The 57,671-nt window shown below is 69.6% G+C and carries 47 protein-coding genes (2 of these 47 cut by a window edge); 13 read left to right on the forward strand and 34 right to left on the reverse strand.

Translation table 11 applies throughout. The features are described from left to right. Positions 1-1,620, forward strand: the 3' portion of a protein-coding gene (locus L942_RS31170) for a Tex family protein (RefSeq protein ID WP_200862980.1). 777 nt of this gene lie to the left of the window's left edge; 1,620 of the gene's 2,397 nt are visible here — the last part of the coding sequence; the start codon falls outside the window, past its left edge; its stop codon occupies positions 1,618-1,620. Between the two features lie 112 nt (positions 1,621-1,732). Here the strand turns inward: L942_RS31170 and L942_RS31175 are convergent, their stop codons facing one another. Together L942_RS31175 and L942_RS31180 are read right to left on the reverse strand one after the other, a co-directional pair. Then, the gene (locus L942_RS31175) at positions 1,733-3,460 is read right to left on the reverse strand and encodes an acyl-CoA dehydrogenase (RefSeq protein ID WP_037367293.1); all 1,728 of its coding nucleotides are present in this window, start codon (positions 3,458-3,460) and stop codon (positions 1,733-1,735) included. A gap of 12 nt (positions 3,461-3,472) precedes the next feature. Beyond that, positions 3,473-4,801, reverse strand: coding sequence for a serine hydrolase domain-containing protein (locus tag L942_RS31180; protein WP_037367294.1), 1,329 nt, complete (start codon positions 4,799-4,801; stop codon positions 3,473-3,475). Between the two features lie 277 nt (positions 4,802-5,078). Here L942_RS31180 and L942_RS31185 point away from each other — a divergent pair, with 277 nt between their 5' ends. Both L942_RS31185 and L942_RS31190 read left to right on the forward strand, forming a co-directional pair. Further along, a complete protein-coding gene (locus L942_RS31185; protein WP_037367295.1) occupies positions 5,079-6,629 on the forward strand; it encodes a DEAD/DEAH box helicase in 1,551 nt (516 codons plus the stop codon). Between the two features lie 82 nt (positions 6,630-6,711). Next, on the forward strand, positions 6,712-6,927 hold the full coding sequence (locus tag L942_RS31190; RefSeq protein ID WP_037367296.1) for a cold-shock protein: 216 nt from the start codon (positions 6,712-6,714) through the stop codon (positions 6,925-6,927). Here L942_RS31190 and L942_RS31195 read toward each other — a convergent pair whose 3' ends face one another. The 7 genes from L942_RS31195 to L942_RS31225 form a co-directional block, all read right to left on the reverse strand. Then, positions 6,928-7,917 (reverse strand): YdcF family protein, encoded by a 990-nt coding sequence (locus L942_RS31195; RefSeq protein WP_037367297.1) that lies wholly within the window; start codon positions 7,915-7,917, stop codon positions 6,928-6,930. A 47-nt stretch (positions 7,918-7,964) separates the two neighbouring features. Next, complete coding sequence (locus tag L942_RS31200; protein WP_037367298.1) at positions 7,965-8,849, reverse strand: ABC transporter permease; 885 nt, start codon at positions 8,847-8,849, stop codon at positions 7,965-7,967. Then, positions 8,836-9,612: an ABC transporter ATP-binding protein gene (locus L942_RS31205; RefSeq protein WP_037367300.1), complete on the reverse strand. Its 777-nt coding sequence runs from the start codon at positions 9,610-9,612 to the stop codon at positions 8,836-8,838. Before L942_RS31205 ends, L942_RS31200 begins: the two co-directional genes overlap by 14 nt. A gap of 25 nt (positions 9,613-9,637) precedes the next feature. After that, positions 9,638-10,693 (reverse strand): ABC transporter substrate-binding protein, encoded by a 1,056-nt coding sequence (locus L942_RS31210; protein WP_037367301.1) that lies wholly within the window; start codon positions 10,691-10,693, stop codon positions 9,638-9,640. Between the two features lie 114 nt (positions 10,694-10,807). Then, entirely contained in the window at positions 10,808-11,833 is a 1,026-nt protein-coding gene (locus tag L942_RS31215) for an S-adenosylmethionine:tRNA ribosyltransferase-isomerase (protein ID WP_037367302.1), read from the reverse strand. After that, a complete protein-coding gene (locus L942_RS31220) occupies positions 11,830-12,504 on the reverse strand; it encodes an SDR family NAD(P)-dependent oxidoreductase (protein ID WP_037367304.1) in 675 nt (224 codons plus the stop codon). The genes L942_RS31215 and L942_RS31220 overlap by 4 nt, the downstream gene beginning before the upstream one ends. Positions 12,505-12,549: 45 nt before the next feature. Next, a complete protein-coding gene (locus L942_RS31225; protein ID WP_037367305.1) occupies positions 12,550-13,923 on the reverse strand; it encodes a purine-cytosine permease family protein in 1,374 nt (457 codons plus the stop codon). A gap of 102 nt (positions 13,924-14,025) precedes the next feature. On the opposite strand from L942_RS31225, the gene L942_RS31230 reads away from it, so the two are divergent. Then, positions 14,026-15,246 carry an MFS transporter gene (locus L942_RS31230; protein ID WP_037367306.1) on the forward strand — a complete coding sequence of 407 codons (1,221 nt, stop codon included), beginning with the start codon at positions 14,026-14,028 and terminating at the stop codon, positions 15,244-15,246. Positions 15,247-15,300: 54 nt separating this feature from the next. Here the strand turns inward: L942_RS31230 and L942_RS31235 are convergent, their stop codons facing one another. Continuing rightward, positions 15,301-17,262: a S53 family peptidase gene (locus L942_RS31235; RefSeq protein WP_235079519.1), complete on the reverse strand. Its 1,962-nt coding sequence runs from the start codon at positions 17,260-17,262 to the stop codon at positions 15,301-15,303. A 696-nt stretch (positions 17,263-17,958) separates the two neighbouring features. On the opposite strand from L942_RS31235, the gene L942_RS31240 reads away from it, so the two are divergent. Both L942_RS31240 and L942_RS31245 read left to right on the forward strand, forming a co-directional pair. Next, on the forward strand, positions 17,959-20,835 hold the full coding sequence (locus L942_RS31240; protein WP_051166367.1) for an AfsR/SARP family transcriptional regulator: 2,877 nt from the start codon (positions 17,959-17,961) through the stop codon (positions 20,833-20,835). Positions 20,836-20,887: 52 nt separating this feature from the next. Then, a complete protein-coding gene (locus tag L942_RS31245; protein ID WP_326929369.1) occupies positions 20,888-21,676 on the forward strand; it encodes a hypothetical protein in 789 nt (262 codons plus the stop codon). Between the two features lie 3 nt (positions 21,677-21,679). On the opposite strand, the gene L942_RS31250 is transcribed toward L942_RS31245, so the two are convergent. Continuing rightward, entirely contained in the window at positions 21,680-22,138 is a 459-nt protein-coding gene (locus tag L942_RS31250) for a DUF4396 domain-containing protein (protein ID WP_037367309.1), read from the reverse strand. 241 nt (positions 22,139-22,379) lie between these two features. Here L942_RS31250 and L942_RS31255 point away from each other — a divergent pair, with 241 nt between their 5' ends. Continuing rightward, a complete protein-coding gene (locus tag L942_RS31255; protein WP_037367310.1) occupies positions 22,380-23,393 on the forward strand; it encodes an autoinducer 2 ABC transporter substrate-binding protein in 1,014 nt (337 codons plus the stop codon). A gap of 5 nt (positions 23,394-23,398) precedes the next feature. Here L942_RS31255 and L942_RS31260 read toward each other — a convergent pair whose 3' ends face one another. The 3 genes from L942_RS31260 to L942_RS31270 form a co-directional block, all read right to left on the reverse strand. Continuing rightward, positions 23,399-24,964 (reverse strand): esterase-like activity of phytase family protein, encoded by a 1,566-nt coding sequence (locus L942_RS31260; protein ID WP_037367311.1) that lies wholly within the window; start codon positions 24,962-24,964, stop codon positions 23,399-23,401. A gap of 90 nt (positions 24,965-25,054) precedes the next feature. Then, complete coding sequence (locus L942_RS44560) at positions 25,055-26,296, reverse strand: DUF6923 family protein (RefSeq protein ID WP_037367312.1); 1,242 nt, start codon at positions 26,294-26,296, stop codon at positions 25,055-25,057. Positions 26,297-26,299: 3 nt separating this feature from the next. After that, a complete protein-coding gene (locus L942_RS31270) occupies positions 26,300-27,061 on the reverse strand; it encodes a DUF4239 domain-containing protein (RefSeq protein WP_037367313.1) in 762 nt (253 codons plus the stop codon). 514 nt (positions 27,062-27,575) lie between these two features. Between L942_RS31270 and L942_RS31275 the strand changes: the two genes are divergently transcribed. After that, positions 27,576-28,598, forward strand: coding sequence for a family 2 encapsulin nanocompartment cargo protein polyprenyl transferase (locus L942_RS31275; protein ID WP_037367314.1), 1,023 nt, complete (start codon positions 27,576-27,578; stop codon positions 28,596-28,598). A 417-nt stretch (positions 28,599-29,015) separates the two neighbouring features. Here the strand turns inward: L942_RS31275 and L942_RS31280 are convergent, their stop codons facing one another. The 6 genes from L942_RS31280 to L942_RS31305 form a co-directional block, all read right to left on the reverse strand. Continuing rightward, positions 29,016-30,131 carry a CapA family protein gene (locus tag L942_RS31280; protein ID WP_440201349.1) on the reverse strand — a complete coding sequence of 372 codons (1,116 nt, stop codon included), beginning with the start codon at positions 30,129-30,131 and terminating at the stop codon, positions 29,016-29,018. A gap of 77 nt (positions 30,132-30,208) precedes the next feature. Then, complete coding sequence (locus L942_RS31285; RefSeq protein WP_037367315.1) at positions 30,209-31,528, reverse strand: DNA polymerase IV; 1,320 nt, start codon at positions 31,526-31,528, stop codon at positions 30,209-30,211. A 1-nt stretch (position 31,529) separates the two neighbouring features. Then, the gene (locus L942_RS31290) at positions 31,530-31,835 is read right to left on the reverse strand and encodes a winged helix-turn-helix domain-containing protein (protein ID WP_037367316.1); all 306 of its coding nucleotides are present in this window, start codon (positions 31,833-31,835) and stop codon (positions 31,530-31,532) included. After that, positions 31,828-32,475: a hypothetical protein gene (locus L942_RS31295; RefSeq protein ID WP_037367317.1), complete on the reverse strand. Its 648-nt coding sequence runs from the start codon at positions 32,473-32,475 to the stop codon at positions 31,828-31,830. Before L942_RS31295 ends, L942_RS31290 begins: the two co-directional genes overlap by 8 nt. A 54-nt stretch (positions 32,476-32,529) precedes the next feature. Continuing rightward, a complete protein-coding gene (locus tag L942_RS31300; protein ID WP_037367318.1) occupies positions 32,530-33,264 on the reverse strand; it encodes an ABC transporter permease in 735 nt (244 codons plus the stop codon). Continuing rightward, positions 33,261-34,163: an ABC transporter ATP-binding protein gene (locus tag L942_RS31305; protein WP_037367320.1), complete on the reverse strand. Its 903-nt coding sequence runs from the start codon at positions 34,161-34,163 to the stop codon at positions 33,261-33,263. The genes L942_RS31300 and L942_RS31305 overlap by 4 nt, the downstream gene beginning before the upstream one ends. Positions 34,164-34,446: 283 nt before the next feature. On the opposite strand from L942_RS31305, the gene L942_RS31310 reads away from it, so the two are divergent. Next, positions 34,447-35,613, forward strand: a complete 1,167-nt coding sequence (locus L942_RS31310) for a macrolide family glycosyltransferase (RefSeq protein WP_037367321.1) — start codon at positions 34,447-34,449, stop codon at positions 35,611-35,613. On the opposite strand, the gene L942_RS31315 is transcribed toward L942_RS31310, so the two are convergent. Genes L942_RS31315 through L942_RS31335 form a run of 5 tightly spaced genes read right to left on the reverse strand, consistent with a single transcriptional unit; the run spans position 35,573 to position 40,768 of the window. Beyond that, the gene (locus L942_RS31315) at positions 35,573-36,457 is read right to left on the reverse strand and encodes an aminoglycoside phosphotransferase family protein (RefSeq protein WP_051166369.1); all 885 of its coding nucleotides are present in this window, start codon (positions 36,455-36,457) and stop codon (positions 35,573-35,575) included. The genes L942_RS31310 and L942_RS31315 overlap by 41 nt on opposite strands. Then, positions 36,454-38,181 (reverse strand): aminotransferase class V-fold PLP-dependent enzyme, encoded by a 1,728-nt coding sequence (locus L942_RS31320; protein ID WP_037367322.1) that lies wholly within the window; start codon positions 38,179-38,181, stop codon positions 36,454-36,456. Before L942_RS31320 ends, L942_RS31315 begins: the two co-directional genes overlap by 4 nt. Next, positions 38,178-38,945 carry an amino acid ABC transporter ATP-binding protein gene (locus tag L942_RS31325; RefSeq protein ID WP_037367412.1) on the reverse strand — a complete coding sequence of 256 codons (768 nt, stop codon included), beginning with the start codon at positions 38,943-38,945 and terminating at the stop codon, positions 38,178-38,180. Before L942_RS31325 ends, L942_RS31320 begins: the two co-directional genes overlap by 4 nt. Further along, positions 38,938-39,831: an amino acid ABC transporter permease gene (locus L942_RS31330; protein WP_037367323.1), complete on the reverse strand. Its 894-nt coding sequence runs from the start codon at positions 39,829-39,831 to the stop codon at positions 38,938-38,940. The genes L942_RS31325 and L942_RS31330 overlap by 8 nt, the downstream gene beginning before the upstream one ends. After that, positions 39,818-40,768 (reverse strand): ABC transporter substrate-binding protein, encoded by a 951-nt coding sequence (locus L942_RS31335; protein WP_037367324.1) that lies wholly within the window; start codon positions 40,766-40,768, stop codon positions 39,818-39,820. The genes L942_RS31330 and L942_RS31335 overlap by 14 nt, the downstream gene beginning before the upstream one ends. A gap of 99 nt (positions 40,769-40,867) precedes the next feature. Here L942_RS31335 and L942_RS31340 point away from each other — a divergent pair, with 99 nt between their 5' ends. Next, positions 40,868-41,254, forward strand: a complete 387-nt coding sequence (locus tag L942_RS31340) for a pyridoxamine 5'-phosphate oxidase family protein (protein ID WP_037367325.1) — start codon at positions 40,868-40,870, stop codon at positions 41,252-41,254. A gap of 500 nt (positions 41,255-41,754) precedes the next feature. Here the strand turns inward: L942_RS31340 and L942_RS31345 are convergent, their stop codons facing one another. The 3 genes from L942_RS31345 to L942_RS31355 all read right to left on the reverse strand — a co-directional run bounded on the left by L942_RS31345 (position 41,755) and on the right by L942_RS31355 (position 46,504). Further along, a complete protein-coding gene (locus tag L942_RS31345) occupies positions 41,755-42,954 on the reverse strand; it encodes a GTPase (protein ID WP_037367326.1) in 1,200 nt (399 codons plus the stop codon). 369 nt (positions 42,955-43,323) lie between these two features. Then, a complete protein-coding gene (locus L942_RS31350; RefSeq protein WP_037367327.1) occupies positions 43,324-45,096 on the reverse strand; it encodes a dynamin family protein in 1,773 nt (590 codons plus the stop codon). A gap of 97 nt (positions 45,097-45,193) precedes the next feature. Next, on the reverse strand, positions 45,194-46,504 hold the full coding sequence (locus tag L942_RS31355) for an IniB N-terminal domain-containing protein (RefSeq protein WP_037367329.1): 1,311 nt from the start codon (positions 46,502-46,504) through the stop codon (positions 45,194-45,196). Positions 46,505-46,808: 304 nt separating this feature from the next. On the opposite strand from L942_RS31355, the gene L942_RS31360 reads away from it, so the two are divergent. Together L942_RS31360 and L942_RS31365 are read left to right on the forward strand one after the other, a co-directional pair. After that, the gene (locus tag L942_RS31360; RefSeq protein ID WP_037367331.1) at positions 46,809-47,951 is read left to right on the forward strand and encodes a molecular chaperone DnaK; all 1,143 of its coding nucleotides are present in this window, start codon (positions 46,809-46,811) and stop codon (positions 47,949-47,951) included. Then, positions 47,948-50,611, forward strand: coding sequence for a helix-turn-helix transcriptional regulator (locus tag L942_RS31365; protein WP_037367333.1), 2,664 nt, complete (start codon positions 47,948-47,950; stop codon positions 50,609-50,611). Before L942_RS31360 ends, L942_RS31365 begins: the two co-directional genes overlap by 4 nt. Positions 50,612-50,624: 13 nt before the next feature. Here the strand turns inward: L942_RS31365 and L942_RS31370 are convergent, their stop codons facing one another. From L942_RS31370 to L942_RS31380, 3 genes are read right to left on the reverse strand one after another with little or no spacing between them, the layout of a single operon-like run. Next, positions 50,625-51,368, reverse strand: coding sequence for a ferredoxin reductase (locus L942_RS31370; RefSeq protein WP_037367335.1), 744 nt, complete (start codon positions 51,366-51,368; stop codon positions 50,625-50,627). After that, positions 51,338-51,937, reverse strand: a complete 600-nt coding sequence (locus L942_RS31375) for a sulfite oxidase-like oxidoreductase (protein ID WP_037367337.1) — start codon at positions 51,935-51,937, stop codon at positions 51,338-51,340. Before L942_RS31375 ends, L942_RS31370 begins: the two co-directional genes overlap by 31 nt. Before the next feature lie 48 nt (positions 51,938-51,985). Beyond that, entirely contained in the window at positions 51,986-52,609 is a 624-nt protein-coding gene (locus L942_RS31380) for a pentapeptide repeat-containing protein (RefSeq protein WP_037367338.1), read from the reverse strand. Positions 52,610-53,711: 1,102 nt separating this feature from the next. Between L942_RS31380 and L942_RS31385 the strand changes: the two genes are divergently transcribed. After that, complete coding sequence (locus L942_RS31385) at positions 53,712-54,131, forward strand: DUF2993 domain-containing protein (RefSeq protein WP_235079521.1); 420 nt, start codon at positions 53,712-53,714, stop codon at positions 54,129-54,131. A 299-nt stretch (positions 54,132-54,430) separates the two neighbouring features. Here the strand turns inward: L942_RS31385 and L942_RS31390 are convergent, their stop codons facing one another. From L942_RS31390 to L942_RS31400, 3 genes are all read right to left on the reverse strand, one after another. Continuing rightward, positions 54,431-55,858: an ATP-binding protein gene (locus L942_RS31390; RefSeq protein ID WP_037367340.1), complete on the reverse strand. Its 1,428-nt coding sequence runs from the start codon at positions 55,856-55,858 to the stop codon at positions 54,431-54,433. Next, complete coding sequence (locus L942_RS31395) at positions 55,855-57,507, reverse strand: FAD-dependent oxidoreductase (RefSeq protein ID WP_037367341.1); 1,653 nt, start codon at positions 57,505-57,507, stop codon at positions 55,855-55,857. The genes L942_RS31390 and L942_RS31395 overlap by 4 nt, the downstream gene beginning before the upstream one ends. A 108-nt stretch (positions 57,508-57,615) precedes the next feature. Continuing rightward, positions 57,616-57,671, reverse strand: partial view of a coagulation factor 5/8 type domain-containing protein gene (locus tag L942_RS31400; protein ID WP_235079524.1) — the 3' end only. 1,702 nt of this gene lie beyond the right edge of the window; only the last 56 of its 1,758 coding nucleotides appear in the window; its start codon lies off the right edge, out of view — the gene reads right to left on this strand; its stop codon occupies positions 57,616-57,618.

Genomic DNA, 57,671 nt, shown 5'->3' on the forward strand with positions numbered 1-57,671 from the left:
GCCGAGGACGCCCCGCCGCGCGTCGGGCCGACCGAGTACGAGCAGCGCATCGCCGCCCGGTTCGGGATCAGCCAGCAGGACCGCCCGGCCGACAAATGGCTCGGCGACACCGTGCGCTGGGCCTGGCGCACGAAGATCCTCCTGCACCTGGGCATCGACCTGCGGATGCGGCTGCGCCAGTCGGCCGAGGACGACGCGGTGCGGGTGTTCGCGGCCAACCTGCGCGACCTGCTGCTGGCCGCCCCGGCGGGCACCCGCGCGACGATGGGCCTCGACCCGGGCTTCCGCACCGGCGTGAAGGTGGCCGTGGTCGACGCGACCGGCAAGGTCGTCGACACCCACGTGATCTACCCGCACCAGCCGGCGAACAAATGGGACCAGTCGATCGCCGAACTGGCGGTGCTGGCGAAGAAGCACAACGTCGACCTGATCTCGATCGGCAACGGCACCGCCTCGCGCGAGACCGACAAGCTGGCGATCGAGCTGATCAAGAAGCACCCGGAGCTGAAGCTCACCAAGGCGGTCGTGTCCGAGGCGGGCGCGTCGGTGTACTCGGCGTCGGCGTTCGCTTCGCAGGAACTGCCGGGCATGGACGTCTCGCTGCGCGGCGCGGTCTCGATCGCGCGGCGGCTGCAGGACCCGCTGGCCGAACTGGTGAAGATCGACCCGAAGTCGATCGGCGTCGGCCAGTACCAGCACGACCTGTCCGAGGTGTCGCTGTCGCGTTCGCTGGACGCGGTGGTCGAGGACTGCGTGAACGCGGTCGGCGTGGACGTGAACACCGCCTCCGCCCCGCTGCTGACGCGGGTTTCGGGCATCACCACGTCGCTCGCGGAGAACATCGTGGCGCACCGCGACTCCCACGGCCCGTTCCGCACCCGCACCGCGCTCAAGGAGGTGCCGCGGCTCGGCCCGAAGGCGTTCGAGCAGTGCGCGGGCTTCCTCCGCATCCCGGACGGCGACGACCCGCTCGACGCGTCCTCGGTGCACCCGGAGGCCTACCCGGTGGTGCGGCGGATCCTCGACCGCACCGGCACCGGCATCCGCGAGCTGATCGGCAACGCCCGGACCCTTCAGTCGCTGAAGCCCGCCGAGTTCGTCGACGACACCTTCGGGCTCCCGACGGTCACCGACATCCTGGCCGAACTCGAGAAACCGGGCCGCGACCCGCGTCCGGCGTTCAAGACCGCGACCTTCGCCGAGGGGGTCGAGAAGATCGCCGACCTCAAGCCGGGCATGCGCCTGGAGGGCGTGGTGACGAACGTGGCCGCGTTCGGCGCGTTCATCGACGTCGGCGTGCACCAGGACGGCCTCGCGCACGTTTCGGCGCTGTCGAAGAACTTCGTGAAGGATCCGCGCGACGTCGTGAAGCCGGGCGACATCGTCAAGGTGAAGGTGCTGGACGTCGACGTGCCGCGCAAGCGGATCTCGCTGACGCTGCGCCTGGACGACGAGCCCGGCGCGGGCGGCAACCGCGGCGGCGGCGGCCGGGACCGCAGCCAGGGCGGCGGCGGGCAGCGCCGGAGCCAGCCGCAGCGCGGTGGCGGCCGCGACCGGCGGGATTCCGGAGGCGGCGGCGCGATGGCGGACGCGCTGCGGCGCGCCGGATTCGGCAAGTAGCCCAGCGAACGTCCGTGAAGGGCTCCTTGCGGGAATCAGATTCCCGCAAGGAGCCCTTCACGGACCGCTGCGAAAGCGGAGGGCCAGAAAGGGCTCTAGCGGGCGGTGCGCATCACTGATTCATCTCGTACGAGCCGGAAAGCCCGCGCACCGTTTCCCACACGCGGCTGAACCGTTCGTGGTCCACGACCGGCTTCCGCAGCCCGGCCAGTGCCAGCTCCTGCTGCTTCTCGGTGGAGCTCGGCTTCCCGTGCAGTTCGACCGCCGCGACGCTGAAGTCCTGCACCAGCACCGCGAACAGCTGGTCCAGCACATCGTCGGACACCCCGGTCAGCTCAGCCTGCTCCAGGATCAGCTGGCCGTACACGACGAGCGTGAACAGTTCGGTCAGCGCGAGCCCGAAGTCCAGGTCCTTCTGCTGCGCCTCGTCCGGCGTCGCCTCGGAAAGCAGGCGCACCAGCACGTCGGCCTGCTCGGTGAACCGGGCGACGTTCGGCAGGTGCTTCGCGTTCTCGTAGGCCGGTTTCCAATCGTGGAACCGGATCTTCGACAGCCCCCGCGCCGGGCCCTGCCGGAACAGGAAGTCGTCGTCGGAGGCGTCGTCGCGGGTCGGCACCGCCGGGTATTCCTGCGGCGCGAACAGGTACGCGGGCATGAACTTCGCGATCAGCGCGAGGTTCACCGCGACCGTGCCCTCCAGCTTGGGCAGGCCGTCGATGTCGTTCTTGGCCATCGCGAGGTAGGTGTCGGCCTCGAACCCCTTGGCCGCCACGACATCCGCGACCAGCCCGATCACCTTCTGCGCCTCGGTCGTCACCTTCATCTTCGTGATCGGGTTGTACAGCAGGTAGCGGCGGTCCTGCTGGTTCGCCGAGCGGAAGTAGTCGATCGCGCGGTCGGAGAACAGCTTCATCCCGGTCAGCCGCGCGTAGGCCTCGACGAATTCGCGGCGCACGTGCGGGAAATCGGTGACCGGGTTGCCGTACAGGATCCGGTTCTGCGCGTGCGTGATCGCCTCGTACAGCGAATGCGTCGCCATCCCGATGCCGCCGAAGCACAGGTTGAACTTGCCGATGTTGACCGTGTTCAGCGCGGCGCTGAAGGCTTCGGCTCCGGTGTGCAGGATGTCCTCGGCACGCACCGGGTAGTCCTCGAGCCGGAATTCCGCGACGTACATCTGCGACGGCACGATGTTCTTCACGACGCGGTAGTTCGGGTGCTCGGAATCGGCGTAGAAGAACACGTACTGCTCGGGTCCTTCGACGCCCTCGATCCGGCCGAACACCGAAACCGTGCGCGCGCAGTTTCCGTTGCCGATGTAGTACTTCGACCCGTTCGCGCGGTAGCCGCCCTCGCCGTTCGGCGTGAGCACGAGGTCGGTCGAGTAAATGTCCGCGCCGTGTTCCTTTTCGGACAGTCCGAACGCGCCCACGCCGCCGTCGGCCAGCGCTTCCGCGGCCCGCTGGCGAGCGGCCGCGTTTCCGCTCTGCCACACCGGTCCGAGGCCGAGAACGGTCACTTGAAATGGGTACCAATAATTGAGCCCGTAGAAGCCGAGGATTTCCGCCAGCGCGGCGATCCGGCTGGTGTCCCAGCGCTTGTCCGGATTCCCGGCGGAATCCGCGGCCGGGGTGAGAAAGGTGGCGAACAGCCCTTCCTTGCCCGCGAACTCCAGGAAGTCGGCGTAGAACTCCCGGTCGTGATACGCCTGTGCGAGACGGCGTTTGCCGCGCGCTTCGAACCAGTCGATCGTCGCCCGCAGCAGCCGCCGGGTCTCCGGGTCGAACTTCCGGGCGTCGTAGTCGCGCGGGTTCAGCAGCGCTGTCGCCGTTTCGCTCATCGCATCTCCAGGTCAGCCGATATTACTGCCCGGTAACTTTAGCGCGGTGCGGCCGCCGAACTCCACCGCGTCCACCCGCCCGCGGCCGTCGCGCCGGAAACGCGCGCTCGGCCTGCGCGTGTCCGCGGCGCGGGCGAGCACGTCCTCGGCCACGAAGACGACCTCGAACGGCGGCGCGGAGAGGATGTCCGGATCGTCGGTGTCGAGGATCATCTGCGCCCAGAGCGAGCCCTCGCGTTCGGCGATGTCGAAGATCAGCGAACCCGTCCGATACCGTCCAGGGCAGTCGCCCGGGTCGATCGCCCGGGCCGGACGACTGCCCGGTTCCGGCAGGCCGGCCACGTTCTCCAGGCACCAGTCGACGACCCGAGGGCCGAGCGCGCCGCCGCCCGCGCTGTTGGTGAGCACGGTGACCGCGAAGTCCTCGCTCGGCGCCATGACGAACTCCGACAGCTGCAGATTGCTCACGTTCCCGCCGTGCCGCACCAGCTGCGCGTCGCCGTGGCGCAGCCGCAGCCAGGACAGCCCGACCTCCTCCATCGGCAGCGCGCCCTTGCGCTGCGCGGCGTGCATCAGCCAGCGCGTCTCGTCGCTGAGCACCTCCGCTCCGTTTAGCTGGAACCGAGCCCACTTCAGCTGGTCCCGGGCAGTCGACCAGAGCCCGCCGGCCGGCGCGTCCGCCCGCGCGAGCCCGATGGTGTGCGCGACCGCCGGACCGTCCTCGCGCAGTGCGTGCCCGACCGCGTGTCGCCGGGTCAGCACCTCCCAGGGCTGGAAGAACGAGTCGGTCATGCCGAGCGGCTCCAGCAACCGGGTGCGGACCAGGTCCTCGTAGGTGCCGCCGGACACCGCCTCGGCGACGCGACCGGCCAGCAGGAATCCGGCGTTGCAGTAGGAGAACACCTCGCCGACCGGGAACACCTGCGGCAGCTCGGCGAACCGCTCCACCGCGCGGTTGAGCGCGTCGTCGCCCCACCCGGTGTCCACCTCGATGTCGCCGAGGAAGCCGGACGAATGCGTGAGGAGATGGCGCAGCGTCACCGTCTTGGTCGCGACCGGGTCGGCGAGCCTCAGCTCCGGGAGGTACTCGGCCACCGGCCGGTCCAGGTCGAGCACGCCGTCCTCCACCAGCACGAGCACCGCGGCGGCGGCGAACGTCTTGCTGGTGGAGCCGATCATGAACAAGGTGCCGTCGTCCACCGGCGTTCCAGTGTCCACCCGGGACACTCCCGCGGTCAGCAGGGTTTCCTTGCCCTCGTGGAAAATCCCGACCGACACGCCGGGCACGTTCGCTTCCCGCGCCCATTCGCCCAGCAGTCCGCGGAGTTCGTCTGCGCTCATGCGGCCAGCCTCGCACCCGCTCGCGCGGCGGCGCTGGTGGAAACGAAGGAACCTCGCGCGTCCGCTTCGTCGGTTCGCGCGTGGCGGCCTGCGGGCGATATCACGTAGCCCGCTGGATCTTGGAACGGTATAGTGGAGCGTGCGGTCCGCTCAGTTCTGCCTCGGACCGCGTTTCACTGTTGTCGACGACCACGCGCCGCAGCCACCCGAGGCCGCGCCGGGCAGGACAACCGCGCTACGTACGGAGATACGGGACGCTTTCGCGTCCGCACCCACCATGACGACTTTCACTGAACTCGGCCTGCCCAAGCCCCTGGTCGACGCACTCGCCGCGCAGGGCGTCACCGAGCCGTTCCCGATCCAGGCCGCCACGCTCCCGCACACGCTCGCCGGCCGCGACGTGCTCGGCCGCGGCCGCACCGGCTCCGGCAAGACCTACGGCTTCGTGCTGCCCGTGCTGGCCCGCCTGGCCGCCGGCCCGACGCGGCGCCGCCCCGGCCGTCCGCGGGCGCTGATCCTCGCCCCGACGCGCGAACTGGCCACCCAGATCGAGGCCGCGATCGTGCCGCTGGCGCGCCCGCTGGGCCTCAAGGCCACCACGATTTTCGGCGGCGTGAGCGCGAACCCGCAGATCACCCGCCTGCGCGACGGCGTCGACATCGTCGTCGCCTGCCCCGGCCGGCTCGCCGACCACATGCGCTCCGGCGAGGCGAAGCTGGACAAGATCGAGATCACCGTGCTCGACGAGGCCGACCACATGGCCGACCTGGGCTTCCTGCCCGAGGTCCGGCGGATCATGGCGGCGACCCCCGAGCGCGGCCAGCGCCTGCTGTTCTCCGCGACGCTCGACGGCGGCATCGACGTGCTCGCCAAGCGCTTCATGAACGATCCGATGCTGCACAGCGTGGACTCGGCGCAGTCCCCCGTGTCCACGATGACGCACCACGTGCTGCACCTCGAAGAAACGCACCGCCTGCCGGTCCTGGTCGACCTGACCGCGGCGTCGGGCCGCACCCTGGTCTTCACCCGCACGAAGCACCGCGCGAAGGCCCTCACCCGCAAGCTCGTCGCGAGCGGCGTCCCGGCGGTCGAACTGCACGGCAACCTCGGCCAGAACGCGCGCACGCGGAACCTGGAAGCGTTCTCGTCGGGCACCGCGAAAACCCTGGTGGCCACGGACATCGCCGCCCGGGGCATCCACGTGGACGACGTCACGCTGGTCATCCACGCCGACCCGCCGGTCGAGCACAAGGCCTACCTGCACCGCTCCGGCCGCACCGCTCGCGCGGGCGCGTCGGGCACCGTGGTGACCCTGATGACCGACGAGCAGGTCTCGGACGTCCGCGCACTGACCCGGAAGGCCGGGATCTCGCCGACCACCACGCGGATCTCCCCGTCGCACCCGCTGCTGGCCGAGCTGGCGCCGGGGGACCGCTCGTTCACCGCTTCGCCGCGGCGTCCGGTGGTGGACAACCGGCCCAAGAAGGTGACGGCTTCCGGCGCCGCACCGGGCACCGGCCGGCGCCGGGGCGCGCCTTCGGAGAACCGCGGCGGGCTCGGGGCCCGGACGGGCTCGCAGTCCCGCCGTTCCGGTGGCCGGGGCGGGCCGCGGCAGGGCACGGAGCCGCGGGCTGCCCGGGCCGGGTCTTCCGCGGGTTCGGAGCGGCAGCCGGGGCAGGCTCGCCGGGAGGACCAGCGCCGCAGCTCCACCACCGGTCGCCGCGGCACGGAGAGCCGTCGTGCCGCTGGTGGCGACCATCGCGCCTCGGGCCAGCCGTCGCGCAACCGCCGCAACGGTTCCGGCGGGCGTCGGCAGCCCAACGCCTGAGCACCTTCGCGGTGAGGGTCGTGAGTGCCGGTTCTCCCCGGAACGGGCGCTCACGACTCCGGCTTCGCTAGGCTGGCCCTCGATGGAGCATCGCGGGAAAGTCGCGCGCTGGGAAGTCGACGAGGGCTGGGGAATTCTCGAATCGCCCGCCGTCGACGGTCCGGTCTGGGCGCATTTCTCGATGATCGAGGCCGAGGGCTTCCGGTACTTGACGGTCGGGGAAGACGTGCGGTTCACCGTCGAGCGCGCTGCACAAGACGGCTGCCACTGGCGCGCGATCCGCGTGCGCGCCGCCTGATCAGCTGAGCATGAACAGCAGAAACGGCCCCACGCCAAGGAACGACAACACCGCGGCGTTCGTCTTCCGGTACTCCACCAGCAGCGCCACGAACTCCCGCAAGAACGCGCTCGGCACGAAGTACGACGCCGTCCTGGCCCCGATCACGTTGAGCCGCAACCCCAACTGCCGCGCCAGCACCGCCGTCCGGAAGACGTGGTAGTTGTTCGTCACCGCGAGGATCGGACCGGAAAACCCGCGCTGCTCAAGCACAGCGACGCTGAACCTCAGGTTCTCGCTGGTGGTCGTGGCCCGGTCCTCCAGCACGATCTGCTCCGCGGGAATCCCAGCGTCGACGAGGTACCGCGCCATCGCGTCCGCCTCGGACGTCAGTTCGTCGGCGCCTTGCCCGCCGGACACCACCAGCAGCGCCCCGGGCGACCGCTGCTGCACCTGCACCGCGCGGTCGAGGCGGCTGGCCAGCAGCGGCGGCACCCGGTCGCCCTGCAGTCCGGAGCCGAGGACAACGACTGCGCCCGCGCGGGCGCGGCGGGTGACGCGGCTGTAGAGGATCGAGTACAGCAGCAACGCCGTGAACAGGAACGCCAGATAGCCGGTCACGAAGAGCACCGCCATCGCGGCCACCCGCAGCAGCGGCTGGTCGTCGAAGATCAGCGAACTCACCGCGAGGGCGAACACCGCGAGCAATCCGAGCCCGGCCAGCAGCGACAGCAGGTTCGCCAGCCGCCGTCCTTCCTTCCGTAGCATCACGACGCCGTTCGCGATCAGCGCCCACGGCAGGGCCAACGCGCCGAGCCCGCCGACGATCGCCACCAGCGCGATGATCGCGATCTGGGCCCATTCGACGTGGTTGAACAACGACAGCAGCCACAACCCGGTGAGAAAAAGCGCGATCAGGAACCACACCGCGTTGCCGACCCGCCGCGGCTCGCGCGCGAACCGCACGACGAACACGAGCACGGAAACCAGCGCGATCAGCCCGGAGGTCATGGTCCAGCATTCTGTCTGGCCGCCTCGAACGGCGCGCGGCCAGGTACTCAGAGTGACGTCGTCAGGCCCCGCGCGCGCAGCACCGACCGCTCCAGTGGACGGAACACGATCAGCTCGATCGCCACCCCGACGAACAAAATCAGGAAAATCGCCGCGATCACCTTGGGCATCGAGTTGTAGGACGAGCCGTCGTTCAAGTACGTCCCCAGCCCGACGCCGAGGCTCGGCGAGCGCGCGATCAGTTCCGCGGCCATCAGCGAGCGCCACGAGAACGCCCAGCCCTGCTTCAGCCCGGCCAGGAACCCGGGCAGCGCGGCAGGCAGCAAAATGTGCCGGGCCGCGGCGAAGCGTCCGGCGCCCATCACCTTGCCGACGCGCGGCAGGATCGGCGGGATCTGGTCGATGCCGGACACGAGGCCGTTCGCGATCGACGGCACCGAACCGAGCAGCACCACGAAGTAGATCGCCGCGTCGTTGATGCCGAACCAGATCACCGCGGCCGGCACCCAGGCCACCGACGGCAGGCTCTGCAACCCGCTCAGCAGCGGCCCGATCGCGGCGCGCACCACGCGGACCTTCGCCACCAGGATCCCCAGCGGCGTGCCGATCAAGACCCCGGCCGCGAAGCCGAGCGCGGCGCGGTGCACGGAGGTCCAGATGAAACCGAAGACCGATCCGTCGGTGACCGTGCTCCAGAACTCGGCCCAGACGTCCAGCGGCGCGGGCAGCGTGGTTTCCGGCCAGAACGCGGCGGCCCACAGGATCTGCCAGATGGCGACCAGCAGCACGAGCGCGCCGACCGGCGGCAGGAAGCCGCGCACGAACCGGCGGCGCAGCGAAGCCGGCCGCGCGCCGGTGGGGGTGTCGAGCCGGTCCAGGCCGGCGCCGACGGCTTCGTCGAGGTCGGGGGCCGCCTGGTCAGGCTGCGGCATGGGTGCTGATCACCTTTCGCAGATCGGCCGTGATCTCCTCGGCCAGCAGTTCGGCTTCCGACGACGGCACGTCGTGCCACTCGCGGACCACGCGCCCCGGACGCGACGACAGCAGCACGACTCGCTGGCCGAGCCGGACCGCCTCGCGCACGTCGTGCGTCACGAACAGCACCGACGTACCGGTGCTGCGCCACACCCGCAGCAGCTCGCTCTGCAGCACGTCGCGGGTGATCGCGTCGAGCGCCGCGAACGGTTCGTCCATGAGCAGCAACGCATTGCCGTCGTCGCCGCCGACACGATGGGTCGCGGCGAGCGCGCGGGCCAGCGCGACCCGCTGGCGCATCCCGCCGGACAGCTCGTGCGGACGCTTGCGCGCCGCGTCGCCCAACCGCACCAGGTCCAGCAGCTCCGCGGCCTTCGCCCGGCGCTCGGCGCGGCCGAACCCGGCAAGCCGCAGCGGCAGTTCCACGTTCCGGGACGCGGTCAGCCACGGCATCAGCGCGGCCTCCTGGAACATCACCGCGGGCCGCGAGGTGGTGAGAGTGATCTCACCGGCCGATGGCTGGTCGAGACCGGCGACGAGGTTCAGCAGCGTGCTCTTGCCGCACCCGGACGCGCCGAGCAGGCAGACGAACTCGCCCGGTTCGACGGTGAGGTCGACCCCGTCGAGCGCGGTCACCGCGCTGCCGGCGGAGCCGAACACCTTGCCCACGCGGTCGAGGTGCACGGCGGCGGTCACTGGTCGCGCCAGGGTGGTGGTCATCGCGGATCGCCTTCCGGTCGGGACGTCACTTCGCCAGTTCGGGCGCGTTGACGGCGGGCAGCTGCTGTGCCTTGAGGACCTCGTTGAGCGGGCCGAAGTCGGCGAACCCCTTCAGGTCCACCACCTTGTCGACCACGCCGGCGGTCACCGAGTCCTTGGCCAGCTGCGGGAATTGCGCGGGCACCGGGTCGGTGGTGAGTTCGATGTTCGCGAAGGCGCGGTCGAGCACGGCCGGGCTGAGCGAGCTGCCGGACAGCTCCTTGAGCGCGCCGTTGACCACGGTCTTCGCCTCGGCCGGGTTCTTCTTCGCCCAGTCGATCGCCTGCAATTCGCCCTTCAGCAGCGCGCGCACCGTGTCCGGGTGCTGCTTGAGGAATTCGCTGCGCACGATCGCCACGGTGGTCGGGAACCGGCCTTCCGGCCACAGCGATTTCTCGTCCACCAGCACCTTCGCGCCGGCGTCGGTAACCAGCCGCGACGACCACGGCTCGGGCAGCCATCCGCCGTCGACCTCGCCCTTGCGGAACGCGTCGAGCGTCTTCGGGTTGTCCAGGTTGGTCACGTTGACCTGGCCGGTCAGGTGCTTCTCGGCGAGGAACTTCTTGAGCGCGACGTCCTGGGTGTTGGCCAGCTGCGGCGTCGCGATCGTCTTGCCCTTGAGCTGGTCGACCGAGGTGATCCCGGGCTTCACCACCAGCTGCGCGCCGCCGGTGACCGCGCCGGCCACGAGCTGGATCTCGCCCTTGGACTTGGTGAAGGCGTTGATCGCCGGCCCGGAGCCGATGAACGCGACGTCGAGCGAACCGCCGAGCAGCGCGTTCACTTCGGACGGACCGGCGTTGAACGTCTGGGTCGTGAGCTTCGTGCCGCCGAGGTTCTGCGCGAAGAAGTTCTTCTTGACCCCGATCAGCGCGGGAGTGTGCGTCACGTTCGGGAAGAAGCCGACGCGCACCTCCCCGGCGGCGCCCTGGTTGGTCGCGGCCTCGGTGCGGTCCGCGCGGGAACACCCGGCGAGCGCCCCGAGTGCCGTCAGCGCGGCGAGTGCGGAAGCGAGCAATCGGGTTCGCGGAAATGTACGCACAAATGGCCCTTTCGCGGTCAGCGGAACGCGGCGAGAATGACACGTTCACCCGCGAGACTGCATATGCATCCGCATCCCGGGAAATTGTGTGGGATTACTTGACAGCCCCGGGCCTCACCTGCTTGTCAGGAGCGAGACGTCCCCGAACTCGTGCCACAGATACTCGCGCCGCACCGCCGCGTCGTACGCCCGTTGCACCAGCTCCGGACCCACCACCGCTTCGAGAAGCAGCAGGTGAGACGCCTCAGGAGCGTGCAATCCGGTGATCAATCCGTCGACCGCGCGAGCCGGCCGATCCGGACCGAGCACCAGTTCCGTCCAGCCCGCCGCGGCGGTCACGAGTCCGCCGGGATTCGCGGCCGATTCGATCGCACGCACCGCCGTTGTCCCGACTGCGATAACGCGTCCACCCTGGTCACGCACCCAATTGACCAACGCGGCAGTCGTCGCCGGAACGCGGAATCGTTCGCCGTACGGCGGTTCGCCCGCTTCCGGAGACGAGACGCCGGTGTGTAACAAGATCGGCGCGAACAGCACCCCGCGCGAGACGAGTTGTGTGACCAATTCCGCAGTGAACGGCCGGGCCGCGCTCGGCATCTCCGCCGAACCCGGCTCCAGTGCGAACACAGTCTGATAATTCGGCAACGGCCACGCGCGCGGCACATAGCCGTACCGAATCGGCCGCCCGACCTTCGCGAGATACCGCGAAACCTCGCCCTCCACTTCGATCTTCGCGCGCCACAACCGTTGTGCACCGGCGACGTGCGGCTCGCACAACGTGACCGCAGCACCGCCGGGCAGGCTGAGCCGCTCCCCCGCGCGGCCGTCGAGAAGAGGCCCGCCGGGAGCGCGAAGTTCGACGACCCAGGTTCCGTCGTCGAGTTCGGTGGAGAAGTGGACAGTGATGACGTGCTCGTCCCGGACCGCGTCGACGGCAGCGGGCAGCGTGCCGGAAGTGTTGACGATCAGCAGGTCGCCGGGGTGCAAAAACGTGGCCAGGTCACGGAAAGTGGCGTGCTGCACCCCTTCCGGACTGGCGGCGAGCAGCCGCACCTCGTCCCGAGCGAGACCGCGCGCCTCGGGCGGGGCGGACGCGCTGCGCTCCTCGGCCAGGTCGAATCGGGTGCGCGGCGTGGTCATGACCGCACCTGCAGGTCCGCCGCCTGGTACCGGCCGCTCGGCGGACGTTCCGCCAGCAACCGCAGGAAGGCCGGCACCGCGGTCTCCGGCAGCGGCCGGTCCGAAATGTCCTCGCCGGGGAAGGCGGCCTGGTGCATGGCCGTGCGCATATCCCCAGGGTCGACGGCGTACACCGCGAGGTCCGGGTTTTCCACGCCCAGCACCGCGCTCACGTGGTCCAGCGCGGCCTTCGCCGAACCGTAGCCGCCCCAGCCTTCGTACGCCTCCACCGCGGCGTCGGAGCTGATGTTGATCAGCACGCCCTTTGCCGCGGTCAGCGCGGGCAACAGCAACCGGGCGAGCGCGAGCGGAGCGAAAACGTTGGTGCGGAAGACAGTTTCCAGCTCGTCCGGCGGGTACTCGGCCAGCGGCGGCAGCGGGCTGACGCCGAGCGTGCTGGCGTTGTTGACGAGCAGGTCGAGCCGCGGTCCGGCGGCTTCGGCGAGCCGGGCGCGGTGCGCGGGGTCGGTGACGTCGCCGGGCACCGGGGTGAACCCGGCCTCCGCCGCGGCGGCGCGCAGCGTCCCCGGGTCGCGTCCGGTGCCCAGCACTGTCCATTCGCGACGGACAAGGGCCGCGGCGAGCGCCCGGCCCAGACCGGCGGAAGCGCCGGTGACAACAGCTGCTGGCATGTGGTCCCTCCAGAAGTAGGCACCTGCCAGCGTGCGACCTCTACCTTACTGGAGGTCAACCGTCCGGCGGCCGCGCAGCAGCGTGTACGCCACCAGCGAAACCACGAACCCGGCGTAGTAGGCCAGGTCCGCCCCGTGCAGCGCCGCGGCGACCGGTCCGGTGTAGACAGTCGTGTTCATGAACGGCACGGCCGCCGCGAAACCCACCACGAACGCCACGATCGCGGCCCAGCCGCGCACCGGACGCCGCAGCTCAGCCAGTACATCGACCTCGTGGCCCCGGCGCGTGCGACGCAGCCAGTCCGGCACGACGACACCGAGGAACGGCGGAATCCAGTAACTCACCACCAGCAGCACGTTCTGGAACTTCGCCGCCAGATCGCCGCTGTGCATCCAGAGGATCAACGCGAACGCCAGCACCGTCACGACGACCGCGGACACCGGACGACGCACCCGCACACCGACGGTCTGCAGCGCGAGCGAGCCGCTGTAGTCGTTCATCGCGTTGGACGACACCGCGGCCAGCGCGATCACCAGCAACGCCGCCGCGCCCAGCACGCCGCCGCCAAGCAGCGTCGACACGCCGGCGGCGGTCTGGTCGCCCAGCGCCGTGCCGAGCGCGAGGCCAATGCCCTCGCCGAGCGCGTACGACGCGGTCAAGCCGAGCAGCGTGAACCAGAAGACGCCGCTCGGACGGGTCGAAGCGGGCAAGTACCGGCTGAAATCCGCCGCGTAAGGAGCCCAGGAAATAGCGAGACTGAGCGTAATGGTGGAAAACAGCACGACGGCGCCGGCGAAATCGCCGCCGGTCGCGGAATCGGCGAACGTGATCGGGTGATCAAGCACCACTTTCACGGCGAGCGCGACAAATGCGACAACCAGCACCACGCTCATCACGGCCTGGACCCGGTGGATCACCGCGTAGCCGAACACGCCGAGCGTGCACTGCAGCACCAGCACCACGAGCACCGCGGCCCAGAACGGCAGCCCGGTGAGCTGGGCCAGCGCTTCGCCGCCGAACAGGCCGACCAGGGCGTCCCACGCGATCGAGCCGAGCCATTGCACCAGGCCGGGCAGCACGACGCCGCGGCCGAACGGGAGCCGGGCGAGCGGCAGCTGGCCGGTCCCGGTGCGCGGACCCCAGGTGGACAGCCACGCGACCGGCAGCGAACCGACCACGGTGCCGATCAGCGCGATGACGAACCCGGTGGTGAAGCCGAGCCCGAGCGTCGCGCCGAGGGTGCCGGTGAACACGGCGGTCATGGTGAGGTTCGGCGCGAACCACACGCCGGCGAGCCGCCACGGCCGCCCGAACCGGTTCGCATCCGGGATCGGGGTGATTCCGTGCGTTTCGATCGCGAAATCCCCTGCTCCGGCCGGCATCCGGCCCCCGAAGACCTCGGCGTCGATCCCGCTCATTCCCTGCCCTTTCTCCCGGCTGACCCGTGAGTCTGAACCGGGGTACCCGGCCGAGCCAATACTCTGTGGCGTTCCCGACCCGTTCTCGGCAAGATCGCCGCAATGGGGGAAGGCCCGCGCACGCCGCTGCGCCATCGCGCGTTCGCCGTTTTCTACGCCGGACGGCTGGTCTCGCTGCTGGGCAGCGCGATGACCCCGGTCGCCCTGTCGTTCGCGGTGCTGGGCAGCAGCCACCGCCCGACCGACCTGGGCGTCGTGCTCGCCGCCGGGATCGTGCCGCTGCTGGCGTTCCTGCTCGTCGGCGGCGCGGTCGGCGACCGGTTCCCGCGCAACCGCGTGCTGCGGCTGTCGAACCTCGGCGCGGGCGCGGCACAGCTGGTCGCCGCGACCATCCTGCTCACCGGCCACTACTCGCTGGCCGCCCTGTCGGTCACCGAGTTCCTCGGCGGGGTCTGCACCGCGTTCACCACGCCGGCGCTGCGCGGCATCGTGCCCCAGATCGTCCCGGCCGACGCGCTGCGTCAGGCGAATTCGCTGCTGGCCACCAGCAAGAACCTCACCAAGGTCGGCGGTCCGGCGGCCGCCGGGGTGCTGGTCGGCACGGTCGGCGGCGGCTGGGCGATCGCCGCGGACGGGGTGTCGTTCGTGCTCGCCGCCCTGCTCTACCAGACGGTCACGCTGCCGCCGGCGAAAAGCACCGAGCAGCACAGCGTCGTGCACAGTGTGCGAACCGGCTGGCGGGAGTTCTGGGGGATCCCGTGGCTGTGGCGGGTGGCCACGGCGTTCACCGTCTACAACATCGTCTTCACCGGCGGCTGGCTGGTGCTCGGGCCGGGCATCGCGCAGGACACCTTCGGCGCGACCGGATGGGGCGCGGTGCTGAGCGTGCGCGCGGTGGGCGCGCTGCTGTCCGGCCTGGTGATGTACCGGGTGTCTCCGCGGCGGCTGCTGCCGGTGGGCTTGACGAGCGCGGCCCTGACCGCGCTGCCGCTGTTCGCGCTCGGCCTGCACGCGGGCGTCGTCGTGCTGGCCGGGTCGACGTTCGTGGCCGGGTTCTGCGCGGGCGTGATGAGCGTCGCCTGGGACACGACGATGCAGGAGAACATCCCGGGTCATCTGCTGTCCCGGATGGCCGCGTTCGACGATTTCGGCTCCTACGCGGGCATTCCGGTCGGCGAACTCCTGGCCGGACCGCTCGGGGCCGCGTTCGGCGCGCCACAGGTGGTTCTCGTGGGCGGGATCGTCCTCGTCGGCACCGCGTTGTCCCCGCTGCGCTCCCGCGCCGTCCGCGCGCTGCGGCATCCGCCGGTCCGCGTGCCGTGAACGCGAGGAAGGGCCTGCCGGGAACTCCCGGCAGGCCCTTCCTTCACCACTCGGTCACACCAGCAACAGGAACGCCACTCCGTTCGGCGAGCCGAGGCCCGTCACGTCGTCGTAGCCCTTGGTCGTGTGGATCGTCAGGTTCGGGTAGTCGAGCACCCGGGCCGAGGTCTTCAGCCCGGCCGAGGCGTCGACGCCGTTGGCGAAGTCCACGCGCTGCACCGCGCCGTCGACGTGCTGCACGTCGTGGATCGCCGACGTGCGCGACGTCAGCTGGTACAGCACCGGGTTGATGAACCCGTGGTGGAAGTGGTCGAGGCTGTCGGCCACCGCCATCACGCCCGCGAACACCGGCGACGCGAGGCTCGTGCCGCCGATCCGGTACTGGTCGTAGTAGACGCCGTCCGGGAAGGTCTGCGTCTGGCCGACCAGGAAGCCGGTGTTGGGGTCGGCGACCGCGGAGATGTCCGGGACCACGCGGCCCTTCGCGCCGCCCGTCTGGTTCTTCGTGGACAGCGCGTCCGGCACGATTCCCTTCTGGTAGAAGGGCTGGCCGAACAACCGGCTCGTGCCGCCGCCCGCGCCGCCGTTGAACGCGCCCGGGAACGCCGGGGTGTAGACGCCGTTGGTCAGCGTCGACTTGCCGGTCTCCCAGCCGGTTTCGAAGATCCGCTTGCCGTCCTGGCCGACCGCCAGCGACGTGCCGCCGACCGCGGTCACCCACGGGGCCGAGGCCGAGAAGTCCGGCGACGGCGTGCCCAGCCGCGCGACCTCGTCCCCGTTGTCGCCGGAGGAGAAGTACACGCCGATGCCCTCGAGCACCGCCTGCATCGAGATCTGGTTGAACACCTTGACCTCGGCGGCCGGGATGTCCTCGCCGGTGTCGCCGTAGGAGTTGGAGATGATGTCGGCCTTGTGGCCCGCGACGACGTAGTTCAGCGCGGTGTCGAGCGACAGGTCTTCGCAGTCCTGCCCGCCGACGTACAGGATGTCCGCGCCCGGCGCGAGCCCGTGCGCGGCCTCGACGTCCAGGGTTTCCTCGCCGTACCAGCCGGAAGCGTCGCACTGGTCCGGCGGCTCGAGCGCCGGGTTCGGCGGGAAGATGTGCTGCTTGAACTGCTGTTTGGTCAGCGGGTGCGCCGGGTCGTTGCGCTTGGCGTACTCCGAGGCGTCGGCGTAGATCGTCGGCGACGCGAACGCGTCCACGATGGCGATCGTCGTGCCGCGACCGTCCGCACCGGCCTTCGCGACCTGGTCCAGGCCGTACGCCGAACGCAGCTGCGCGGGCGTGTAGCCGCAGGGCGCGTACGGAAGCTGCTTGCCGTTGTACGCCGGGTCAGTCGTGTCGGTCTTCTCGCCGTAGTAAGCGCTGCACGGACCCGAGTTGCGGAACCCGTTGCTGGGCGGAGCGGTCGACGGGCTGCCCTGCCCGCGAGACTGCTTCGTCGCGCTCGGGTCCGCGCCGTCGGTGTGGTCCGGCTTGAACAGGTTCGTGGCCTGGTCGACCCCGATCACGCCGAGCACGTCGTTCGCCAGCGAGGCCGGAACGGACAGGTCCTTGTCCGCCGCGCGCAACGTCTGTCCCTTGACCTGGTACTTGCCCAGGGTCACGGCGAACGCGCGCTGCACCTGATCGGCGGTACCGGTCGCCTCGACGTAGGCCCGGTTGGACGGCACCTCGCCGATGCTGAATCCGCTTGCCGAAAGCCAGTCCTTGACCGCGGACACCGTCTGGTCGGCAGCCGCGAACTGGTCCCGCACCTGGTCCGGCGACAGATAATGCCGGAAATTGCGGCTGTTCGGATCGGACACCGACTGCGCGGCCGCCTCCGCAGCGCCCTGGTCCTTGAGGTTCAGGTAAACCCGGAAGTCCATAGTGGACGACCCAGCGGTGTCGGCCACCTTGGACTGCGGATTGGCCCAAGCCGGATGCGATTGCGGAATGTCCGCCCGCCCCTGAGCCGACGCCACGGCAGGCGAAGCGGCTAAACCGCCCACCACCGCAAGCGAAAGAAACATGGTGACGCTTCTACGCACAGCAACTCCCTCGTGTTGCGCGGCCTTCGACCCCGCCAGCCGCCGGAACGAGATTAGGACTGCCCCCACCCGCCAGGGAAGCGTCCGGCTTCCCGGTGCGGAACCGTTATCTGCCCCCCTCACCGCGACACAAGGGACAAGTGCGACCAAAGTCCGTTTCCTCCGCACTGTCCACAGCGGAATGTGCCGAAATCAGCAAATCGCCCGTTTCACCCCACACTCCTCCCAGCACTACGCACCCGAAAACACCACCTACGAAGGTCGCACAACCCAGATCAACAACACCAGAAACTCACCCACCTATGTCCGTGGGGGAACGACCCACCAGCACCAACCGCAACCAGCCCACCCAGCCAGCGAGGCAGCCAGCCCCCGCCCTGCACCCCGATACGAAGCCTCCCTGCGGTCCGGGGGTGCTTGTCAAGGCATCTTTCCCGCCTTGACAAGCACCCCCGGACCGTCAGCACAATCAAGCTTCGGGGTGCCCCACACCAGCGACGAGCCGCCACCCAGCCCACACACACGTGAAAACACTTCACCCCACCCCGGCGAACACCCCGTGACATCCTCCCCCGATATCACCCCTTATGGGGTATTCCTCCCCCAGTGGATCTAGCTAACCGCCCCGAACGCTCCTAGCATGCCGACCATGGGGACCTTGCCGCCAAGGCGGGTAAATTGATTTCGCTGACCTTCCGGATCCTGGGGCCGCTGGAGGTCGTCGCCGAGGGCCGGGCCGTACCGCTGGGCGGCCCGAAGCCCCGGCTGCTGCTGGCCGCGCTGGCGCTGCAGCCCAACATCGTCGTGTCCACCGAAGCGCTGGTCGAAGTCCTCTGGCCGACCACCGCCCCGCGTTCGGCGGCCGCCAACATCCGCACCTACGTCCACTCCCTCCGCCGCCGGCTCGCCGAGACCTCCCCCGACCTGGCCGACCGCATCACCAGCCGGGCCTCCGGCTATCTCCTCACCGTCCCGGAAGACGAACTGGACCACCTGGTCTTCACGAGGCTGGCCACTCAGGCCTGGGAATCCCAGGACGACCCGGAAACCGCCCTGGCCCTGCTGGACGAAGCACACTCCCTGTGGCGCGGCGAAGTACTGGAAGGCCTCCCGCACGACCCGAGCTGGGGTCCGGCCGTCGCCCGCCTCGACGAACTACGCCTGGCAGTGCAAGAACAACGCCTGCGCGCCCGGCTGGCGCTGGGCCGCCACAACGAAGTCATCGCCGAACTCCGCGCGCTGGTCACCGAACATCCGCTGCGCGAAGAACTCTGGCACCACTTGATCACCGCGCTCCGCGACGCGGGCCGCACCACCGAAGCCGCGGAAGCGTACGAACTGGTCGAACAAACCCTCGCCGACGAACTGTCCGCGAGCCCTGGCGCGGCGCTGCGCGAACTCCGCACCACCCTCGAAGTCCCGTGCGCGAAGGTCCCGCCGATCTGCCAGCTTCCCCTGGACCTGCCGGATTTCACCGGCCGCGGCGAGGTAATCGAGCAACTGGTCGCGAAACTCCGCCACCACGCCGAAGCGGAACGGCCCACGATCGTCGTCCTGTCCGGCGCACCCGGCATCGGCAAATCCTCCATCGCCGTGCGGGTGGCGCACGCGGTCCGCACCGTTTTCCCGGACGGACAGTTGCATGTAGACCTGGCCGGAACCTCGTCGTCCCCGCGCTCGCCGATGAGCGTTCTGGCCGAACTCCTGCGCGCCTTGGGCATCCCCGACTCCGGGCTGCCCCGAGACCTGGCAGAACGTTCCGCCCTCCTGCGCTCCCAGCTCGCCGGCCGCCGCATGTGCGTCGTCCTGGACGACGCGGGCAGCGCCGCCCAGGTACGCCCACTGCTGCCCGGCGCGGGCGCGTCCGCCGTACTGGTCACGAGCCGGATCCGGCTGCCCGACCTCGCCGGCTCGACGCCGGTGGACGTCGATCTCCTGCCCGAGCCGGAAGCCGCCCGTCTGCTGGAAGGCATCGTCGGCCACGACCGGTTCGCCGCCGAACCCGAGGACGCCGCGGCGATCCTGCGCCAATGCGGGCACCTGCCGCTCGCGATCCGGGTGGCCGGGGCCAAACTCACCCACCGGCCGGCCTGGTCGCTGCGCATCCTCGCCGACCGTCTCCACGACGAGCACCGCCGTCTGGACGAGCTGCGCGTCGGCGACCTGGCCGTCCGGGCGAGCGTGACCCTGAGCTACGACCTGCTGCCCATGTCCGCCGCCGCGGCCTTCCGCCGGTTGGGCGCGCTGGGCCCGGTCCAATTCCCCGCCTGGGCAGTCGCCGCCGTGCTGGGCCGCCCGTCCGCCGACGACGTGCTCGACGTGCTCGTCGACGCGCACTTGGTGGAACTGGTCGCCACCGACGTCGCCGGCCAGCCGCGCTACCGCCTGCACGACCTCCTGCGCGTCTACGCCGCCGAACTGGCCGAACCCGCCGAGACCCGCGCCGCGCTCGGCCGCGTGCTGGAGGGATATCTAGCGCTGGCGGTAGAGGCCGCCGAACGGATGCCGATCCACTTCTTCGGCCAGTACCACGACGACACCGACCTCGCCCTTCCCCCGGACGCCGACCGCCTGCTGACCGATCCCGCCGCCTGGTTCGCCGCCGAACGCGCCACCTGCGTCGCCGCCGTCGGACTGGCCGCCGAACACGGTTTCGACGATCTGACCTGGCGGCTCACCGTCGCGCTCACGCCGTACTTCGACCTCCGCGGCCACCAAGACGACTGGCACGCCACCCACCTGGTCGCCTTGGAAGCAGCCCGCCGGGCCGGCGCGGTCCGCGGCGAGGCGGTCGTTCAGCGAAACCTCGGCCAAGTCCTGCTGTACCAAGACAACGACGCGGACGCGATGATCGCCTTCGAGGCCGCGCGCGAGCTGTACCACCGGATCGGCGACCGGCAAGGACTCGGCGAGGCCTACGCCGGGCTCGGCACCGTGCTGCGGATGCAGGGCCAAACCGACCGCGCGCTCGAACCCTGCCACGAAGCGCTCCGGTTGTTCGGCGAAGCGGGCGACCCGCACGGCGAAGCGGTGATCCGGATCGCGATCGGCTCGATCTGGGTCGCGCGCAAGTGCTACGCGACCGCACGCCGCTGGTACACCGACGCATTGGAACTGTCCTGCGAAATCGGCGACCGGCACCGGGAAGCCCATGCGCTGCAACGACTCGGGCTCCTGCACCAACGCGAGGGCAACCTCGCCGAAGCCCGCGAGCACGTCACGCGCGCCATCGCCGTGTTCACCGATCTCGGCGACGACCACTGCGTCGGCTACGCGAACCAGAACCTGGGTGCGCTGTGCCTGTACAGCGGCGATCTAGCGCACGCGCAGTTGCTGCTGGTGAACTCGCTGAGCGTGCATCGCCGCAATGGAGACCGCCGTTCCGAGGCCGAAGTCTCCCAGCTCCTCGGCGAACTCCACTCCGCGCTCAGCCAGCCCGAACGCTCCCGCAGCTACGCCGAACGCGCGCGAGCCATCCGCCGCGAACTGTCCGCCGACTCCCGGGTCGACGACCGGGTGCGCAAGACCGGACCGCACCGGATCGTGTCCGCCTGACGCGCGGGCCGGGTTGCGCGGTCAAACCCGCGCGCCGGGCCACGATGCGCTCATGAACACCTGGAAAGCGGCTGGTCACGTTCTTCTCGCCCTGGCAATTGTCGCTTTGTCGACCCCGGCTCCCGCCGCGGCCAAGCCGAAGCACGGGAGAAGAGCACTGGAAAGACCGCTGACCTACCGCCTCTACGCGACCCGCGAAGGGCTCGTCGGCGGCACCACCTCAAGCGGGCACCGGATCACCGAACGAGACCATTTCGTCGCGCTACCCTCGACGAAAACGGTGTCCTCCCAAGGAAAAGGGACCTTCACCGTCCGGGTGTGCCGCACTGACGGCACGCGCTGCGAGTACGCACCGGTGTGGGATGTCGGGCCGTGGAACGAACATGACGACTACTGGAACCCGGCTGACCGCCGCGCGAAGTTCGGTTCGCTGCCGCAAGGCGTGCCGGAAGCGCAGGCGGCGTACCAAGACGGCTTCAACGGCGGCAAGGACGAACACGGCCGCACCGTGCGCAACCCAGCCGGTCTCGACCTCGCCGACGGCACGTTCTGGGACGGACTCGGCCTCCAGGGCAGCGGCTACGTGGACGTCGCTTTCCTGTGGACCGGCAGCTCTCCGGCCATCGGCGTGGTGACCGGCGGGGCTCCGCTGATCGTGCGGACGTCCGCGAACAACGACGCACCGTCCGCCGGATTGGCGGCCAATGCCGCGCAGGTGCCGATTGAGTGTTCCGTGCAAGGAGATTCGGTGGACGGCACGACGCGCTGGAACCGGATCGGCCCCGGACACTATGTGCCCGAGGCTTATCTCCGAACCGACGCGGCCGTGCCGTCCTGTTGAAACTCAGTGCTGGTGGTGCGCATGCACGACCGCGTGTCCACGTCCGCGGCCGATCATCCATTTGTTGACCGGAACCGTGACCACGAAGGCGATCGCGAGCGACAACACCAGCGACAGCCAGAACAATCCGCTCGACAAGCCCGCGTCCATCGCCCCCGGGATCGCCACGACGACGGTGTTGTCGACAACCTCCATGACCGCGATCGACACCGTGTCGGCGGCGAGCGCGACCTTGAAGGCAGCCCCGAGCGCGAGACCCGACTTGAGCACTCCGCGCATGGTGAGGGCGTAGCCGAAGACGAACGCCAGCACGATGGACAGCACCACGGTGGCCGCGTTGTGCAGGCCGAGCGCGGTGCCGAGAACCATGCCGAGCACCTCGCCGATGGCACAGCCGGTGAGGCAATGCAGCGTCGCTTGCGCGGCGGTGGACCAAGACGCTCCGTGCTGGTGTTCGTTCATGTCGCCGACTATACCCCTAAGGGGTATCTACGCAAGGTCGCCCGATGTGCTGAGCCCGACCCGGGCGCCGACGGCAAGGCCGCGCGCTCTCCGGGACAAAACGTGCCCGGCGGGCGGAGAACGTCGCGCCGTCCGGCGGTTGAACTCGCTTGCGTAACCGTTTGGTCGCGTTCGGTTGACCCCCTGCCGCCACTGGCCCTACCTTCGGCTGCCAGGTCACATAGCCGGGGAACGGTGGGGGATGCGAGGGCGGACCAAAACGCTCGTGCTGGGTGCGGCGCTCGTGGCGACCGCGGCGGCGGTGGCCGGCAGTTGCTCGCCGGTCCTGCCGGACTCGGCTCCGGAGCCGGCGAAAATCGCCTTCGTGCCGAAAATCGGCGGCATCCCGTACTTCGACGCGATGAACGCCGGCGGCATGCTGGCTTCCCGGCGGCTCGGGGCGAAATGGCTGCTCCGCGCCCCGGCTTCGGTCGACCCGGCCGCGCAAACCGCGATCCTGCGCCAGCTCATCGCCGAGCGGGTGGACGTCATCGCGGTGGCCCCGAACGACCCGGCCGAGCTGGCCCCGACGATCGCGGAAGCCCGGGCGAAGGGCATCCACGTGCTCACCACCGACACCGACGCCGCCGATTCCGAGCGCGAGGTCTTCGTGAACCAGACGAGCGCCGAAGGCATCGGTTCGGCGCTGGTCGACTCGCTGATGAAGAAAACCGGCGGCGCCGGCGAATACGCGATCGTCTCGTGCGGACGCGCCGCGGCGAACCTCAACTCGTGGATCGAAGCCGAGAAAACCTATGCGGCGCAACGCTATCCGCAAGCGAAGCTGGTAGAGACGGTGTACGCCGACGAGGACACCACCACCGCTACGAAGCTGGCGAAGGAGATCCTCAACCGGCACCCGAAGCTCACCGGCATGATCGGCCAGTGCACGACGGCGACGCCGGGCATCGCGCGCGCAGTGCGTGATCAGCAGAAAATCGGCCAGGTCTTCACCGTCGGCACGGGCACGCCGCAGACGATGAAGCCGTACCTGGTCGACGGTTCCTGCTCGATGACGGTGCTGTGGAACGTCGAATCCCTCGGCTACCTCACCGCCTGGACCGCCGAGCAGCTCGCGACCGGCACCCCGCTCCGGCCCAAGAACAACGTGAGCCCGGAGCTTCCCGCGGTGCGCTACGACGCGGCCACCCGGACGGTCCTGCTCGGCGATCCCCTGCTGATCACGCAGAACAACGTCGATCAGTTCAAGTACTGACGGCCTCAGCGCACGTCGACGGTCACCGTCAGCGTGCGCGTCCGCGCGGGCAGCTTCGTCAGGTCCACCCGCAAGTACTCGCCGTCGTCTTGGCGGCCGTTCGGCTGGGTCTTGGCGTGCAAGGTGTACGGAGCCGCCGTGTTCGCGACCCCGTCGATGCCGAAGTCGCTGTCGTTGCTGATCACCACGGTGCGCCCGCCGTCGGTCGTCGCGACGCCTTCGACCTTGTCATGGCCGAAGAAACCGCCGCTCGGGTCCAGCCCGGTCACCAGATCCCCGACGTCAAGGAAAAGCTTCTTCGCCGCGGGCGTCACGCCGGCCTTCGCCAGCGCATCGGCGGCTTCCGCGGTGGTGGCCTTGCCGACGTAGGCCTCGATGCTCTTGCCGCCGTCGACGAGAAGGCCGCCCTTGGCCGCGTCATACGTCGCACCCGGCACCTTCGCCGCCGGTCCGAGGTCGGTCGCCTTGCTCAGGTCGATCTCGAACAGCTTCTTGTACGCGCCCGGTTCGGCCTTGCCGTCGCGCTCGTCCACGAGGAACCGGGTCGCCGACAACGCGGTGATCTCGGAGACCGCGGCGCCGGTCTCGTCCGGGTTGTCGAGCAGGTACGCGTATTCGTGCGTCGCGCGGGTCTTCAGATCGACCGTCACGATCCGGAGCGCGGGAACCTTGCTGGGCTTCTTCGTGAGATCCGGCTGCTGCAGCGCGGACTGCATGACGCCGACGAGCGTCCCGCCGTCCGGCGTGAGCGCGAGTCCTTCCATGCCCTTGTTCGGCACGCGGTTCTTCAGTTCCTTCGGCAGCGAACCGTCGAACGGCGAGAGCCGCTCGATCGCGCGGCCGTCCGCGCGGAAATGCGTGATGAACGGGCCGTACTCGTCTGAAACCCAGAACGTCCCGTCGCGCTGCGCGACGAGCCCTTCGGAGTCGTAGCCGTTCGGCGACGCGGGCAGTTTCGCGCCGTTGAGGTCCACGATGGTCTCGCCGGTGTTCGCCAAGGTGTTGACCTGGCCGTGGTACGGCGAACCGTCGGCCGCGCGCAGCGGAATGGTGCGCTCCAGCACGGCTTTCCCGCCCTTGAGCCGGAACTTGCCGATGGCGGGCGTGAACGACGGGAGCGGCTCCACTTTGGACCCGTCCGGTGCGTCGACGTTCGGGCCGCGGTCGGTGAGCCCGTAGTACTCGTCGCGCGAACCCGGCACCGGCGCGAGCGCGGACCCGTACCCGCCACCGGTGATCTTGACGCCGCCGACGGTGCCGAGCGGCGGCAGGTCCGTCGGGTACAGCCGGACCGCGTCACTGACGGTGTAGGTGAACGTGTCGCGTCCGGTGAACCCGGCGGCGGGTGTGTAGCGGAACGATCCGTCCGGTCCGATGGCCAGCGTGCCGTGCCCGGGCTCGGTGTGCCGCACCACCGCACCGTCGCGCTGCGCGTCACCGCGCACCTGCAGCGACTGCCCGGCTCGTACCCGGTACTGGTCGTCCGGACGCCCCTTGGCCTCGGCCGGGCCCACGGCGGCCAGCGGCAGCACCAGCGCCCCGGCGACCAGCCCGATCTTCACGCGTTTCATCGGCTTTCTCCTCCTTCGGCGTCGTTTCGACGCCGAAGGGAGTCTCGACGGCCGAGTTGGACAGCGTCCGTCATCGAGACGACCGCCGCGTTAACGAGCGCGCCGTACTCGAGCCGCTACCGCACCTCCTCCGACGACGAGCAGGATCGCCGCGACCCCCCAGCGACGCTGCTTCTTGACGTTATTGCGCGCTTTCGCCGCGCGTTTCTCGGGCGGTTTCGGGATGGCTTTCACCGGGGCGGCGCGCGACGGTGCCGGGGGTTGGGGCATCGGGATGGGCTGGATGATCGCGTCCGGCGGCTGCGGGGTCGGGGTCGGGGTGGGCACGATCGGGCTCGGTGTGGTCGGCGGCGGGGATGACGATGTTGACGATGGGGGTGGCGGGGGTGTCGGGGATGTCGGGGTGGAGGACGGCGTGGGGCTCGCCGAGGTCGACGGCGTCGGGGAAGGCGACGTCGGGGGCGGGGCGGACGACGACGGAGGCGGCGGGGGTGGCGGAGGCGGGGGTTCCGCCAAACACCCGGCACCGTCGGACATCACCAACGGCGGCCCGGTGCTCACCTCGACCGCGGAACCGCCGTCCAGCCGGTACGTGACGTTCCGTCCGTCGATCCAGTTCGCGGTCGCGTAGAGCTTGTGGTCCGGCCCGAACACCACCGAACCGTAAGTCGCGTCCGGAAACCGCTCCCCCGGCACCTTCGCGACCTGTCCGCTCACCGGGTTCACCGTGACCACCGCGCCCTCGGCACTGGACGAAACTCCGTACAGCAGACCGTCTTCCGGGTTGTACGCGAAGTCGTCGACCCCCGAGGCGAGCCACCACGGACGCAGCAACACCGGCCCGGTCGCGCTGAGATAGCCGGAACTGTGCGGGTCAACGTCCACTGTGTACAGACTGGTGGCCCGCTTCACGTACCACGAGTTGCCGGACATCGCCCCGGCCGTCGCGCCGGTCACCCAGCTCCATTCGCCGTGGTGCGTTTCGCGGCCGACCGCGCCGAGGTCGGTCAGTTCGCCGCCGGAGTCGATCCGGACCGCGTGCCAGCCGTCGGGGAAGCGCCCGTCAGCGACGCCGTAGGTCACGTCTTGCGCCGCCGAGTACGCGATCGCATTCAGCGCGAAAGGACTGTGGTGCACCACATGCCGCGAACCGGAGGGCAGCGTCAACCGCACGATGTCGGACGACCGCCCGTCGCGGCTTTCGACCTGCAGCACCCGGCAGGACGCCGCGGCCGCGCGCTGGCGGGCCGGAGCCAGCCACCCGGACGCGACGAGCAGCCCGGCGACCGCGGCCGCGGCGGCCGCCACAGTCAGGTACCGGGAACCTCGCACCGGTCAGCCGAGCCGCGAGATCGCCGTGGTGAACGCGTCCGGATGCACGTTCGCGCCGCCGGCATAAGGGTTCTGCAGCTGGAAAATCGCATACAGCAGCAGGACGATCGTCCCCGCCAGCGTCGACACGATCACCAGATGCGCGGCCATCCGCGTGCCGCCGAAGAGGTTCGGCAAGAGGATCGAGATGACGCTGCCGAGAATGAGCGCGAACCACATGACCGAGCCGACGCCGTCGGTTTCCGCGCCGGTGATCCGGGTCTGCCGGGCCTGGTAGACCTGCCAGAGCTGGGCGGCGGCGTCCTTCTTGCGGTCGTTCGTCCAGTCGTCGCCGGCCTGCGCGCCGGCGACCACGCGGCGCATCTGGTCGAGCTGGGTCCAGCCGGTGTCCGGGATCGGGCCGTCGTCGACGAGCCGGGGCCGTTCCTGCTTCGACACCGTCGTCGCGTACGCGATCGCGAGGCGCCGCACCTGCTCGCCGGTGTCGCCGGGCAGCGCCTCCGCCGACCAGGTGGCGGCGACCAGGCCCTCCGCCTCGGTGTAGGAACCCTCGCGCGTGGCCGTGACGGCGTCGAAGAGCGAGATGAGCACGAAGGCGACCAGCACCGCGTGCAGCCCGCCGACGATGGTGAACACCTGGCCGGCGGCGTCGTTGTTGTCGCGGCGGCCCTCGTCCCAGCCGAAGCGCCGGACGAGATACCCGATCACCGCGGCCGCGATCGCCGCGCCGACGACCCAGAACACCCCGGTCACGTAGACGTTCATCCGGTTCCTTTCGCGCGGGGAAATACGCTGGCCGACGCTATCCAGCCGATTCCGGAACGGACAACGGAGAAACCCGCGATTCAGCCGGGTGGCCGTCCGGGGCCAGCGCGGTTCGCCGGATCGGAGCAGCGCGCGGTTTCCGGGTTCCCGCGATTGCTCTTGCTTCCCAGGGAAAAGGCCTCGGATACCGGTCGCGCGTCCCCGACCGGGTTACGGCAGCCGACCCACCGTGACGCGTTTCTGGTTGTCAGCCGGACAACAGCACCGGCGATGTCCGAAAAGGAGCTTCGGCAAACAGGTGAATCGGAGGCGGTTACCCTATCGAGTGATTGTCGGGATGATCCGCCTTGCTATGTTGATGCGCGGCACCGCTTACGAATCGCATTCCTCTCCGGAAAACACCGCACCGCCGTGTTCCGCCGTTTTCGACGTTAGGTGGTTTCGCAGTGATCGTCCCGATCCCGTCCGCACTGTCCACTGTGGCCGCCGCGCTGCGTCCGGAAGCGGAAAACCGGTGACCGCGCTGGACGCCCGCACCGGGGCCCGCTCGGTGGCCGAGGTGCTGGAATGGAGCCGCGGCCGCTGGGAACCGGCGATGCGGTCGGCGGTGGACCGGCTGCCCGGGTCGATGCGCCGGATCGCCGGCTACCACCTCGGCTGGTGGGACGAAACCGGAACGCCGACGACCGCGTCCGGCGGCAAAGCCCTGCGCCCCGCGCTGGTGCTGCTGTGCGCGGAGGCCTGCGGAGGTGACCCGGTGGACGCGATCCCCGCCGCGGTGGCCGTAGAACTGGCGCACAACTTCTCTTTGCTGCACGACGACGTCATGGACGGCGACCGCACCCGGCGCCACCGGCCCACCGCGTGGACCGTGTTCGGCACCGGACAGGCCGTCCTGGCCGGGGATTCCCTGCTCGCCCTGGCCTTCGACGTCCTGTCCGCGGACGGCCCAGCCGCCGCGCGCCTGCTGAGCACCGCGGTGCTGGACCTGCTGCACGGCCAGCACGAGGACCTGGCGTTCGAACAGCGGACGGACGTCGAAGTGGCGGAATGCGTCCGAATGGCCCAGGGCAAAACAGCGGCGCTGCTCAGCGCGGCGTGCACGCTCGGCGTGCTGGTCGTCGGCGGCCGCGGCGAGCACGTCGAACGCTTTGGCCGCTTCGGCCGGTCGCTAGGCCTGGCCTTCCAACACGTCGACGACCTCCTAGGCATCTGGGGCGACCCGGCCGTCACCGGCAAGCCGGTCTACTCGGACCTGCGCAGCCGCAAAAAATCCCTCCCGGTCGTCGCGGCGCTCACGTCGGGCACGTCCGCCGGACAGGAACTGGCGATGCTGTACCGGCAGCCCCTGCCGGACAGTTGCCTCGCCCAAGCCGCCGCCCTGATCGACGAAGCCGGCGGCCGCTCATGGAGCCACACCCAGGCGGACGAGTTGCTCACCGACGCGTTGACCGCCCTGACCGCCGCCAACCCAGCCCCACGCGCGACAGCCGAGCTGACCGCACTGGCTCAGCTCATCGCCCGCCGGGACCACTGACCCGGACGGTCGCCCTGGGCGATCGCCCTGGGCAACCGTCCGCTCAGGACGAACGTCTGGCCCTGGCGACAGCCCCCACCAGGCCGCGGCTTGCCCACGCGCGCGGAGGCTCAACCAGGGCGTCCGCCCAGGGCGATCGCCCAACCCACCCCCGGCGAACGCCCAACCAGGACAACCGCCCAGGGCAATCGCCCGCCCCGCGGCAACCGCCCAGCCAGCGTCATGGCCAGGGCGGTCGTCTGCCCTGAACAACCGCCCGAGCCACCCGACCATCCGAACCGGGCGAACGCCCGACCAAGACGGTCACCTGCCCAGGGCACTCGCCCTGATCCCGCCACCAGCCCCGAACACAGGCGGCCAAATCACCTCACCGCGACCTTCGAGACCCAGAAAAGGCCCCACCAGACCCCAGCCCGGTCACCGCCCCGCGCGGCTCAACCCGTCCTCCCCCGCGCCCCGGGACAGCACCACCTCGTCGGTATTCGCAAGCGCTTCTGTCCCCCGCTGGCTCGGCGGCGCGGCCGTCAGGTCCCGCAATCGGATCGGCGGCCCGAGGTCGATCAGCGTCGGCACGTACTCCGCCCGGTCCACCGCCCACTTCCCGCCGGCCCGGCTGAACCGGAACCGTGCCGCGACCCCCTCCTCGGTCGACCCGCGAGGTTCGTCGTGCCGCGCGACTTCATTGCCGAGCCCGAACGCCACCCACTTGCCGCCGACCTTCTGGAACGGCTGCACCACGTGCGCGTGATGCCCGACGATCAGGTCGAGATCCGGCGACGCTGTCAGCTTCTGCGCCAACTGTTTCTGCTCAGCCGTCACGTCATGCTGAAACTCGACCCCCCAATGCAGACTCGCGATCACGACCTCCGCCCCGGCCGCCTTCGCCTCGCGCGCCGCGGCGAGAATCTCGCCGGGGTCGATTTCGTTGGCCAGCCACGGTTTCCCGGCCGGCCGTTTGATCCCGTTGAACCCGAACGCGTAAGACAGCTGCGCGACCTTCACCCCGTGCACGTCGAGGAGCAGCGGTTTCCCCGCCTCCTCGGCCGAACGCGCCGAGCCGGTGTGCTTCAGCCCGGTCTGGTCGAGTTTGTCGAGCGTCCGCCGCACCCCCGCCGCGCCCTGGTCGAGCGTGTGGTTCGACGCGGTGGAGCAGGTGTCGTACCCGGTGTCCTTCAACGCGTCGGCGATCTCCGGCGGCGCGCTGAACGACGGATATCCGCGGTACGGACCGCCTTCCGGCGCGAGCGGCGTTTCGAGGTGGCAGATCCCCAGATCCGCGCGGGACACGAGCGGTTTGACCCCGGCGAACAGCTGCCGGTAGTCGATCTTCCCGCCGCCGTCCGTCTCCGCCTGCTCAGTGAGCCGCGGGTGGATCAGCACGTCGCCGGTCGCCACGACGGTGAACGAATCCGGCGAAGCAGCCGCCGACGACGTCCCGGGCGAGGACCGGTGCGGGGCTTCGCTCCCACACGCCGTCAGCATCAGCGCGACCCCGGCGAGGGCGGCGGCGCGGCGCATGTTCGTCATGATCATCCCCTTTGCCCGACTGCCGGCCCATCCTTCCGTATCACTCTTGTGGGTTAACACCCGGTTGTGACCAGGCAAAATGCTCAGGCCAGGCAGTCGGAGGGCTCTCCGCGAGTCAGCGCCGGGTCAGTCTGGTCGAACGTCCGCGCGACGCCCGGGCCGGAGCTGCGCGTCTCGAACCGCACCGTCACCCGGCCGTGCCCCGCGCCCTGCACCCAGCCGGTGCCGAACTCGGCATGGACGACGTCGTCGCCCGGCCGCCATCCCGACGACGACACCGGCGCGCTCCCTCCCGGCGACGGCGCCGAGGTGACCACCGGCGCGTCCGTCGCAGCAGGCACGGTCAAGCTGAACAACGCGTCCTGATGCGGCACCGAAAGCCCGCTGAACGCGACGCCCGCGAGCCGTACCCCACCGAATTCCTGCGGGTCGAGCAATAGCCGTTCTGCCGTAGCCGCAAGCTGTTCGAGGTCGTCGGTCGGCGACGCGGTGGTCTCGGAGCGGGTCACCGTGCTCATGTCCGTATGCCGAAGCTTGATCACGACTGTGCGCGCGACGCGTCCCGCCTTGACCAGCCGAGCGTGCGCGCCTGCCGCGATTTTCCTTACCTCAGCACGCAATCGGCCGAGATCGACCACATCGACGTCGAAGGTCGTCTCCGCGCTCACCTGCTTGGCCTCGCCCCGCTCCGCGACCGGGCGGTCGTCGAACCCGCTCGCCAGCCGCCGCAAGTCTCGACCGACCACGCCCCCGAGCGTCGACACCGCGTCCGGCTCCGGCAACGCCGCCAGTTCGCCCAAGGTGAGGACCCCGATCGTGCGCAGCTTCGCTTCCGCCACCGGTCCGATTCCCCACAACGCGCGTACCGGCAGCGGAGCCAGAAACTCGCGTTCGGTGCCCGGCAGCACGACGAGCAGCCCGTCCGGCTTCGCGCGGTCCGAACCGATTTTCGCGACCTGCTTGCCGGTCCCGGCGCCGATCGACGCGGTCAGCCCGGTCTCTTCCCGGATCCGCGCCCGCAGCTTCTCGGCCCATTCGGTCACCTGCTCGACCGACGCGCCAGCCAGCGCGGGCGGTTCGGCGAAGGCCTCGTCGAGCGAAATCCGTTCCAGCACCGGAGCGACTTCGCTGACGACGTCGAAAACCTGCTTGCTCAAGATCTCGTACAACCGGAACCGCGGCGGCAGCACGACGCCGCCCGCTGGAAGCAGCCGTCGAGCCTGGGACATCGGCATCGCCGAACGCACGCCGTACTCGCGGGATTCGTAGCTCGCCCCGGCGACGACGCCCCGGTGTCCGGTGCCGCCGACGACGACCGCGCGCCCGCGCAGCGTCGGCCGCGTGAGCTGCTCGGCGGAGGCGTAGAACGCGTCGAGGTCCAAGTGCACGACCCAGCGAGACATGTCAGGTTCCAGCGTCCAGGAGCCGGTGCAACGCCTTGGTGTAAGCGTCGAACGCGGCGCGGCCCTTGCTCGTGAGCCGCACCAGCGTGACCGGCGTGCGGTGTTCGTAAGCCTTGGTGATCTCGACGTACTCGGCGTCCTCGAGTTTGCGCAAGTGCGTCGAGAGGTTGCCAGCGGTCATCTCGAGCAGCTGCTGCAGCCGGGGAAAGGTGATCTGGTCGGCCGGCCGCAGCCCGGCGAGCGCGACCGTGACGCGCAACCGCGCCTGGGCGTGGATGACGGGATCCAGCTCCGGCAGGTCAGCCACGGGGCCGCACCACGTAGACCAGGGCGGCGACCGCGAATCCGCCGCCGCCGGCGAGCGAGAGGACGAGGAAGTTGCCGGGCACGCCGACCAGGACGCTCGCCCCGGCGCACACGATGATCCAGCCGCCGAGGAAGTACTGCCGCAGGTCCTGCCAGAGCGTCCCGCCAGCGAGGTAGAGCGCGCCGGTCAGCAGCAACGACGTGCCGGACCACAGCAGCGGAACGAGAGCGGAGCCCACCGGCATCAGCTTGGTGATCCGGATGTCGACCAGGCACATCCCGGCGAACGAGATCCCCCACGCCCAGCCGTACATCGCCCCGATCCGCCGCGACGGCCCGCGAATCCCGCGGCCGCCTTTGCTTCCGTGCCAAGCGGAGTAGACGATCGCGCCCACCATGAGCACCGCGACGACGATTCCCGCGACCCAGCCGGGCAGCAGCGCCGCCGACCGCTCGTCGGAGAGGTAGACGAGCCCCCAGCCGACGAGCCAGGCGAACGCCCAGACGCTGAACAGACGCGCCGGGCTGACTCGCAGCTCCCGGCGCGTCCGCTCGTTCTGCCGGGCGATGAGCTCGAGCGATTCCGCCGCGGACAGCGGCTCGCCCTCGTCCTCGACGGGGTCCCCCGCGTCGTTGTTCACCCCGGACCGCCCTTCCCCCGTACTGACCCCTCACGCAGCACGGAAGCTAACACGTCACGCGACCTTCACCGGGCCCAGCCGGAACCGCCGCACCACCACGAGCGCGGGCACGACCAGCCAAGCCGCCAGCACGCCCACCGCGAGACCGAGCCCGCCCGCGTGAGCCACCGGCATCGTGCCGACGCGGCCGAGCCAATACGTCGGGAAGAAATGCGCGACCACCGTCATCCATCGCGGCAGGAACGCGAGCGGCATCCACAGCCCGCCGAACACGCCGAGCGGCAACATCAACGCGCCGGTCATCGCCCCGACCGTGTCGCCTTTGCCGAACAGGCCCAGCAGCAGTCCGAGCACCGCGAACGGCAGCGCGCCCAGCCACAACGAGACCCCGCTGAGCAGCCATTGCGCCGCGGTGAGGTCCACTCCGCGCAACGCACCGCCGACGAAGACGACCAGGACCACCGGCAACGCCATCGCCATCGAGGACGCGATCTTCACCAGGAGGTAGTCGGGCCCGCGCATCGGCGTGAGCCTCAATTGCCGCTGCCAGCCGTCGGTCCGCTCGGTCGCCACGCGGGTGCCGGTGAACAACGCACCGCTCATCGCGCCGTACGCGCCCATGTTGATCATCGTGGTGACGTTCGCCTTGACGCCGTCCGCCCCGACCTGGTCGCCGAACAACCCGCCGAACAGAAGAAACATGCCGAGCGGGACCGCGATGGTGAACAGCGCGAACTGCGGGCTGCGGGCAATGCGCAGGATCTCCAGGCGCAAGTACACGAGGTTCATCGGAGTGCTCCCTGCGGCTCGTCGGAAGTGAGGGCGAGGAACGCTTCCTCCAGTCCCGCGGAGGTGATCTCGATGGAACTGGCCCGCGGAAAGGCCGCGAGCAGCGCGCGAATCGCCAGGTCGGAGTCGGTGCAGCCCAGTTCCGTACGATCGCCCTGTACGACTGCCCTGGCGACCCCGTCGAGCGCGGCGAGGTCTTCCGCGCGGGCGCCCGGTACGACTGCCCTGAGCACTCGCCCGGACACGTTCGCGCGCACCTCGTCGACCGGCCCGTCCGCGACGACCTTCCCGTGCCGCATCAACACGACGCGATCCGCGTAGTCCTCCGCCTCGGCGAGGTAATGCGTCGCGAAGAGCACGGTCCGCCCGCTCACGGTGAACTCACGCATCGACGCCCAGAACTCGCGCCGGGCGTCGACGTCCAGCGCCGCCGTCGGCTCGTCGAGCACCAGCAACTCCGGATCGCCGGCGAGCGCGAGCGCGTACCGGACCCGCTGAAGCTGCCCGCCGGACAGCTTCCCGCACCGCCGCCCGGCGAACTCCCCGATCCCCGCCCGCGCGTAAACCTCCTTGGCCGGCAACGGATTTTCGAACATCGACCGATGCAACTCGACCAGCTCGGCCGGCGTGACATCCCGCAGCAGGAACCCGTTCTGCACCATCGCCGCGAGCCGCCCGGAGTCCAGCGCCGCCCGAGGCGCACCGCCGAACACCCGCACGCTTCCCTCGTCCGGCGAGGTCAGCCCCAGCAGCAGGTCGATCGTGGTCGACTTGCCCGCGCCGTTCGGTCCCAGCAATGCGACAACCTCGCCCCGCCGCACCGTCACCGACACCCCGTCGACCGCGCGGACCTGCTTGAACTGCTTCACCAGGCCGGTCAGCCTGAACGCTTCCGTCATCTCGTCCCCCAGTGCTCGCCGTCTTGGACTTTGTAACACAAAGTTGGTTGCGTTGAAAAGTGGTGTGCGCTGCCGAGACATTCGGCGCGACGGACCCGTACCGGCTATGCCCGGTTAATCCGGTTGCTCCCCGCCGCCACCCGCACTACCGTCAGACTCATGATGATCTTCGCCCGCTGCCGCCTGTTCTGATCCCGGCATGACTTTCCGGGCCGCCCGCCGTCGGGCGGCCCCCGCTCTGCGTGCCGGACCGCATCTCGTCCGGAAAGGACGCTTTCGCCTCATGGGCAAGCACATCGTCATGGTCGGCTGCTCCGCGCCGAGCCACGTCTATCCGTCACTGGGGATCATCCGCGAACTGGTGCGGCGCGGGCACCGGGTCAGCTACGTCGTGGGCGAACCGCTCGCCGAACTGGTCGAAGCGACCGGCGCGGACGTCGTCGCGCATCCCACGATCTTCCCGCTCGGGCCGGACGCGCAATGGCCGGAAGACCCGGCCGCGGCGATGCGCGTCTTCCTCGACGAAGCGATCGCGATCCACCCGCGGCTGCTGGAAACCTTCGACCAGGACCGTCCCGACCTGCTGCTCTACGACATCGGCGGCCTCGGCGCCCCGCTGCTCGGCCTCCGCTACGACGTGCCCGCGGTGCAGCTCTCGCCCACCTACGTCGCCTGGGACGGCTACGAGGAAGAACTCGCCGAAGTCCTCAAACCGATCCGCACCTCACCGTCCGGAGTGGACTATCACCGGGCGTTCACCGAATGGCTGGCGGAAAACGGGGTCGCCGAAGACGCCTGGACGTGGCTCGCGCGACCGGTGCCGACCCTGTCCCTGATCCCGCGCGCGATGCAGCCGAACGCCGACCGGGTACCGGAAGACCGCGTCCAATTCGTCGGCCCGTGCCTCGACCCGGCGCGCGAGGCGGAGCACTGGACGCCGCCGGCCGACGGCAAACCCGTGCTGCTCGTGTCGTTCGGCACCGCGTACAACGACCAACTGGACATCTACCGGTACTGCGGCACCGAATTCGAGGACTGGCACGTCGTGCTGGCCATCGGCAAGCACGTCTCAAAGAACGAACTCGGCCCGCTGCCGAAGTCGGTCGAGGTGCACGAAACAGTGCCACAGCTGGCAATTCTCGACGTCGCGTCCGCCTTCATCACGCACGCCGGCATGGGCGGCTGCACGGAAGCCCTGTGGTACGGCGTCCCGACGGTCGCTATCCCGCAAGCCGTCGACCAGTTCGGCAATGCCACGCAGTTGGAGGCTTTGGGGGTCGGCAAGCATCTGCCCGCGGACCAGGTGACCGCCAAGTCGCTCCGCGAAGCCGTCGAGGAGGTCAGCAGTTCGCCGGACGTGGCCGCGAGGTTGGCCAAGCTGCGCGCGGAAATCCGCGCCAACGGCGGAATCACCGCAGCTGCGGACGCGGTGGAGAGGTTCCTGAAATGAGCGAAAGCAGCACGCCGCGGTCGAACCATTCGCCGCCGGTGTGTTCCTGGTGCAGGTAGGCACTGACCGCCCGGGCCTGGCAGCATCGCGCCGCCAGTCCCGGGTCTATCTGTGCGGCAAGGGAAAACCGCGTGATCAACGCGGCAAGATCGCTTCGGCGGGCCCTTGCGACCACGGTGAACGCGTCGAACGCCGCTGTCCCGCGCCACCCGACCGGATCAATCGCCAGCCACGGTTCCCGCCGCGCGCGCAGCACATTTCCGAAGTGCAAGTCGGCGTGAAGCATCGTGGTGGTCCGGTCGTCGGCGAGATGCGTGATCAGCTCGCGCGCTTGGTCGACCGCCCGGGCCGGCAGCAGCCCCGGCTCCGCCTGCTGCTCCAACTGGGCAAGCCACGGTTCGGCGGTCGAAGAGAGAGACCGGGTGCCGACGGGCGCGGGCACCGCCAGCCGGCGGGCCAGCTCACCGGCGATCTCGGTCGCTTCCTCTGCCCGAACTGTTTCCAGCGTCGCGGGACCGACGCGTTCGAGCAAGAGCGTGCTGCCGTCCTCGGAAGCCGCCAGCAGCCGCACGACCCCGGCACCGGCGAAATGCTTCAACGCCGCCGATTCCTCAGCACAACGCCGATGGGGAAACGAAACCTTGAGCGCGGCCGCGTGCCCGGCGCGTTCGACCGGCAGCACCAACGCTGTCTCCCCGTGCAGCGGAGCTCCCGCGATCCGACACCCCCACCGCGCGCAGGCCGCCGCGACCAGCTCGGGCAGTTGCCCCAGCCACGCCTCGCCCGCGGCACCCTCGCGCCGCCGCACTGCCGTCGCCAGCTTCGGCGGAACGGTGATGTTCATCCAGCCCGGATCTCGTTGAGGTAGTTGTAAATCGTGTACCTCGTGACCTCGAGCTGCCCGGCCAGATGGTCCACCGCGTCCTTGATCAGGAAGTACCCGGCCTCGTCCAGCTCGCGGACCACCGCCGCCTTGTGCCGTTTCTTCATCAGCTCCACCGGGATCCCCGACTTCCCGATCGCGCGTCCGACGAGGAACCGCTGCAGGCTGTCGACGTCCGGCAGGAACGTCTCCTCCCGCCGTTCCTCCGAAGTCTGCGCCGTCGCGGGCAGTTCGCTGTTCACGCACAGGCAGCCGATCGCCGTGCCCTCGGCGTCGCGCAGAAACAGCGTGGACGAACGGATCTCGCGACCGTCCGGGCTGTGCGTGCGGTAGTTGGTCAGGTCCTGCGTCGTGCCGCGCCGGACGAGCCCGAGCAGCAGATCCGTCATCGGCCCGCCGACCGAGCGGCCGGTGAGCTCCCCCGCGATCGCGACGATCGAGTCCGGCAGCCGCGACAGGTCGTGCAGCAGCACCTCGTTGCCCGGCCCGAGCATCGCGGCCAGTCCGTCCACCGCCGGGATCAGCGCGGTCAGCAGCTCGTGCGTCGCCGTGCCGGAAGCCGAGGCGACCGGCACGACCCGGCGGGGCCGAAGCAGCTTTTCCAACGCGTCCCGTACCAGGTCGGCAGCCGCCGCCGGGGTCGACGCGTGCGGCGACAACCGGACGTGTTCCGGACGCACCGTCGCCGCGATCCCCGCCGCGGTCAACGCCGCCCCGACCTGCTCGGCCGGCTTGCCTGGCACCGAAAACGCGAGAATCCCGGCCCGCCGCTCAGTCGCCGACACGATCTCCGCGCCGAACGAGCGCAGCACGTCCTCCAGTTCGCCCACGCGTTCGTTGATCCGGTCCGCGATCGCCGCGACGCCGGTTTCCTCGACCAGTTCGAGCGCCGCCGCGAACGCACCGGACGTGACCGGGCTGAGGTTCGAGATCGACCAGCTCGCCGCGGTCGGGTCGGCCGGGTGGATCTCGTTGTCGAACAGACCGGGGTCGCGCGCGCCGGTCCAGCCGGACAGGATCGGGTCCATCCGTGCCAGTGCCCGGTCGGACAGCACCGCGAACCCGGTGCCCCAGCCCGCCCGCAGCCACTTCTGCCCGCCGACCACGAGCACGTCGGCGACCTCCCACGGCGCGTCGACGACCCCGAAGCCCTGGATTCCGTCGACCACCAGCAGCCGGTCGCCCACCACCTCGCGCAACGCGGCGAGATCGGCCCGGTACCCGGTGCGGAAGTCGACCGCACTCACCGAAACGACAGTGGTTTCCGGCGTCAGCGCGTCCGCGAGCCGGTCCGCGGTGACGTAACCGCCTTCCAGCCGCCGCATCCGCACCCGTCCGGCCTGTTCGGCGCGCGCCCACGGGTACGTGTTGGCCGGGAATTCCGCGGCTGACACGAGCACTTCGCCACGACTGTTGAACGCCGCCTGGAACAAGCCGAGGCTCGTGTGCGGGAGCAGCACGGTGTGGTCGGTGTCGCTGCCGCAGAGCCGCGCGGCCGCCGCCTTCGCCCGGATCTCCTGCCGCATCAGTTCGTCCACAGTGGACGGACCGGCCTTGGTCGTCGCCTCGAGCAGCCGCGCGGTGGTGTCGAGCACGGCGTGCGACGGCGGCCCGAACCGCGCGAAATCCAGGTAGCCCGCGGGCTCGTCGAACTGGAGCAGGTACCGGGGCGGGATCCGGGTCACGAGAGGACCCGCGCGAGGAACTGCCGCGTCCGCTCGTGGTCCGGGGACTTCAGCACCCGCTCCGGCGGCCCGGTTTCGACCACCGCGCCGTCGGCGAGGAACACCACCTCGTCGGCGGCCTCCGCGGCGAAGGCCATCTCGTGCGTCACGACCACCATCGTCATCCCCTCCCGAGCCAACGTACCCATCACCGCGAGCACCTCCCCGACCAGCTCCGGGTCCAGCGCCGACGTCGGCTCGTCGAACAGCATGAGCTTCGGCTTCATCGCGAGCGACCGGGCGATCGCGACGCGCTGCTGCTGCCCGCCGGACAGTTGCCCTGGGTAAGCGCCCGCTCGGTCCGCCAGCCCGACCCGGTCGAGCAGGTCCAGCGCCTCTTTCCGGGCCTTTTCCGGGTCGGCGCCGAGCACTCGCACCGGCCCCTCGACCACGTTCTCCAGCGCGGTCCGGTGCCCGAACAGGTTGAACCGCTGGAAAACCATGCCGATGTCCCGGCGCTGCCGTGCGACGTCCTTCTCCCGCAGCTCGTACAGCTTCCCGCCGCGGAGCTTGAACCCGATCGGCTCGCCGTCCACCCAGACCTGGCCGCCGTCGATCGTCTCGAGATGGTTGAGACAGCGCAGGAACGTGCTCTTCCCCGCTCCCGACGGCCCGAGCAGGCAGACCACCTGTCCCCTGCGGACCTCCAGGTCGATTCCCTTGAGCACCTCGGTGTGCCCGTAGTTCTTCCGGACCCCGACAGCTTTCAGCAGCGGCTCAGACACGGGCACCCCGCACCATCGGTATCCCCTTGAGGGCTTTGCCCGCGCGCACCGCCGGGCTCCGGTCCGCCGCCCCGAACGAGCGTTCCAGGTAGTGCTGCCCGACCCCGGCCACGGTTACCACGACCAGGTACCAGATCGCCGCCGCGATCAGCGTCTCCATCACCAGCAGGTTGTTGGACGAGATGTTGTTGGCCGCGTGGATCAGCTCGGTCACGCCGATCACCGACGCCATCGACGTGCCCTTGAGCATGTTGATGAAGTCGTTGCCGGTCGGCGGGATGATCACGCGCATCGCCTGCGGCAGCACGACCCGGCGCAGCGTCGCGCCCGGCGTCATGCCGATGGATTTCGCCGCCTCGGTCTGCCCGGCGTCGACGCTGGTGAGCCCGGCGCGGACGATCTCTGCCATGTACGCGCTTTCGTTCAGCGCCAGTCCGAGCAGCGCCGCGGTGAAGGCGCTGATCAGCACGTTGGTCGGCTCGTGGACGAGGTAGCCGCCGAACGGCAGCGGGATCGAGACGGTCGGGAAGATCAGCGCGAGGTTGTACCAGATCAGGATCTGCAACAGCACCGGAAGCCCGCGGAACAGCCAGATGTAGGCCGCCGCGAACCACTTCGCGACGGGGTTGGCACTGAGCCGCAGCAACGCGATCAGGATGCCGAGCACGATCGCGATCGCCTGCGCGATCACCGCGAGCACGACGGTGTTGAGCAGCCCGAGCGCCATCACGCGGTAGAAGACGAAGTCAGGTACCGACCCCCAGTCGATCTGCGCCTGCGCGAACGCGAAACCCAGCAGCACCAGCAGTGCGACGAGCACCGCCGCGCTGACCCAGCGACCCCAATGCCGCAGCCGGACGATCGGCAGCGGTTCAGCTTCCGCCATTGACGGCCGCCTCCTTGATCGCGCCCTGCTCGACGCCCCAGGACTGCAGGATCTTGCCGTACGTCCCGTCGGTCACGAGCGATTGCAACGCCTGTTTGACGGCGTCGCGCAGTTTCGAGTTGTTCTTCGCAAAGCCCATCCCGTACCGCCCGCCTTCGATCGGCTGGCCCGGCACGACCTCGAAGAACTTGCCGTCGCCCGCGGTGCGCGAGATGTAGACCGCGCTCGGCAGGTCGTTGAGAATCGCCGCGACGCGCCCGGTGCGCAGCTGGTTCTGGTTCTGGTTGTCGCTGTCGGTCGCGGTGACCGTGATCGCCGGCTTGCCCGCCTGAGTGCATTTCGCGCTCTGCGCGGCGGCGAACTTCTGGTGGCTGGTGCCCTGCACGACCGCCACGTTCTTGCCGCACAACGTGTCCGGCCCGGTGATGCCGTCCGGGTTGCCCTTGCGGATCATGATCGTGATGCCGGACGAGAAGTAGTCGACGAAGTCGATCTGTTGCTGACGTTCCTTGGTGTCGTTCATCGCGGCCATGGTCAGGTCGACCCGGCCGGACTGCAGGCTCGTGATCAACGAACCGAACGCGAGGTCCTGGTACGCGACGGTGACCCCGAGCTTCGCCCCGACGGCCTTGGCCAGATCGACCTCGTAGCCGATCGGCGTCTTGCCGTCGGCCGCGTAGAAGTTGTTCGGCGCCGACTGGATATTGGACGCCAACCGCAACGTCTTGGCTTGCGCGACGGCCGGCGGCAACGCTCCGGCGAGCTGTGGGTCGGCCTTGATCGCCCCGAGCAACGCGGTGTTGTCCGGAACAGCGCTCGGCTTCTGTTGCTGCTGCCCGCCGCCGGCGCCGTCTGGGCCGCCTCCACAGGCGGTGGCGAACGCGAGCAGGCCGCCCAGCAGAGCGACCTGCCAGGCACGGGAACGAGGCGACGACATGCGGATCCTCCAGGACGTCGTTGGTTCCGCGGGACGCTACAACTGGTTGTTTAATAGGTCAACAAGCAGTTGAAATTTTGTCTCGTCTAGCGTGCGGACATGACAGTCGACGAGAGCTTCCGCCAGTTCTGGACCGAACGGCGGCTCGCGTCGCTCACGACGGTGCGCCCCAACGGATCGCCGCACGTGGTCGCGGTAGGCGTGACGGTCGACTTCGAACAAGGCATCGCCCGCGTGATCGCCTCCGGGACCTCCTACAAGGCCCGCCTCATCCGCGCCGCCGGCGATGTCGGACTGGCCGCCGCGGTGTGCCAGTTCGAGGGCCGCACCTGGTCCACATTGGAAGGACGGATCCGCCTCCTCGACGACGCCGCTTCAGTCCGCGACGCCGAGGACCGCTACGCCCAGCGGTACCGGAAACCGCGCGAGAACCCGCAGCGAGTCGTCTTGGAACTCACCATCGGACGGGTGCTGGGCAACGCCTGAGCTTCCGCGGTCTGGTCGATCGCCCTGGGCAGTCGCCCTGGTCAGTCGCCCTGGTGAATCGCCCCGGTCAGTCGTCTTGCTCGACGCCCTGGCCAACTGCCTGGGTCAGTCGCCCTGATCGGTCGCCCTGCGCAGACGTCCTGTTCAGTTGCCTCGGCCATCCGCCCCGGACGATCGCCCGGAATGCATGAGTCGCCAAGACCTCGGCCGTTCCCCTCGGGCGGCTGCCCTGGTCGATCGCCCCGGCCGCCTGCCCCGTCCGGCTGTCCCGATCAGTTGTCTCGGCCAAGCGTCCCGGACGATCGCCCTGTACGTCCGCCCTGTGCATCTGCCCTGATCAGCGGCTCCTGCAGAAACCCGCTCGATCGCCCGGACGAGCTTGTCCCCCTGAGTTGCGACCCCAGCCAATCGCCTTGGCCAACCGCCCGCACGGGCACCAAGCTCAGCAGTCCCACCGCGCAACCACGAGTCCCGGGCAATCGCCCAGGACGACTGCCCGGTCACACGAACTGCGCCAGCAACCCTTCCGCACTGCGCACCACGACCTGCGCCGCAGCCCGCTCCGCCACCGTGCGGTCCGGCCGTTCCGCCTCGTGCCGCCAGCGCATCACCGCGTCCAGCCCGGCTTCGTACATCTCGCGCGGATCGGTGCCCTCCGCGAGTCCGAGCCGCTCCTCCGACGCCGTCCCCTCCGCGCCGAGCAACCGCACGGCCTCCTCCGCCGACTCCCCCGCCAACGCCGTGCGCCCGCCACGAATGTCCGCGATCAGTCGCAACTCGCGGAAGTCGTGCGCACTAGCCGAAAACCGCTCAACCCGCGCCGCAAGCCGATCACTGTGCGGTCGCGGCTCCGCGTTCAACACGGTCTCCAGCCGGATCAACGCCGTCCGCGCGCGCAACGCGTCCGCACGCGCAGCGAAACAACCCGCGATCGTGTCGCGAAGCTCGCCTAGGCCGCTACGCCGTACGAGTTCCGCCGACAGCTTCACTCGGTCGTCACAACCCGTACGGATCAGCGTCAGCGCGAGCTTCACCCCGTACAGCCCGAAGCGCACCACCAACGACCGTCGCGTCTCGACCGACACGGGTCCCGGAAACGCCGGATCAGTAAAGGTATCCACCGAAAGCAGATACCGCTCCAACTCCTCGCGAGGCACCGCCGCGAAAGCCGCGAGAAGCTCGAACTCATCATCGGTGAACGCGCGCGCCCCGTACGCAAGCTGCGCCGCAACCGCGATCACGCCTTGAAATCCGCTGCACAGCGGATCTTCGCGCCACGCCCGCCGAGCAATTTGCTTCGCGCTAAGCAGTGCGTCAATCCGCCCCGCGCCGGTCTCGTCCGCGCGCGCGAGCACAAGGATCGTGTCGACAGCCGTCTGCCGCGCGAACGCTGAAGGTGTTGCCGGACGTAGCGTTGCCAACTGGTCGGGCTCAAGGTGACGTAGCAGCTGTACAGACGCATCAGTGAGCGTCGACGGATGCGGCGCGTCGAGAAACTCCAGATCGCGCAACGCACGCGTCGGCCAATCCCCCAACGCGGCAGCCAAGGTGGACTTCCCCGTCCCCGCGGCTCCCCCGATGCTCACTCGAAGCGGCTCGTCGAGATGGTCAAGGGCTTCGCCGAGCAACGCCGAAGCCCTCGGACTGTCGCGGTAGTACGCACAAGCATCCACCAGAAGCGCCCGAACGTCCTCTACCACGCGCGACACCACTCCTCACTCGACTCACCCGGCACAGCCCCGAACATCCTCGACTACCCGGCACCACCGCGCTCACCGAATGCCCGAGTCCGCGATCACCAGCTCAACCGACGAACCACCCTCAACTGCCCAAGAACGGCATCTCCCCGACTGCCACACGTTCCAACACGCAGCACCACCTCCCGACTCAGCTCCCGCGCCCGGAGCAGGTCACCCCGCCGAACTCATCGATCAGCCCCACTGCATCGGGACCAAGCAAGCCCGTCTCAGCTCGCCGAAACGTCAACGCACCAAGACCAACTCGCTCCCACGATGCGGAAACCGCTCAGCCGCAGACAGTCGCCAAAACCGAAGCCCGCCGCGCCGGAGTCACGCAGACAGCTCCTTGGGTGCGCGGTTGGCCAGCATCCCCAGCTCGCCAGCCCGTTTGTGCAATCCCGCGAGCCGGTCGATCTCCCGCCGCAGCGCCGCACCGCGCCGCTCCCGCTCGGCCGACCCGGCGATGATCATCTCGCGTTCCCGGGTCAGCTCGTCGGCAAGACTGTCGGCAAGCTCGGTGAAGTGGTCCCGCAACCGCCGGTGCACGTGGCGGATCGCGTCGCGGCATTCCTTGCTGAACCGCAGGAACACGTCGTCGACGTGCCGTTGCGCGGTCATCTTGGCCACCGCCTGGCGACGTTGCAGCCGCATGCCGCCCTCGTCGCTGATCGTCTTCGCCGCGAACGCGACGCCGGCGCCGATCGACACCGGGTTGATCAACGGCAAGCCCGCCAACCCGGTCACCAGGCCGAACATCAGCACGCCGCCGTACGAACCGCGCAACCCGGTGAACGCCTTCTGCCCGATCTTGAACCGTTCGATCCGCGGTTGCCGCACCTCCGCGATCCGGTCCGCACCGGAGTCGGTCAAGGCCAGTTCCGGCAGGTCGTACTGCGCGCCGAAGCTCACCGCCACCGCCTGCGCGATCCACTCCGCGCGCTCGGCCGCGAACGTGTAGGTCGTCTCGACCGCTTCCGCGAGCGTGCTGTCCAGCCACGGCCCGAACTCGTCCCACACCTTGACCGGGTCCCCGCGGTCGAAGGTCTCGTCGATCGTCTCGACGATCTTCCGCGTGCGTTCGCGCAGGTCGTACTCCGCGTCGGACTGCAGGTCGGCGATCTCGTCCGCCAGCAGGTTCTGCCACCGGCTGTTGCGCCGCCGCAGCTCCTCGGCGCGACGTTGGGAGCGCTGCAGCAACGTCGCCTGGTCGACGCCTGCCTCCTGCCCCGCAGCTTCGGCGCGTGCCCGCAATGTCTGGACCAACTCGGCCGCCGCCGCGCGCACACTCACCGCGGCGAGCAGCGCTGCCGTGCTCTCCGCGGGCCGGGAAACCTGCGTCGCGATCCAGGAGAGCAGCTCCGGGAACCCGGAGCGCGCGTTGAGGTCTTGGTCACCGTCCTTGGCCGCGGCGAAACGAACCGTCGCGGACACCGGCAGCACCGGCGAATCGATCCCGGCCGCGGACAGCGCGGTGCGGTTCTGTTCGGCAACCGTGCGCCATCCGGGGCTGACGTCGATCTTGGTCAGTGCGACGACCACGTGCGGGCACCAGGTCCGGATGTGATGCGCCAACGCGAGCTCGGCCTGATCCAGTGGAGCGGCCGCGTCGGAAACGAGTATGACCGCGTCGGCGTCCGCGAGAACGTCCAGCGCGGCGGCGGTGCGCGGCGACCTCGGATCACCGATCGCCGGGGTGTCGATGAGCACCAAGCCCGCGGACAGCAAGTCGCGCGGGACCCCGACCTCGACCCGCCGCAGCGACCCGGCAGGCCGGGCACCGACCTCGCCGGTCAGCTTCTCGATCTCGACCGGGACGCGTTCGTCGGCGCGTCCGACGAGGGTCGCGCCGGGTTCGGCCGCGTACCCGACTTCGATCGGCACCGCGGGCGTCGCCGCGTCGCCGACCGGGCAGACCGGCGCGTTGAGCACCGCGTTGACCAGGTAGCCCTTGCCTTGCTTGGGAAATCCGAGCACGGCGACCCGCGTGCCCCCCGGCGGCCGGTCCTGACGCCGGCGAAGGCGTTGCGCCAGGTCTTCGCGGCCGTGCGTCCGGCAGGCATCCGCGGTCTCGGCGAGCACTTCGAGCCAAGCTGGAGCCGTCACGGCGAACCAGTGTCCCCCGTGTACGGGGAGTATCCGAACCGGGTGGTGGCTCCGCGGTCGCACCCAGACCGCGGAGCCACTCCCGAATTACCCTCGCTCAGAGGGAAATGTGCAGCTCACCGCCGCCGTGCGGGGACTCCGCGCCGGCGTGCAGGTCGAGGCCGAGGCCCTGGTGCCCGAGGTCGGAAACCGTCGAGACGGTGTCGTGCACCATGCCGACGCCAGCGTCGGTCCCGGTGTGCGTCTCGTGGACCGCGTCGGAACGCTCGGAGTCGCCGTGCGACATGAGCGAGTGCGCCTGCTGGGTGACACCGTTCACAGCGTGGTTCAGCCCGTTGGCGCTGAGCGTGTTGCTCAGGCTGCCGACGTTCTCGGTGACAGTCCCGACCGTGTCGCTGACGTGCCCGGCGATCCCGCCGCCGGCCTCGGTCGCGTGGTCGGCGACCTGCGCGGCGGAGTTCGCGACCGGCAGGTCGCTGACGTTGACCGGCGAAGCCGCCGCCAGCTCGCCGCCGACGTGCTGCACCTGCGAGACGGCGCCGTCTGCCGCGGTGGCCGCCTGGCCGCTCGCCTGCGCGACAGCGTTGGAGTCCAGACCGCGGGCCAGGTCGTTGCCCAGGCCGAGCGCACTGGTCGGGTTCTGCGCGAGGGCGGTGACCGACGCGGCGGCGTTCTGCACGTCGCCGAGACCCGGCGCGGCGGGGAGCCCCGGCACCGACGGCAGCTCACCGGCGGACGGAAGCGCCGGAACCGCGCTGGCGACGTCGCCGACACCAGGCAGCGAACCGACGCCCGGAAGAGCACCGGCGCCCGGCAGCTCGCCAAGGCCCGGCAGCTGGCCGGCACCCGGCAGCTCGCCGAGACCCGGAACCGCCGGAAGGTCGCCAAGGCTCGGGAGTGCGCCTGCGGGCAGCGGCGAAGTGCCAGCCACCTCGCCGACGACGGGCAGGTCGCCGACGCCCGGGACCGCACCCGCGCCCGGCAGCTCGCCAAGACCCGGCAGCTCGCCCACGCCCGGCACCGCCGGCAGCTCGCCGAGCCCCGGAAGCGACGGGCCACCCGCGGACGCCTCCGCACCGCCAGCGGCCTCGCCGCTGGCCGAGGCGCTGCCGCCCGAGGCGCCGAGCGAAGCGGTGAGCGCCTGCAGCTGCTCGATCGCGCCCTGCGGGCCGTCGCCGAGCGCGGTGGTCAGGTCGCCCGCCTGGGGCAGCTGGCCGAGGGAGGCCAGGTGGTCCACTGGCACGTAGTCGAGCACCAGCGGCGCGACCTCGTTCACGTCGGCGGCGCTGATGTCGCCCAGCCCAGCAGCGGCCAGCGCGGCCTGCGGGTCCTGGCCGAAAGCGGCGAGCGCGGACGGGTCTTGGAGCAAGGTGAGCGTGAAGTCGTGCAGAGTCTGCACCGAATCCATGGGGGGATCTCCACTTGTAGTGATTACGGGGAAATGCCCGACCCTCCCCGGCCGGGCGTGGCGCCCAACGTAGGGACGGGGCACCCCCGCTCACATCGGGGTTTACACCCAGTCGCGCCTCGCTCAGCCGTTAGGGGGTCGATATGAGATCGTTAGGGAGTTAGGGGATCGGACACGCGGAACCCGGTTGGGTTAAATCCCACCCCACTCTTGCCCGTCTGACCCGAACGGGTGAGGATGCGTATCCGTTCAGTAAGTACGCCCCTTGGCCGAACCCTGACTGCGACGAAGGGAGGAAGCGGCGGTGCCCTACGTGCTCGGCATCGACCTCGGCGCTGCCCGGACCCACGCCGCGCTCCGCCGCAGGCAAGGTGACCGGTGGGACGATCCCGAGCCGTTGTGGCTGGGCGAGACCTCGCCGGCGACCGCGACCGCACTCTTCCTCGACGACGAGGGCTACCTGCTCACCGGCGACGCGGCGGCGCAGGCCGGTGCCGCCGCGCCGTCCCGGCTAGTGACCGGTTTCCACCGCCGCATCGGCGACGAGGTGCCGGTGTTCATCGGCAGCGAGCCGTTCACCCCGGAATCCCTGACGACCGTGTTCATCGAAGGCATCGTCGACGTCGCAGCCAGCCAGGCCGGTGGACCACCGCGTCAACTCGTCATCACCCATCCTGGTGACTGGGGCGGTTACCGACGGGACCTGCTGCGCCAATCGCTGGCGGAGTCCGGTTTCACCGCGGTCACCCTCGTTCCGAGCGCGGTCGCCGCTCTCTATGCCCACCTCCCGGAGCCCGGCGCGGGCGACCGGACGGCTGCGGTGTGCGAGTTCGGTCCGGGCGGGGTCACCGTCACCTTGGCGACCGCCTCGGGAGCCAGCGGCTGGATCAGCCGGAACAGCACTGAAGGCGTCGCACCGGGGGCCGCGATCACGACCGCGTTCGGCCTGGCGCAGGTGGCCAACGTCGCCCCCGAGTCGCTGGCCGGCATCGTGTTCTGCGGCGAACCCGGCCCGGGCGCTCGTCCCGGACGACTGCCCTGCCCGTTCTTCAGCGGCCCGCAGCCTGCGCACACGGCCGCGCTCGGCGCCGGGGTCCTCGCCAGTCAACGGGCGCGGCCTCTCGCGCGACGCGAAGCCCCCGCGCCCGAAACCACCTTGCTGCCACGGGTCGACCGCGAACCCGAACTTCCCGAGAGACCCGAGCGGCCGCCGGTGGAGATCACTCCATTCACGCTGCCGGAACCCGAGGGCGCTGCCAAACTGTTGCGTCGATGGCGACCGCTCGCCGCCGCGGCGGCAGTGCTGGCGATCAGCTCCTCGATCTTGATCGCGGTCCTCACGTCACACGAAGCGACCGCCGACAAGGAACCCGTTTCTCCCCGTCCCCCTGTCCTGAGCTCGTGCGCCCACCCAGCCACAGCTCCCTCCGGTGAAGGTCACTGTTGAACGCACTGCTGGCGAAAACCGGCACCGACGCCGTCCACCCCGCAGCCCGCCGCCTCCTCGAAGAACTCGCCGACGCCCCCGCCGCCCCAGTCCGGCTCGTGGTCGTCGCACCGGGCGGTTACGGCAAGACTGCCTTGCTGGGCGCCCTCGACCGCAGCTACCGGGAAGCGGGCGTCGAGGCCACCGTCGTCGACGACGCCGACCAGCTCGACGACGAAGACCTCACCAGGCTCACCATGCTCGCGGCCGCCAAAGAGGGACCGCTCGTGGTGGCACATCGTCCAAACCCTCGCGCGCAAGCGTTGCGGACGCTCGGCGAAACGCTGCTGCTGCCGCCGCTGACCGTTGACGAAGTCGGCAAGCTCGCGAAACGGCTCACCGGCCGCACCGCAGATGCCTCCGCCCTGCACGCCAGCACCGGCGGTGTCCCCCGCCTCGTTGAGCGAGTCGTCACTGCCCGCCTCGCTGACTTCCGCGCTGAGTTGGCCGCGCTGGACGATGACGTTCTCCGCTACCTCATCGCCGCCGAGGCCGGTGCTGCCCGCAACCTCGACCTGCTGTGTTCGTTGTTGGAGCGCACACCGGACGAACTCCCCGAAGTCGTCGACGGAGCCCGCGCGACGGGCCTCCTCGACGCCGAAGACAACCTCCTCCCGGCTGCCGCCGAAGCGGTGCGCGCTTACGGCCCGCCCGCCCGTCGCTTGGCGGTGCTGCAGCAACTCGTGGAGGCGCAGCTGACCCGGGGACTTCCCGTACTCGACCTCGCGACCTCCCTGCTCGACGCCGGCAGCTCCGGCGCGTCCGCCGCGGCCGCGTTCGCGACTGCGGCGAGCGAAGCACTCCCGACCGACCCAAAACACGCCGCACGACTCTTTGAAGCCGCAGCCGACGCCGGTGCCCGCGACGCCGCGACCACTACCGGCTGGGCCCGCGCCGCCGCTCTGTCCGGAGACTTGGACACCGCACTCCGCCTCGGCGACGGCATGCTGTCCGGCGAAGACCCCGAAGCGCGTGCCGCCGGTGCCGAGATCGCCGCGACAGTCCTGGCCCACCGTGGTGAACTGGCGCGCACTGCGGAGCTGTACCGCTGGGCCGCCGCCACGGACAGCTGGTCTCGTCAACATGCCGCCACTCCGCCAGCCAATGCTGGAGGCCATGACTCCGCCCAGCCAGGCGACAAAAACCCCGCTACTGCGGCAACGGGCCACCCGACGGCCAACTCGGCAAGTTCGCAAGGGTCCGCACTCTCCGACCAGGCGAACAGCGCCGGAACTCCCGCCGATCCCGTTTCCGCGGCACCGGCCGCCTCCGTTCCCGGGGGTGCTCCCTCGTTCTCGACGCCGCCCCAGCCAACTGGCGAAAGCTATCGCTGGGTCGGCCCCGGCGCGGTGGATGCGTTCGCCACGATCGCTCTCGTCGGAACCGGCCAAGCCGCCGATCAGCAAACTGTCGCCAACGTCCCGATGCCCGCAGTCGCGCCGACGTTGTTCGCCGGTGCCGCCGCACGAACAGCGAACGGGATCGTGGAATCGGTGCTCGGCTGCGGAACTGAAGCATTGCCAACGCTCGTCGGTGCGGCAGCAATGCTCGAACCAGCGGTCGGCGGTGCGCCGCTTCCGGACAGTCCGGCTGCGCTCGCCGCGCTCGCCGGTCTCCACGCAGGTGAACTCGCACTCGCGGAATCGGTGCTGGAACGCGCATTAGCCAGCGGCATCGGCGGCGACCTGCTTGCGACCCGACATCGGCTGTTGCTCGGCTGGGTCGCGATGACCGGCGGCCATCTCGCCGCCGCGACCGAACACCGGGACGCTGTCGCCGGCACCAAACTTGAAGCGCGCGACGAACTCTTCTTCGCGACGCTGGAACTCGGCCTCGCCCGGCGAGCTAGCGACCTGGTCGGGCTGCAACAGTCGTGGGAGCGGGCGTATCAAGCGTCCATGCGTCAACAAGTGGACTTGTTCACGCTGCTTCCATTGGGCGAGCTGGCAATCGCAGCCGCTCGCACCGGCGCGCACGCCAAACTGTCCCCGCGGCTCGAAGGTGCGCACGCCATGCTCGACCGGCTCGGCAATCCTCCTTTGTGGACGGTCTCGCTGTGCTGGCACGAGCTGCACGCCGCGATCACCACAGAAGACCGTGCCACCGCCGAACAGCAACTGGCAGCGCTGAACCGCTTCGCCGGTTGCGGCCGCTATCCGGCCGCGCTCGCTCGTGCCGCTGGATGCTGGCTCGCGGTGCTCGGCGGCGCGTTCGATCCCGGCGAGATCTCCGCAGCAGCCGCGGAACTTCACGAACTGGACCTGTGCTGGGACGCTGCCCGGCTGGCCGGCCAAGCCGCGATCCGCACCTCTGATCGCAAAGCGATGGTCCAGCTCCTCGAAGCGGCTCGGCAGTTCCAAGGCACGACCGGACGCCTCGAGTCAGCCGCACCGACACCAGGAGCGGCGACCGGCTTGAGCGCGCTCAGCGAACGCGAGCTCGAGGTCGCGCGTCTGGTGGTCGACGGCCTGACTTACAAACAAGCCGGAAGCAAGCTGTTCATTTCCGGCAAGACTGTCGAACACCACATGGCCCGCATCCGCGGCAAACTCGGTGCCGCAGACCGTCGCGAGTTGCTCGCGACCCTGCGCGAACTCCTCGCCAAACCGACTGCGCAGTGACTCGTGAACGGCCTCAGTCCCGGCTGGGGCCGAAACGCTCAGTCCGGATCGACTGCGGCGAGTGACCCAGCGCGAGCATGATGTCCGCGGCTGTCTCGACGAACCCGGTCGGCCCGCAGATGTAGGTGGTCGCACCGAACTCCACCGGCCACGCGGCGGTGTTCAGCGTGGCGACGTCGATGCGCCGCGGAATCCCGGAGCGACCTTCCGGGAGTTCGCGGGTGTAGACGTAAGTGATGTCCAATCCTGCGTAAGGTCGGCGAAGTTCCTCGGCGTAGTACAGCTCCGCTGGAGTGCGCAGCGAGTAGACCAGCCGGAACAATGCTTTGCTGCCTGCTTCGCGACGAGCTCGAATCATCGCCATGAGCGGGACGATGCCCGCGCCGCCGGCGACTAGCAGCACTGGTGCCGAATCGGTGGGGTGCCACACGAACCAGCCGCCGATCGGGCCGCGGATTTCGACCGGGTCACCGATCGCGTAGGGGCCGGTGAGGTGTTCTGACACTTCGCCGTCGGCTACCCGTTGCACGGTCAGCTCGATTCGGTCTCCATTCGCCGGTGCGGCGAGCGAGTAGCTGCGTTGTGCCGTGTAGCCGTCGGCTGCGGTGAGGCGAACGTCAACATGCTGTCCCGCGAGATGGCCCGACCACCCCGGAATGTCGAAGACCAGGGTGCGCGCGGTCGGTGTCTCCTGCCGGATCTCGGCGAGCCGGGCTACGCGCCACGCTAGTCGCCCTGATACCGCTGTTCCCGCCATGGGTCTCCGTAGTCGTGGTAGCCGGCCGCTTCCCAGAAGCCCGGATCGTCCTTCGTGCTGAGCCGCAGCTCGCGCACCCACTTCGCGGACTTCCAGAGGTACAGGTGCGGCACCAGCAGCCGGGCTGGGCCGCCGTGTTCCGGCGTGAGCGGCTTGCCGCCGTACTCGTAGGCGATCCAGGCCTGTCCGTCGAGGAGGTCCGCGAGCGGAAGGTTCGTGGTGTAGCCGCCGTAGGAATGCGCCATGACGTAGTCAGCGGCCGTATCGAGATCACCTACGAGCGCGTCCACCGGGACACCACGCCAGTGAGTGTCCAGTTTGGACCATTGGGTGACGCAATGGATGTCGACCGTGATCTTCTCGCTCGGCAACGCCATCAGTTGCGGCCACGACCAGGTGCGACGTTCGCCGCGCTCGGTCACTACCGCGAATTCCCACCGCTCGGTGCTGACGCGTGGGGTCGGCCCGGCCGAGAGCACCGGGAAGTCTTCGGCGAGATACTGCCCTGGCGGCAACCGCGGGTTGGCACCTCGAGCGCGTCCGGTGAAGCCTGGCGTGACGACTCCCATCGCGCTCCCTCCGGACGTCCTCGACAGCTCAGTGTCTCCGACGCGAGACTACCCGCGCACCTGCAGCCCGAGCGACGTGACGAGCACCGCCGCCTGCTCCAGGGACACGATCGCGCCGGTCAGCGACGCACGAGTCACGTCGAGGGACGACAGATCGCTGCCTCGAAGCTCGGCGCGCGTGAGGTCGATGTCCTGCAGCTCAGCCCCGGACAGGTCCACGTCGGTGAATACCGCTTCCGAACACTTCGCTTTGGCGAGGTCCGCTTCCCGCATCCGGACCGCTTGGAACGTGACTCCACGCAGGTCGGCGCCGTTCAAGCCGACGAAAGACCAGTCTCCACCGACCACGCGCAGCGGACGCAGGTCGCAGTCCTGGAATCGGCTGCCGACCAGCTTGCACCCGGTGAACTCGGCGTCGAACAGGTTGCACCCCTTGAACGCGCAACCGGTAAACGCCGAGTCGGTGTGCCGGGAAGCGTTGAACTGGACGTTTCCGAACACACAGTCCACGAAGGAGACACCGCGCGTGACCGACTCGGTGAGGTCGACCTGGTGGAACTCGCACCGCACGAACCGACGCGCGATGAACTCCTCCGCGTACCAGTCTTCTCGCCGGTAGACGCGGTCCTCGACCGTCTCGATGCCATCCGGCTCCTGGTCGTGTTCAGACATTCGCCAAGCCTAGTTCGCTGCCCTCCCGGCCGAGGTCCAGACGCGACGCCAAGTGCCTCGTAGCCCAAGGTCCTGGCCGGTGGTGACCAGAAACACCGGGATCGCGGCACCTGCCGCCTCGCCTGTTGTTCGGCAGGCTTGCGTGGTCGTCCCCTTCCGGTCCGTTACGCGGTCCATGCCACAGCGAAGAGCGGTCTGCGTGGGGCAGCCATACGATGGCCGGATGAGCGAAGGCCGATGGTTCGATGCCTGGGTGCCTTGGCCCGAGCTGTCGGGCCTGGCCGCCGCGGGCCGGGCACTGCTGCCCGCAGTGCCCGCGACCCCGGCCGCGCTCGCCCGAACCGTCACCGAGCAGCTAGTGGGCCGTCGCCTCACGACCACGGTGCAAGGCCACGAGGTTGGCCTCACCCTGACCGAGCTCGACTACCCGGCGGACTCGCTTCGCCTGGCCACTGGTCGGGTCGGAGACGTCCGGATTGTCGCGGAAGACGTCGACTGGCCTGTTCCGAAGAGCTCGGCGGCCCTCGGTGAGCACGGCGCTGGCACCCTTGCCGGCACCGCCCGGTCGTCTCGAACTGGAGCGGTCGCAGCAGCGTCGAACGTGCGTGGCGAAACGAAGGACCCGACCACCGCGGGCGCATCAGGCATGCCTGCCGGGACAGGCACTCTGTCTCTTGCCGACGAAACGCGCACAACGGGCGACCTTCCGCCTGATCGCGTCGCGCCGTCCGCCGACGACCGAACTGGCGCGCCGTCCGGTCCACAAGAGAGCACGGCATCGTCGGATTCTGGTCAGGCGCAACGTGATCGCCGAATCGCGGAAGCCACACCAGGTGCCGCAGCATGGAACCCCACGTCGGGATCTGGCGCAACAAACGCGGAGCCGTGCGAATCCGAACGAGCGACTGATCGCCGAGACTCCCGACGGGCGTGCACCGGTCGCGAAGCCGGCTCGACAACCCGACTACCTGTCGGACCGCCTGCTCAGCCAGACGTCGACCGCATTCCGTTGCGGCGCGTAACCGTGCTCGCCAAGGACGTGCGGCTTCGAGGACTGCCGTCGCCAGCGGTGATTCCCGGATCTGTCGAACTCGAGATAGAAGTGAGCGGGACTGTGGTGCGGGATCGGGTCGCCGCGGCGCGTCCGGACCTGATCGCGACGCCGCATCCGGAAGGGTTCCGGGTGCACTGGCGGAAGCGTCCGCACTGGGGACACTTGACCCTCGTCGCAGACATCGAAGACGAAGCGATAGTGCTGACCCCGGCCGCGCTCCACCTCGGACGGTGGACGAGGCGTCCGCCGAAGCGGATCCGGCCGATCGTGCTTCCCCTCCCGGATCTGCCGAAAGGGTTGCGCCTGACCGGAATCCGGCCGGGCGAAGACAAGCTCGCGCTGACGATCGCAGCCGACGAATGGCCTGGACGGCTAGCCCGGATCCCGTTGCCGGACCTGCTGACCTGGCTGACGACAGCGGCAATGACACTGACACTTCCCGGATTCGGATCACGGTCCCTCCCCTGAACCGGCGGCGGCGCCCACTGGGCCCCTTCTGAGCCCGAGGAATGGATGCGTGCTGCCGTGCTCCAGAGTGCTCGAACATCCGTTCGCAAGCATCACTCGATCGGGGATAGTTCGAAAACCGTTGGCACACAAGGGAAACTCGAAAACGCCCGAAAATCCTGTCGGTGCGGTCGGCTAGCCTCGGAATCGAGCCGTCAATTCGCTCCGAGGGGATACCGCCGATGACAACCGCCGCAGAACCGCTCCGACTAACCCGAAGATCCCGGCCCCAGGCCGATCCTCCGCAGGCAGGCGCTCGGTCAGAGCGACGCTTGCTCCTCCACCGGAAGGCACACCTCGAACCGCGTGTCGCCCGGTTCCGACGTCACTTTGATGCCGCCCGAGTGCCGTTCCACCACGATGCGCCACGAGATGTCCAGTCCGAGGCCGGTGCCTTCGCCCACGCCCTTGGTGGTGAAGAACGGCTCGAAGATGCGCTGGCGCACCTCTTCCGGGATTCCCGGCCCGGTGTCGCCGATCTCGACGCGCACCTGCTTGCCGACCTGCCACGTGCGCAGGGTCAGCGTTCCCTCGCCGCCCATGGCTGCGATGGCGTTGTCGATGATGTTGGTCCACACCTGGTTCAGCTCGGCGGCGTAGGCAGGAACCCGGTCGATCGAGCAGTCGTACTCCTTGACCACCCGGATTCCCTCGCCGAGCTTGCCCGACATCATCACCAGCGTGGAGTTGAGTCCTTCGTGGACGTCAATGAACTGATGCGGGGCGCGGTCCATTTGCGAGTAACGCTTCGCCGCGCCCACGAGCGTGGAAACCCGGCTGGTCGAGTCTTCGATCTCGCCCATCAGCATCTCGGTTTCGAGCGCGTACGCGAGCCAGCGGATCGCGCCGTCGAGCAGTCCTTCGCCCACCGACTCCAGGACGTGGTCGAGGTTTGCCGGGGTAAGTCCGGCGGCGACGAAAATGCTGGCGAGGTCCCAGCCCTGGTCGATGCCGTGTCCGTCGAACCAGTCGCCGATCTCGTCCTCGCGGTCGGCTTGCTGCATCGCGGAGAGCTTGGGCGCGTCTCCGACCTGTTTCACCAAGCGTTCCTGCACATCGAGCAGCAGCTCGAGCAAGTCCGGGTCGATGTCTTTCTTCGCCAGGATCGCCAGCTTGTGCCGCATCCCGGCGACTCGCTCCCGCAATGCGGCAGTGGCCCGCACCGCGGCCGCCGCGGGGTTGTTGAGTTCGTGCATGAGCCCGGCGGACAACTCGCCGAGGGCGACGAGCCTGCGGCGCGACGACACCAGCGCGTCGGTGTTGCGCCAGCCGAGATACATCCCCTCCAGCAGGTGCGCCGCCATCGGGAACCACTGCCGGAACTCGACGGCGAACTCCGCGGCAGGAAGAGTGAGGAAGGTCAGGTCGCTGACGGCGTAGATCGTCGCGCTGTAGGTGGCTTCGCTGTCCTGGTACGCCAGGAATTGCGTTGCGCCGCAATAGGAACCTCGCTGATCGGACCGCTTCATCTCGACCTCGGCGCCGGCCACCACGCGGGTCATCCGCAAAGCGCCGTTGAGGAGGACGTAAAAGCACGTGGCCGGGTCGCCCTCGCGGATCACCACGGAGTCCGCTTTGAACTCCTCTCGCACCGCGTTCTGCTCGATCCAGTCGAGCTGCGCGTCGGAGAGATGTTCGAACAAGAACAGGCCGCGGAGTTCCTCACGCGGCAAGGCGGGCTGAGTCACTGTTCCTCCAGGTAACGGTGGACCAGGGTCACTGCCATGGCGCCCTCGCCGACGGCGGACGCCACGCGTTTCACCGACTGCGAGCGAACGTCTCCGGCCACGAACACGCCGGGTACGGACGACTCCAGGTAATGCGGATCGCGGTCCAGCGTCCATCCCGGCGGCCGGCGTCCGTCTTCCACCAGATCCGGGCCGGTCCGGACGAATCCGTGGGCGTCCCGGAGAACGCTCTTGCCCAGCCACTCCGTGCGCGGAGCGGCTCCGATGAAGATGAAGAGGTGTTCCGTGTCCAGCTTTTCGGTCATGCCGTCTTTGCAGATCGTGATGGCCTCGAGGTGATCGTCCCCATGGGCTTTGACCACTGTGGTGTGCGTGCGGACGTGGACGTTCTCGATGGCAGCGATCTGCTCGATGAGGTAGTGCGACATCGACGACTCCAGCGACGCGCCGCGCACCAGCAGCGTCACATCGGTGGCGTGCTGGGAGAAGAACACCGCCGCTTGCCCCGCCGAATTCGCGCCGCCGACGATGTACACGTGGTCGTTCGAGCACTCGGGCGCTTCCGTCGCCGCGGAGCCGTAGTAGACGCCCCGTCCGGTCAGCTCCGCGATTCCCTCGGCTTCCAGCGCTCGGTAGTTGACGCCGCTGGAGAGGATCACGGCGTGCGCGGCGATCTCGGATCCGTCGCCGAAGGTCACGACGCGGCTCGATCCGCGTGCTTCCAGGCCCACGACATCGCGTGCCGTGAGCACTTCGGCGCCAAATTTCTGCGCCTGGCGGCGGGCTCGATCCGTCAACTGCGCGCCGGACACTCCGTCCGGGAAACCGAGGTAGTTCTCGATCCGCGAGCTGGTTCCGGCCTGGCCGCCGGTGGCCTTGCGCTCGACCAGCACGGTCCGCAGGCCCTCGGAGGCGCCGTATACCGCGGCACCGAGTCCGGCCGGACCGCCGCCGATCACCACCAGGTCGTAAAAGTCCTGCGCTGGCTTCGTGGAAAGGCCCACCGCATCGGCGATCTCGCTGCCCGATGGCTGCTTCAGCACCGTGCCGTCGGGTGTCACGACGACCGGGATGTCGGTCTCGCACGCGCCAGCGGCTTGGAGGATGCGACCGCCTTCCTCGTCGTCGACCGAGTACCAGCGGTACGGGACGGCGTTGCGGGCGAGGAAGTCGCGCATCCGGAACGATGGCGCCGAGTACCGGTGCCCGATCAGTTTCGTCTCTTCCACCGGACGGTCGCCGACCGCGAGCCAGGTCTCGACGAGAGAGTCGATGACCGGGTACAGCTTCTCCTCCGGCGGATCCCAGGGCTTGAGCAGGTAGTGGTCGACGTCGACCACGTTGATCGCCTGGATCGCGGCGTCGGTGTCGGCGTAGGCCGTCAGCAGCGCGCGCCGGGCGTTGGGGAAGAGATCCATCGCCTTCTCCAAGAAGACGATGCCGTCCATGTGCGGCATGCGGTAGTCGGCGAGAATCGCCGCGACGGCGTCGCCGCGCAGCTTGATCTCGCGAAGCGCGTCGAGTGCGTCGGCACCCGAGTCGGCACGGATGACGCGGTAGTCCTTGCCGTAGCGGCGGCGCAGGTCACGCGCCACCGACCGCGAAACGGCGGGGTCGTCGTCGACGGTCATCAGGATCGGCTGGCTCACACGGCACAGCCTACGGTGTCCCGCCAGCCGTCGTGGCGAACAGCGGAACCAGGGACCGGTGCCCGTCGCGGCCGCCACCGCGGCGGGCACCGGTGGTCCAGGCGGCCGCTATGGGTAGCGCACCAAGTTCACCGGTTTCGTCCCCGCCGGGGTGGCCGTGCCGG

It is taken from the genome of Amycolatopsis orientalis DSM 43388, assembly GCF_000411975.1.
GTDB lineage: Bacteria > Actinomycetota > Actinomycetes > Mycobacteriales > Pseudonocardiaceae > Amycolatopsis > Amycolatopsis orientalis_D.

Bases quoted from the DNA above. Each gene is read 5' to 3' on its own strand.
- L942_RS31230 (WP_037367306.1), top strand. From the start codon at position 14,026: ATGGGGGAAGGCCCGCGCACGCCGCTGCGCCATCGCGCGTTCGCCGTT.
- L942_RS31355 (WP_037367329.1), bottom strand. From the start codon at position 46,504: ATGGATTCGGTGCAGACTCTGCACGACTTCACGCTCACCTTGCTCCAA.
- L942_RS31380 (WP_037367338.1), bottom strand. From the start codon at position 52,609: ATGTCTGAACACGACCAGGAGCCGGATGGCATCGAGACGGTCGAGGAC.
- L942_RS31245 (WP_326929369.1), top strand. From the start codon at position 20,888: ATGAACACCTGGAAAGCGGCTGGTCACGTTCTTCTCGCCCTGGCAATT.
- L942_RS31255 (WP_037367310.1), top strand. From the start codon at position 22,380: ATGCGAGGGCGGACCAAAACGCTCGTGCTGGGTGCGGCGCTCGTGGCG.
- L942_RS31270 (WP_037367313.1), bottom strand. From the start codon at position 27,061: ATGAACGTCTACGTGACCGGGGTGTTCTGGGTCGTCGGCGCGGCGATC.
- L942_RS31215 (WP_037367302.1), bottom strand. From the start codon at position 11,833: ATGACCACGCCGCGCACCCGATTCGACCTGGCCGAGGAGCGCAGCGCG.
- L942_RS31225 (WP_037367305.1), bottom strand. From the start codon at position 13,923: ATGAGCGGGATCGACGCCGAGGTCTTCGGGGGCCGGATGCCGGCCGGA.
- L942_RS31370 (WP_037367335.1), bottom strand. From the start codon at position 51,368: ATGGCGGGAACAGCGGTATCAGGGCGACTAGCGTGGCGCGTAGCCCGG.
- L942_RS31315 (WP_051166369.1), bottom strand. From the start codon at position 36,457: ATGAACATCACCGTTCCGCCGAAGCTGGCGACGGCAGTGCGGCGGCGC.
- L942_RS31205 (WP_037367300.1), bottom strand. From the start codon at position 9,612: ATGACCACCACCCTGGCGCGACCAGTGACCGCCGCCGTGCACCTCGAC.
- L942_RS31335 (WP_037367324.1), bottom strand. From the start codon at position 40,768: ATGTCGTCGCCTCGTTCCCGTGCCTGGCAGGTCGCTCTGCTGGGCGGC.
- L942_RS31260 (WP_037367311.1), bottom strand. From the start codon at position 24,964: ATGAAACGCGTGAAGATCGGGCTGGTCGCCGGGGCGCTGGTGCTGCCG.
- L942_RS31300 (WP_037367318.1), bottom strand. From the start codon at position 33,264: ATGAACCTCGTGTACTTGCGCCTGGAGATCCTGCGCATTGCCCGCAGC.
- L942_RS31375 (WP_037367337.1), bottom strand. From the start codon at position 51,937: ATGGGAGTCGTCACGCCAGGCTTCACCGGACGCGCTCGAGGTGCCAAC.
- L942_RS31195 (WP_037367297.1), bottom strand. From the start codon at position 7,917: ATGACCTCCGGGCTGATCGCGCTGGTTTCCGTGCTCGTGTTCGTCGTG.
- L942_RS31220 (WP_037367304.1), bottom strand. From the start codon at position 12,504: ATGCCAGCAGCTGTTGTCACCGGCGCTTCCGCCGGTCTGGGCCGGGCG.
- L942_RS31190 (WP_037367296.1), top strand. From the start codon at position 6,712: ATGGAGCATCGCGGGAAAGTCGCGCGCTGGGAAGTCGACGAGGGCTGG.
- L942_RS31280 (WP_440201349.1), bottom strand. From the start codon at position 30,131: ATGATCATGACGAACATGCGCCGCGCCGCCGCCCTCGCCGGGGTCGCG.
- L942_RS31340 (WP_037367325.1), top strand. From the start codon at position 40,868: ATGACAGTCGACGAGAGCTTCCGCCAGTTCTGGACCGAACGGCGGCTC.
- L942_RS31180 (WP_037367294.1), bottom strand. From the start codon at position 4,801: ATGAGCGCAGACGAACTCCGCGGACTGCTGGGCGAATGGGCGCGGGAA.
- L942_RS31235 (WP_235079519.1), bottom strand. From the start codon at position 17,262: ATGTTTCTTTCGCTTGCGGTGGTGGGCGGTTTAGCCGCTTCGCCTGCC.
- L942_RS31305 (WP_037367320.1), bottom strand. From the start codon at position 34,163: ATGACGGAAGCGTTCAGGCTGACCGGCCTGGTGAAGCAGTTCAAGCAG.
- L942_RS31250 (WP_037367309.1), bottom strand. From the start codon at position 22,138: ATGAACGAACACCAGCACGGAGCGTCTTGGTCCACCGCCGCGCAAGCG.
- L942_RS31310 (WP_037367321.1), top strand. From the start codon at position 34,447: ATGGGCAAGCACATCGTCATGGTCGGCTGCTCCGCGCCGAGCCACGTC.
- L942_RS31185 (WP_037367295.1), top strand. From the start codon at position 5,079: ATGACGACTTTCACTGAACTCGGCCTGCCCAAGCCCCTGGTCGACGCA.
- L942_RS31175 (WP_037367293.1), bottom strand. From the start codon at position 3,460: ATGAGCGAAACGGCGACAGCGCTGCTGAACCCGCGCGACTACGACGCC.
- L942_RS31285 (WP_037367315.1), bottom strand. From the start codon at position 31,528: ATGTCTCGCTGGGTCGTGCACTTGGACCTCGACGCGTTCTACGCCTCC.
- L942_RS31330 (WP_037367323.1), bottom strand. From the start codon at position 39,831: ATGGCGGAAGCTGAACCGCTGCCGATCGTCCGGCTGCGGCATTGGGGT.
- L942_RS31200 (WP_037367298.1), bottom strand. From the start codon at position 8,849: ATGCCGCAGCCTGACCAGGCGGCCCCCGACCTCGACGAAGCCGTCGGC.